42 protein-coding genes (1 of these 42 cut by a window edge) are annotated in these 50,279 nt (G+C 72.0%); 20 read left to right on the forward strand and 22 right to left on the reverse strand.

Going from position 1 to position 50,279, the window contains the following annotated elements; all coding sequences use genetic code 11:
* Window positions 1–621, forward strand: the 3' portion of a protein-coding gene (locus E6R60_RS24505; protein WP_136328791.1) for a C40 family peptidase. The gene continues 555 nt to the left of window position 1, outside the view; only the last 621 of its 1,176 coding nucleotides appear in the window; the start codon falls outside the window, past its left edge; it ends in the stop codon at window positions 619–621.
* Window positions 622–712: 91 nt separating this feature from the next.
* On the opposite strand, the gene E6R60_RS24510 is transcribed toward E6R60_RS24505, so the two are convergent.
* The 5 genes from E6R60_RS24510 to E6R60_RS24530 form a co-directional block, all read right to left on the reverse strand.
* Window positions 713–1,954 carry a styrene monooxygenase/indole monooxygenase family protein gene (locus E6R60_RS24510; protein WP_136328792.1) on the reverse strand — a complete coding sequence of 414 codons (1,242 nt, stop codon included), beginning with the start codon at window positions 1,952–1,954 and terminating at the stop codon, window positions 713–715.
* 77 nt (window positions 1,955–2,031) lie between these two features.
* Window positions 2,032–2,682 (reverse strand): ATP/GTP-binding protein, encoded by a 651-nt coding sequence (locus tag E6R60_RS24515; protein WP_136328793.1) that lies wholly within the window; start codon window positions 2,680–2,682, stop codon window positions 2,032–2,034.
* Window positions 2,663–3,079, reverse strand: a complete 417-nt coding sequence (locus E6R60_RS24520; protein WP_136328794.1) for a DUF742 domain-containing protein — start codon at window positions 3,077–3,079, stop codon at window positions 2,663–2,665. The genes E6R60_RS24515 and E6R60_RS24520 overlap by 20 nt, the downstream gene beginning before the upstream one ends.
* Window positions 3,076–3,555 (reverse strand): roadblock/LC7 domain-containing protein, encoded by a 480-nt coding sequence (locus E6R60_RS24525; RefSeq protein ID WP_136328795.1) that lies wholly within the window; start codon window positions 3,553–3,555, stop codon window positions 3,076–3,078. Before E6R60_RS24525 ends, E6R60_RS24520 begins: the two co-directional genes overlap by 4 nt.
* Window positions 3,552–6,599: a nitrate- and nitrite sensing domain-containing protein gene (locus E6R60_RS24530; protein ID WP_136328833.1), complete on the reverse strand. Its 3,048-nt coding sequence runs from the start codon at window positions 6,597–6,599 to the stop codon at window positions 3,552–3,554. The genes E6R60_RS24525 and E6R60_RS24530 overlap by 4 nt, the downstream gene beginning before the upstream one ends.
* Before the next feature lie 362 nt (window positions 6,600–6,961).
* On the opposite strand from E6R60_RS24530, the gene E6R60_RS24535 reads away from it, so the two are divergent.
* A complete protein-coding gene (locus E6R60_RS24535; RefSeq protein ID WP_136328796.1) occupies window positions 6,962–7,744 on the forward strand; it encodes a protein phosphatase 2C domain-containing protein in 783 nt (260 codons plus the stop codon).
* Window positions 7,745–7,800: 56 nt separating this feature from the next.
* Here the strand turns inward: E6R60_RS24535 and E6R60_RS24540 are convergent, their stop codons facing one another.
* Window positions 7,801–8,283 carry a MarR family transcriptional regulator gene (locus E6R60_RS24540; protein ID WP_136328797.1) on the reverse strand — a complete coding sequence of 161 codons (483 nt, stop codon included), beginning with the start codon at window positions 8,281–8,283 and terminating at the stop codon, window positions 7,801–7,803.
* A gap of 240 nt (window positions 8,284–8,523) precedes the next feature.
* On the opposite strand from E6R60_RS24540, the gene E6R60_RS24545 reads away from it, so the two are divergent.
* Together E6R60_RS24545 and E6R60_RS24550 are read left to right on the forward strand one after the other, a co-directional pair.
* Complete coding sequence (locus tag E6R60_RS24545) at window positions 8,524–9,369, forward strand: lysozyme (RefSeq protein WP_136328798.1); 846 nt, start codon at window positions 8,524–8,526, stop codon at window positions 9,367–9,369.
* A 279-nt stretch (window positions 9,370–9,648) separates the two neighbouring features.
* On the forward strand, window positions 9,649–10,329 hold the full coding sequence (locus tag E6R60_RS24550) for a polysaccharide deacetylase family protein (protein ID WP_206309505.1): 681 nt from the start codon (window positions 9,649–9,651) through the stop codon (window positions 10,327–10,329).
* Between the two features lie 155 nt (window positions 10,330–10,484).
* On the opposite strand, the gene lon is transcribed toward E6R60_RS24550, so the two are convergent.
* The 3 genes from lon to E6R60_RS24565 all read right to left on the reverse strand — a co-directional run bounded on the left by lon (window position 10,485) and on the right by E6R60_RS24565 (window position 14,117).
* A complete protein-coding gene (gene lon, locus E6R60_RS24555; RefSeq protein WP_136328799.1) occupies window positions 10,485–12,905 on the reverse strand; it encodes an endopeptidase La in 2,421 nt (806 codons plus the stop codon).
* Between the two features lie 89 nt (window positions 12,906–12,994).
* Complete coding sequence (locus E6R60_RS24560; protein WP_136328800.1) at window positions 12,995–13,438, reverse strand: ATP-binding protein; 444 nt, start codon at window positions 13,436–13,438, stop codon at window positions 12,995–12,997.
* A 190-nt stretch (window positions 13,439–13,628) separates the two neighbouring features.
* On the reverse strand, window positions 13,629–14,117 hold the full coding sequence (locus E6R60_RS24565) for a MarR family transcriptional regulator (protein WP_136328801.1): 489 nt from the start codon (window positions 14,115–14,117) through the stop codon (window positions 13,629–13,631).
* Between the two features lie 96 nt (window positions 14,118–14,213).
* Here E6R60_RS24565 and E6R60_RS24570 point away from each other — a divergent pair, with 96 nt between their 5' ends.
* The 10 genes from E6R60_RS24570 (at window position 14,214) to E6R60_RS24620 (ending at window position 26,599) form a co-directional block, all read left to right on the forward strand.
* Window positions 14,214–15,401, forward strand: a complete 1,188-nt coding sequence (locus tag E6R60_RS24570; protein WP_136328802.1) for a PP2C family protein-serine/threonine phosphatase — start codon at window positions 14,214–14,216, stop codon at window positions 15,399–15,401.
* Between the two features lie 266 nt (window positions 15,402–15,667).
* Complete coding sequence (locus E6R60_RS24575) at window positions 15,668–16,546, forward strand: STAS domain-containing protein (protein ID WP_136328835.1); 879 nt, start codon at window positions 15,668–15,670, stop codon at window positions 16,544–16,546.
* A gap of 20 nt (window positions 16,547–16,566) precedes the next feature.
* Window positions 16,567–16,953, forward strand: coding sequence for an STAS domain-containing protein (locus tag E6R60_RS24580; RefSeq protein ID WP_240802662.1), 387 nt, complete (start codon window positions 16,567–16,569; stop codon window positions 16,951–16,953).
* Window positions 16,937–17,401 (forward strand): ATP-binding protein, encoded by a 465-nt coding sequence (locus E6R60_RS24585; RefSeq protein WP_206309503.1) that lies wholly within the window; start codon window positions 16,937–16,939, stop codon window positions 17,399–17,401. The genes E6R60_RS24580 and E6R60_RS24585 overlap by 17 nt, the downstream gene beginning before the upstream one ends.
* Complete coding sequence (locus E6R60_RS24590; protein WP_240802663.1) at window positions 17,386–18,414, forward strand: SpoIIE family protein phosphatase; 1,029 nt, start codon at window positions 17,386–17,388, stop codon at window positions 18,412–18,414. The genes E6R60_RS24585 and E6R60_RS24590 overlap by 16 nt, the downstream gene beginning before the upstream one ends.
* Window positions 18,407–19,708 carry a PP2C family protein-serine/threonine phosphatase gene (locus E6R60_RS24595; RefSeq protein WP_136328804.1) on the forward strand — a complete coding sequence of 434 codons (1,302 nt, stop codon included), beginning with the start codon at window positions 18,407–18,409 and terminating at the stop codon, window positions 19,706–19,708. Before E6R60_RS24590 ends, E6R60_RS24595 begins: the two co-directional genes overlap by 8 nt.
* Window positions 19,709–19,810: 102 nt before the next feature.
* A complete protein-coding gene (locus E6R60_RS24600; RefSeq protein WP_136328805.1) occupies window positions 19,811–20,503 on the forward strand; it encodes a spermidine synthase in 693 nt (230 codons plus the stop codon).
* Window positions 20,504–20,738: 235 nt separating this feature from the next.
* A complete protein-coding gene (locus E6R60_RS24605) occupies window positions 20,739–21,476 on the forward strand; it encodes a response regulator transcription factor (RefSeq protein ID WP_024491908.1) in 738 nt (245 codons plus the stop codon).
* Window positions 21,473–22,549, forward strand: coding sequence for a HAMP domain-containing sensor histidine kinase (locus E6R60_RS24610; protein ID WP_136328806.1), 1,077 nt, complete (start codon window positions 21,473–21,475; stop codon window positions 22,547–22,549). The genes E6R60_RS24605 and E6R60_RS24610 overlap by 4 nt, the downstream gene beginning before the upstream one ends.
* 258 nt (window positions 22,550–22,807) lie before the next feature.
* Window positions 22,808–26,599: a multifunctional oxoglutarate decarboxylase/oxoglutarate dehydrogenase thiamine pyrophosphate-binding subunit/dihydrolipoyllysine-residue succinyltransferase subunit gene (locus tag E6R60_RS24620; protein WP_136328808.1), complete on the forward strand. Its 3,792-nt coding sequence runs from the start codon at window positions 22,808–22,810 to the stop codon at window positions 26,597–26,599.
* A 121-nt stretch (window positions 26,600–26,720) separates the two neighbouring features.
* Here the strand turns inward: E6R60_RS24620 and fxsT are convergent, their stop codons facing one another.
* From fxsT to E6R60_RS24660, 8 genes are all read right to left on the reverse strand, one after another.
* Complete coding sequence (gene fxsT, locus E6R60_RS24625) at window positions 26,721–29,714, reverse strand: FxSxx-COOH system tetratricopeptide repeat protein (RefSeq protein WP_136328809.1); 2,994 nt, start codon at window positions 29,712–29,714, stop codon at window positions 26,721–26,723.
* A gap of 81 nt (window positions 29,715–29,795) precedes the next feature.
* Window positions 29,796–31,187 carry an HEXXH motif-containing putative peptide modification protein gene (locus tag E6R60_RS24630; RefSeq protein ID WP_136328810.1) on the reverse strand — a complete coding sequence of 464 codons (1,392 nt, stop codon included), beginning with the start codon at window positions 31,185–31,187 and terminating at the stop codon, window positions 29,796–29,798.
* Complete coding sequence (locus tag E6R60_RS24635) at window positions 31,184–32,371, reverse strand: FxsB family cyclophane-forming radical SAM/SPASM peptide maturase (RefSeq protein ID WP_240802664.1); 1,188 nt, start codon at window positions 32,369–32,371, stop codon at window positions 31,184–31,186. The genes E6R60_RS24630 and E6R60_RS24635 overlap by 4 nt, the downstream gene beginning before the upstream one ends.
* A 260-nt stretch (window positions 32,372–32,631) precedes the next feature.
* Complete coding sequence (fxsA, locus tag E6R60_RS24640; RefSeq protein WP_136328811.1) at window positions 32,632–32,847, reverse strand: FxSxx-COOH cyclophane-containing RiPP peptide; 216 nt, start codon at window positions 32,845–32,847, stop codon at window positions 32,632–32,634.
* A gap of 223 nt (window positions 32,848–33,070) precedes the next feature.
* Entirely contained in the window at window positions 33,071–36,538 is a 3,468-nt protein-coding gene (locus E6R60_RS24645) for an SAV_2336 N-terminal domain-related protein (RefSeq protein ID WP_240802665.1), read from the reverse strand.
* A gap of 7 nt (window positions 36,539–36,545) precedes the next feature.
* Window positions 36,546–37,568, reverse strand: coding sequence for a MoxR family ATPase (locus E6R60_RS24650; RefSeq protein ID WP_136328812.1), 1,023 nt, complete (start codon window positions 37,566–37,568; stop codon window positions 36,546–36,548).
* Between the two features lie 126 nt (window positions 37,569–37,694).
* Window positions 37,695–39,716 (reverse strand): trypsin-like peptidase domain-containing protein, encoded by a 2,022-nt coding sequence (locus E6R60_RS24655; RefSeq protein WP_136328813.1) that lies wholly within the window; start codon window positions 39,714–39,716, stop codon window positions 37,695–37,697.
* A 56-nt stretch (window positions 39,717–39,772) separates the two neighbouring features.
* Window positions 39,773–40,333, reverse strand: a complete 561-nt coding sequence (locus tag E6R60_RS24660; RefSeq protein ID WP_136328814.1) for a CU044_2847 family protein — start codon at window positions 40,331–40,333, stop codon at window positions 39,773–39,775.
* A 172-nt stretch (window positions 40,334–40,505) separates the two neighbouring features.
* Between E6R60_RS24660 and E6R60_RS24665 the strand changes: the two genes are divergently transcribed.
* Window positions 40,506–40,691 carry a DUF6104 family protein gene (locus E6R60_RS24665; protein ID WP_136328815.1) on the forward strand — a complete coding sequence of 62 codons (186 nt, stop codon included), beginning with the start codon at window positions 40,506–40,508 and terminating at the stop codon, window positions 40,689–40,691.
* Between the two features lie 145 nt (window positions 40,692–40,836).
* Here the strand turns inward: E6R60_RS24665 and E6R60_RS24670 are convergent, their stop codons facing one another.
* On the reverse strand, window positions 40,837–41,685 hold the full coding sequence (locus tag E6R60_RS24670; protein ID WP_136328816.1) for a hypothetical protein: 849 nt from the start codon (window positions 41,683–41,685) through the stop codon (window positions 40,837–40,839).
* A 163-nt stretch (window positions 41,686–41,848) separates the two neighbouring features.
* On the opposite strand from E6R60_RS24670, the gene E6R60_RS24675 reads away from it, so the two are divergent.
* Together E6R60_RS24675 and E6R60_RS24680 are read left to right on the forward strand one after the other, a co-directional pair.
* Window positions 41,849–42,706: a DUF4097 family beta strand repeat-containing protein gene (locus E6R60_RS24675; protein ID WP_136328817.1), complete on the forward strand. Its 858-nt coding sequence runs from the start codon at window positions 41,849–41,851 to the stop codon at window positions 42,704–42,706.
* A gap of 1 nt (window position 42,707) precedes the next feature.
* On the forward strand, window positions 42,708–43,727 hold the full coding sequence (locus E6R60_RS24680) for a PadR family transcriptional regulator (protein WP_136328818.1): 1,020 nt from the start codon (window positions 42,708–42,710) through the stop codon (window positions 43,725–43,727).
* Window positions 43,728–43,859: 132 nt separating this feature from the next.
* On the opposite strand, the gene E6R60_RS24685 is transcribed toward E6R60_RS24680, so the two are convergent.
* The 4 genes from E6R60_RS24685 to E6R60_RS24700 form a co-directional block, all read right to left on the reverse strand.
* Window positions 43,860–44,435 carry a Clp protease N-terminal domain-containing protein gene (locus E6R60_RS24685; protein WP_136328819.1) on the reverse strand — a complete coding sequence of 192 codons (576 nt, stop codon included), beginning with the start codon at window positions 44,433–44,435 and terminating at the stop codon, window positions 43,860–43,862.
* A complete protein-coding gene (locus E6R60_RS24690) occupies window positions 44,435–44,644 on the reverse strand; it encodes a helix-turn-helix domain-containing protein (protein ID WP_018549966.1) in 210 nt (69 codons plus the stop codon). The genes E6R60_RS24685 and E6R60_RS24690 overlap by 1 nt, the downstream gene beginning before the upstream one ends.
* Before the next feature lie 38 nt (window positions 44,645–44,682).
* On the reverse strand, window positions 44,683–45,648 hold the full coding sequence (locus E6R60_RS24695) for a zinc-binding dehydrogenase (RefSeq protein WP_136328820.1): 966 nt from the start codon (window positions 45,646–45,648) through the stop codon (window positions 44,683–44,685).
* A gap of 146 nt (window positions 45,649–45,794) precedes the next feature.
* Complete coding sequence (locus E6R60_RS24700) at window positions 45,795–47,018, reverse strand: NADP-dependent malic enzyme (protein WP_136328821.1); 1,224 nt, start codon at window positions 47,016–47,018, stop codon at window positions 45,795–45,797.
* Window positions 47,019–47,540: 522 nt separating this feature from the next.
* Between E6R60_RS24700 and E6R60_RS24705 the strand changes: the two genes are divergently transcribed.
* Genes E6R60_RS24705 through E6R60_RS24715 form a run of 3 tightly spaced genes read left to right on the forward strand, consistent with a single transcriptional unit; the run spans window position 47,541 to window position 50,259 of the window.
* Entirely contained in the window at window positions 47,541–48,497 is a 957-nt protein-coding gene (locus E6R60_RS24705) for an ABC transporter substrate-binding protein (RefSeq protein WP_136328822.1), read from the forward strand.
* A gap of 45 nt (window positions 48,498–48,542) precedes the next feature.
* Window positions 48,543–49,496 (forward strand): amino acid ABC transporter permease, encoded by a 954-nt coding sequence (locus tag E6R60_RS24710; RefSeq protein ID WP_136328823.1) that lies wholly within the window; start codon window positions 48,543–48,545, stop codon window positions 49,494–49,496.
* 10 nt (window positions 49,497–49,506) lie between these two features.
* A complete protein-coding gene (locus E6R60_RS24715) occupies window positions 49,507–50,259 on the forward strand; it encodes an amino acid ABC transporter ATP-binding protein (RefSeq protein ID WP_136328840.1) in 753 nt (250 codons plus the stop codon).
* Window positions 50,260–50,279 lie beyond the last annotated feature (20 nt).

The following is a 50,279-nucleotide window of genomic DNA, read 5'->3' on the forward strand; positions in this document are numbered from 1 at the left end:
AAGGAACGCGACACCGTCCGGTCGCGGCTGAAACGGGTCGAGGGGCTGCTCGCCACGCTCTCCACGGACCAGTTGGCAGAGCTCTCCGCTCTCGAAGAGGCGGGCACGGACAAGGCGCAGGACGCACTGGTCGCCTCGGGCGCCCTCTCCTCGTTCCGGCCGGCGACCGCGGAGGGCGCCGACGCGGTCCGGTACGCGATCGAGCAGATCGGCAAGCCGTACGTCTGGGGCGCGGAGGGGCCGGACTCGTTCGACTGCTCCGGACTCACCTCGCAGGCGTGGGCGAGCGCCGGCCGCATCATTCCGCGGACCTCGCAGGAGCAGTGGCGGCAACTGCGGAAGGTCCCTGTCAAGGCGCTGCGTCCGGGCGATCTGGTGATCTACTTCCCCAAGGCGACGCACGTGGCGCTGTACATCGGCAACGGCCTGGTCGTGCAGGCGCCCCGGCCCGGCTCGCGGGTCAAGGTCTCCCCCGTGGCGTCGAACCCGCTGCTGGGCGCCGTCCGTCCCGACCCGGAGAGCGCGCCGCTGTCCACGTACAAGCCGCCGAGACTTCCCGAGGGCGCCGCGGAGGGCTCCGACGAGGGGTACGGCGAGACGTCGGCCCCCGACGACGAGTAGCACCCACCGGCTCGTCCGGCACCGAACGCACCGGCCGGGCCGGGCCCGGCGGGCCCGGCCCGGCCGGTGCGTTTCGAGAAGGTGCGGGCGCTCAGGCCGCCGGACCCGCGACCGAGGCGAGGTACGCGTTCGTCTTCTCCGGGTCGAAGAAGAAGTTCTCGAAGTCCGCCGGGTCGTTGAACCCGTTGGCGAAGCGGTCGGCGACCGGCTGGAGCTGACCGGCGGCGCCGATCAGGTTCAGCACGTGCTCCGGCGGGACGCCGAGCATCGCGTTCGTCCACTTCGTGACGTGCTGGGCGGTCTCCCAGTAGCGGTCGAACGTGGACTGCATCCAGGCCGCGTCGAACTCCCCGTCGCCGTGCTCGATGATCGAGTCCAGGTAGGCGTTGGCGCACTTGGAAGCCGAGTTGGAGCCCTGTCCGGTGATCGGGTCGTTGGCGACGACGACGTCCGCCACGCCGAGCACCAGACCGCCGCCCGGGAGCCGGCCGATCGGCTTGCGCACGGTCGGGGCGTAACGGCCCGACAGGGTGCCGTTGGCGTCCGTCAGTTCGACCTTGGTGGCGCGCGCGTACTCCCACGGGGTGAACCGCTCCATGAGCTCCAGCGTCTTGGCGAGGTGCTCCGAGGGGTCCTTGATGCCCTGGAAGACGTCGAGCGGTCCGCCCGGGATGCCCTCCCAGAACAGGATGTCGGCGCGGCCGGAGGTGGTCAGGGTCGGCATCACGAAGAGCTCGCCGACGCCCGGGACCAGGTTGCAGCGGACGGCGTCGAACTCGGGGTGCTCCGGCCGCGGGCCCATCCCGTGCACGTACGCGACGGCCAGGGCGCGCTGCGGGGCGTCGAACGGCGAACGGGAGGCGTCCCTGCCGAACATGGAGACCAGCTCGCCCTTGCCGGCCGAGACCATCACCAGGTCGTAGGTGCGGGAGAAGTAGTCCAGGTCGGACACGGCCGCGCCGTGGATGACGAGCTGACCACCGCGCTGGGCGAAGGTGTCCATCCAGCCGGCCATCTTCACGCGCTGGTCCACGGACTGGGCGAAGCCGTCCAGCTTGCCGACCCAGTCGATCGCGCGCGAGGAGTCGGGCGCGGCGACCGAGACGCCGAGGCCCTCGATGCGCGGGGCCTGGGACTCCCAGAAGTTGAGCTGGTAGTCCCGCTCGTGCTGGAGCGCGGTGTGGAACATGCACTGCGTCGACATGACCCGGCCGGAGCGGATCTCGTCGGCCGTGCGGTTGGACATGAGGGTGACTTCGTAGCCTCTGGACTGGAGTCCGAGGGCCAGCTGGAGCCCGGACTGGCCGGCTCCGACTATGAGTATCTTCCGCATCGCGGTCTCCGTTGTGTGTAGCTGGTGCCGTGACCGGCAGTGTTCGGCGACGGGGCAGAGCCTGCCGGGAGGGGCGTTCAGGCCGGGGTGGCGTCGAGAGCGTGGCCCACCAGGGCCAGGAGCGACTCGACCACGGTGATCCTGTTGCGCGCGTCCATGATCACCACGGGCACGTGCGGGGGGACGGTCAGGGCCTCCCGGACGTCCTCGGCCTCGAACCCGGGGGTTCCCTCGAAGTGGTTGACGGCCACGATGTACGGCAGCCCGCAGCTCTCGAAGTAGTCGAGGGCGGGGAAGCAGTCGGCGAGCCTTCGGGTGTCGGCCATCACGACCGCGCCGATCGCGCCGCGCACGAGGTCGTCCCACATGAACCAGAAGCGCTGCTGACCCGGTGTACCGAAGACGTACAGCACGAGGTCGTCGTCGAGCGTGAGGCGGCCGAAGTCCATGGCGACGGTCGTGGTGACCTTGTCGGGCGTCGCGCTGAGGTCGTCGGTCTCCTCGCTGGCCTGCGTCATCATCGCTTCGGTCTGCAGCGGGGTGATCTCGGAGACGGAGCCCACGAAGGTGGTCTTGCCCACGCCGAAGCCGCCCGCCACCACTATCTTCGTGGCGATCGGAGCCCTGGTGCGGTCGAGTTGCCAGGCCTGCGGCGATTCCTCGGCCTGGTCGTCCGGCCCTGGCCGGTGCGGAGCGAGCAGCGGCGGCTCAGAGACGACGGAGTCCATTGAGCACCCTTTCCAGCAGTGCGCGATCGGGCTGGCCGGTGCCGTGACCGGTTCCGTACACGCGGATCTTTCCCTGGTCGGCCAAGTCGCTGAGCAGCACCCTGACCACACCCAGCGGCATCCTCAGCAGCGCGGAGATCTCCGCCACGGTACGCATCCGGCGGCAGATCTCGACGATGGCCTGGAGCTCCGGCATGACGCGCGAGGCCAGGTTGCCGTTGGTCAGTTCGCGGCGCTCGTCGGGGGCGTCGAGCGCGGCGACGAACGTCTCGACGAGCAGGACGTGGCCGAAGCGGGTCCGGCCGCCGGTGAGCGAATACGGGCGCACCCGCGCGGGCCGTTTGTCGGCCCCGCGCACGGGGAGCCTGCGGGCGGGTTCGGCAGCAGCGTGGGTCACTGGGCGCTCTCCATCGATTTGCGCAGCTCACTGCGGAGTTCGGGGGTGAGTACGTGTCCGGCGCGGCCGACGAAGAGCGCCATGTGGTAGGCGATGACGCTCATGTCGCAGTCGGGTGTGGCGTGCACACCGAGCAGCGATCCGTCGCTGATCGACATGACGAAGACGCTGCCCTCCTCCATGGCGACCATGGTCTGCTTCACGCCGCCGCCGTCCATCAGCTTCGCGGCGCCGACGGTGAGACTGCCGATGCCGGAGACGATCGTCGCCAGGTCGGCGCTGGAGCCGCGGGGGCCGTCCTGCCGGCCTTCGGCCCGGGCGTTCTGGTGGCCGGGGTCGGAGGAGAGCAGCATGAGTCCGTCGGACGAGACGACGGTGACCGAGTGGACCCCTGGCACCTCCTCCACCAGATTGCTCAGCAACCAGTGAAGGTTCCGGGCCTCGGTGCTCAGCCCGAATGTGCTGGGCGCAGTCAACTGCGTGCCTCCTCGACTGTGTCCCCCGTCTCCCCGGTTCGGCCATCGGTTCGGCCGGCCGGCTCAGTGTGCTCGGTACGTGTGGTGCCTCCGGCCGGGGCGGTGGCCTCGGCGATCTCCGCCTCGACGTCCCGGCGGCCGTCCTTCGCGCCCTGGTGGAAGCCGCCGAGCCGGCGGCGCAGGGCGTCCTTGTCGACGCTGCCCGTGCGCTCGGGCGCGGGCGCCGACGAGGGCCGGACGACCTTGGGGGTGCGCTTGGGCAGGCCCTTGTCGGTGATCCGGCCGGCCTGGGGCCGGGGATCCGGCTCCGGGTGGCGCGGCCCGGGCAGCGCGTCGGCCACGGGATTCGCGACGGGAGCGGGGTTCGCGGCGGGAGCGACGGGCGCCGCGGCGGGCTCGGGCCGCGCGCCCTCGTCAGCGGTGCGCTCGTGGCGGTCGGGGCCGATGGCGTAGGGGCCGGCGGCGGTCGCGGACTCCGGGCCGTCCCCGAAGGCGGGGGCGTGCGTGAACTCGGGTACGTCCTCGAATTCCGGCACGCGCGGAAGCCGGACCTGCATCGTGGTCTCGGCCTCGGTCTCCGCGGGCCGCGCGGGCTCGGGGTCCACAGCGGCCGCTGAGGGCTGCGCCGCCCGCACGGGCTCCGGCTCGGGCGCGGCCGGGGGCTCGTGGTCGGGGCCGGCGGCCGGAGGAACGGCCGAGGGGCCGGCCGGGCCGTGGTCCTCCGCCGGGGCTCCCGCGTCGGGGCCGGGCGCGGGAGCGGCCGTCGTGCCGGCCCCGGCGATCGCCTGCTCGGCGGCCGCGATCAGCGGATCGCCGGCCGGCGGCTCGCCGACGAGGGCACGGCGGGGCAGCGCGTTGGAGTTGGCCTCGGCGACCGACCCGGGGAGGTTCAGCGTGGGCGCGTCCCCGGGGGCCGCGACGGGCGGCGGGGTCGCGGCCGGCGGTGCCTTCGGGAGCAGGGCCTGGGGCAGCACGACGACCGCGGTCACCCCGCTGCCCTTCTGCTCGCGCAGCTGGACGCGTACGCCGTGGCGCGCGGCCAGGAGCGAGGTCACCTGAAGGCCGAGGCCGGCCCCGTCCGCGCTCTGCTCGCCCGCCTCGAAGAGCGCCGGATCGCCGAGGCGGGTGTTGAGCTCACCCATCCGTACGGACGACATGCCGATGCCCTCGTCCTGCACGGAGAGCATCACCTCGCCGGTCTCCAGCAGCCAGCCCGAGAGCTGCACGTGCGAGTCCGGCGGGGAGAACGAGGTGGCGTTCTCCAGGAGTTCGGCGACGAGGTGGCTGAGGTCGTCGGCGGCGAAACCGGCGATCTGGGCGTGCGGCGGCAGGGACTGGATGGTGACCCGCTCATACCGCTCGATCTCGCTGACCGCGGCACGGAGCACGTCGACCAGCGGAATCGGTCCCGGGTGCGCGTGGCCGTGCTCGGCGCCCGCGAGGACCAGCATGTTCTCGCTGTGACGGCGCATGACGGTGGCCATGTGGTCGAGCTTGAAGAGCGTGGCGAGCCGCTCCGGGTCCTGCTCGCGCTCCTCCAGGGACTCGATGACGCCGAGCTGGCGTTCGACGAGACCGAGGGTGCGCAGCGAGAGGTTGACGAAGGTGTGGTGGACGGTGTTCTTCAGCTTCTCCAGCTGCACCGTCAGGTCCGCTGCCTGTACCTGGAGTTCGGCGCGCTGGAGGGTGAGGGCCTCGCGCCCGGCGATCAGTTCGCCGCGCTCGCTCTCCAGTTGCTCGAACCGTCCGTTGAACTCGTGGAGCAGTCCGTGCAGCCGGCCGTGCAGGGCGTTGAGGGACCGGACGACCTGGGCGAACTCGTCGTTGCGGCCGGTGTAGCGGACCGGTTCGGCCGACTCGGGGTCCGCGGCGAGCCGGCCGGCGCCGATCCGCAGGACGGCGAGCGGCTGGGTGAGGGTGCGGGCCACCGCGGTGGAGACGCCGACGGCGATGAGCAGGCAGCCGCCGAGGAGCGCGATCCGCAGTTCGAGGGCCGTGACGTCGTCGTCGCGCAACTCGCTCAGCCGCCGCACCTGGGCGGTCCCGAGGGCCGACTCGACGCCCCGCATCCGGTCGATCCGGGCGGAGAGCGCCGCCTGGAGCTTCTTCGGGGAGACCTTCTGGTCGGACGCGGAGAGCTCGGGCCGGTCGGTGAGTCCGGCGAGGTACTTCTCCGCGCTGTTGACCTCGGGGCCGGTGACGGTGGTGGCCAGCTTGTCGCGGGCGGTGGCGCCGGCGGCCTGGTCGAAGTCGGAGAGGGCGGAGAGTTCGCCGACCCGGGACTGCTGGGCGGCGGCGCTCAGCTGGTCGCGGGTGCGGTCCTCCTTCGTCTCGCCCTCGTCCTCGGTCTGGACGGGCAGGCCGGTGAAGGGATCGATCCGCGGGGCGGCCGGCTCCTTGCGGGGGACGGCGAGCGCGGCGAGCAGCAGTCCGCGGGTGGCGGAGGCCTGTTCGGTGGCCCGGCCGAGCGCGAGCGGGGCGCGGACGGCCTCGGCGGCACGGGGCGGGGTCCTGTCCGCGAGCTCGTCGGAGAGGTCCTGGAGCTTGGAGATGACCTCGGTGTACGCCTGGTGGGCCTCCAGCGCCGTGGCCTTGCCGGCGATGGCGTCGCGGCGCAGGGAGGGGATGGCGGAGAGGTCGCGGCGCAGGACGGCGGAGGCCGCGTCCCGGATCTCGTCCACCTGCTGGTCGACCCGCGCGCTGCGGCTTCCCGCCGAACCGCCCGCCGCGCCGGGCTTGCCCTCGCGGCCGGCGGCGATGAAGGCGGTGACCTCGTCGCGCTCGTCGGCGAGGGAGTGCGCGAGCGCGATGGCCTGCTGGTTCAGCTCCGCGAGGGTGACCAGCCGCTGAGACTCGGTCAGGTCGGAGGAGGCGCTCAGGGCCGCCGGCGCTCCCGCGGCGATGACGGTGATCCCGACGACGGCGACGCCCGCGACGAGCCGGCTGCGGACACGGACGGTGCGCCCGCTCTCAGCCGGCGCCGAAGGCACCACCTCGGAACCGCTGTTCTTGCTGCCCTTGCTCCGAGGCCGCTTCTTCTGCACCGGTGCTCGCAATCTCGACTCGTCCGCCCTTGAAGCAGAGGTGACGCCCGGTCACGTGACGAGCGCCCCGACCCCTGGTACGGCTTCCGACCATTCCAGTGCTTTTGAGAGGGGGGCGCGCATCAACCGCTCCGCCACTCGAACGAGTGAACAACACTCCCGAGTTGACGAACAAGTCGCTCCCCGGCCCTCCGGCGGCACGCCCGGACGCCCGGCTGGATCTTCGGGTCAGGCTTTGGCAAGATGCCCGCCCGCACACTTCCCGGAGTGATTCCTTCCGTTCCAACCGTCCTCCTGACCTGCTGGTACGGTCCAGCCCCCGACCATGCAGGCCCCGTGAAGACCTCGTGCAGACTGGCCGCATGCGCATCGAACTCGCCACCGCCGCCGGCCTCCCCGGGCGCCCGAACGAGGACTGGGCGGCCTCGGTCCTGCCCGCCTCCGGCCAGGGTGGAGGACTCGTCCTGCTCGACGGGGTGACGCCGCCGCCCGGTGACGACGGTTGTGCGCACTCGGTGCCCTGGTTCACGGCACGACTGGGCGGGGCCCTGGTCGAACTGTCGGGTTCGCGACGGGATATGACCTTGCGGGAGATCCTGGCGGAGTCCATCCGGCGCACCGCCGACGCGCATCGCTCCCGGTGTGACCTTTCTCACGTGCGCACGCCGCAGGCGACCGTCGTCCTCGTGCGTTGGGACGAGTCGGAGATCGAACACCTGGTGCTCTCCGACTCGGTGCTGCTGCTCGAGTCGACGGAGGGCGCCGTCCGCGCCCTGCTGGACGACCGGCTCGACCGGCTGCCGCCGGGCGCACTGGCCTCCGAGGGGACCGCCGACGCGTACCGGAACGCGGAGGGCGGCTTCTTCACCGCCGCGGCCGATCCGGCCGTGGCGGACCGCGCGGTCGCGGGGCGCACCCCACGGGCCGGAGTGCGGGCGGTCGCCGCCCTGACGGACGGGGCGAGCCGCTGGACGGACATGTTCGGCGAGGGCGACTGGGCGGCCTGTCTCGGAGTCCTCCAGAAGGAGGGCCCCCAGGGGCTGATCGACCGGGTGCGGACCCTGGAGGACGCGGACACGGACCGTACGCACCTGCGGCGGAGCAAGCGGCACGACGACGCGACGGCGGTCTACGCACAGCTCTGAACGGACGGCCCGCTCGCCACGGAGGCCGCCGGACCGGGCGCCCCGCCCGGGCCGCCTCAGCCTTCGGCGCGGGCGTTCAGCTGGTGCAGCAGCCGGGCCAGCTCCGCCACCTCGGCCCGGTCCCAGTCGGCGAGCTTGCGCACATAGCGGTCCCGGCGCGCGTCCCGGACGCTGCGGAAGCGGGCGAGACCCTCGTCGGTGAGGTGGACCAGGGAGGCCCGGCCGTCCGCCGGGTCCGGCTCGCGCGCCACCAGGCCGAGGACCTCCAGGGCACGCAACTGGCGGCTCATGGTGGCCTTGCCGACACCGAAGTACGAGGCGAGGTCGGTGGCCCGCTGACGACCGGCCGACTCCAGGCGGACGAAGAGCCCATAGGCCGCCGCCTCCAGCTCGGGGTGCACCTCGCGTGCCATCTCGCCGGAGTTGGCACGGGCGCGGCGCAGGAAGACCGCCAACTCGCGCTCCAGGGCGAGGAACTCGTGGTCCACACCACTTCCCCCGGCTGCGCCGGGTTCATTCCCGCTTTCGCTCCCGTGCACGTCAACACCCCTCATGAGCTTTCCCGCCACTGAAAGTTTCTTCCGCCGCCGGTCATCACCGCAGCTCCACCAGTATTTCGCAGGAGTAGACCAACGGCACCGCCCAGGCCCCCTTCCCCGACGCGGGTCTACGTGCGTAGCTTCATGCATGGCATGTTCACACCATGGCATGCCACCAGGGGCGCGTCCGTCGCGCCCCGGGTCAGCAGGTCCCCCCACCGAGGCCTCGGAGGCACGCTCATGCCCGTGCACAGATCCGGCTCCACGACAGTCCGCCGCTCGCGCTTCGCCGCAGCGGGAACCCTGCTCGCAGCTCTCTCCCTCCTCGTCGCCCTGCCCGGCGCCGCCGGCGCGGCCACCGCCGCCGGCGACCCCACCGCTCCCGCCCGGGGCACGGCCACGATGGGCATGGGCGTCATCGCCCACGACGGCCAGGGCGGCCTGCCCACCACCCGCGCCGTCCAGACCGAAGGCGTGGACGTGAGCAGCCACCAGGGCAACGTCGCCTGGTCGACGCTCTGGAACAGCGGCGTGAAGTGGGCCTACACCAAGGCCACGGAGGGCACGTACTACACGAACCCGTACTTCGCCCAGCAGTACAACGGCTCGTACAACGTCGGAATGATCCGCGGCGCCTACCACTTCGCCACCCCGGACACGACGAGCGGCGCCACCCAGGCCAACTACTTCGTGGACCACGGCGGCGGCTGGTCCAGGGACGGCAGGACACTGCCGGGCGTGCTCGACATCGAGTGGAATCCGTACGGCGCACAGTGCTACGGCAAGACCGCGGCCGGGATGGTGTCCTGGATCCGCGACTTCGTGAACACCTACAAGGCCCGCACCGGGCGCGACGCCGTCATCTACACCGCGACCAGCTGGTGGCAGTCCTGCACGGGCGACAGCGCCGCCTTCGGTACCACCAACCCGCTCTGGGTGGCCCGCTACAACACCACGGTCGGGACGCTCCCGGCCGGCTGGGGCTACTACACGATCTGGCAGTACACCTCGTCCGGTCCGACCGTGGGCGACCACAACCACTTCAACGGCGCCCTCGACCGCGTACAGGCACTGGCCAACGGCTGAGACCGCCGGCCGTTTCCCGCGGAGCCCGGAGACGTACCCCGTCTCCGGGCTCCGCCCCGTCCAGGGCCTCTCACCAGGCACGCAATCCCTCCACGGGCCACAGCGGGCCCCGTATACACGAGGTGTATACCCCCTGTGTATAGTCCTTCCAGTCCGCGGCTGAGCGCGGCGCACGCACTGAGGGAGTGACCTGCCTTGCCCAGTAGGACGAAGTCGATCGGCACGGGGTTGGCCGTCGCTCTAGTGACGGCCCTCACGCTGACACTGAGCGGCTGCTCGATGGAGACCACGGCCCCGGGATCCGCCCGCGGCGACGCCGGCTCGGACGCCAAGGGCTCGTTCGGCCCGGTGGACTGCCGTGAGGCCAAGTGCATAGCCCTCACCTTCGACGCGGGCCCGGGCGAGGACACCCCCCACCTGCTGGACATCCTCAAGAAGGAGAAGGTCCACGCGACCTTCTTCCTGCTGGGCAAGAACCACGTGAAGAAGCACCCCGACACCGTCCGCCGCATCGCGGCGGAGGGCCACGAGGTCGCCAACCACACCTGGTCGCACGAGATCCTGACGGACAAGAAGCCCGCGGAGATACGCGCCGAGCTGGAGAAGACGCAGGACGCGATCGAGGCGGTCACCGGGAAGAAGCCGAGGCTGATGCGCCCGCCGCAGGGCCGCACCGACGACACGGTCTCCGGGATCAGCGAGGACCTCGGACTCTCCCAGATCCTGTGGAACGCGACTGCCAAGGACTACTCGACGACGGACTCCGCGCTGATCGAGAAGCGGATAGTCGACCAGGCGACCAAGGACGGCATCATCCTGCTGCACGACATCTACAAGGGCACGGTGCCCGCGGTGCCCGGCATCATCCACGAGCTGAAGAAGCGCGGCTACACCTTCGTCACCGTGCCGCAGCTGTTGGCGCCCGCCGAGCCGGTCCCGGGAACCATCTACCGCCCCTGATCCGGCCGTGGCGGCTGCCGCCCCTGTCCCCCGGCGGTACGCCCGCCTCCCCTCGGCCGGTCGCAGACGCGCGAAACGGCCCGCCCCCCGCGAGGGGAGGACGGGCCGTCCCTACCGGCCGTGCACGTGGTGCCACGCCCGTCACGCCGTGACGCCTACGCCGCGGCCGGGATCCTCCGCTCCGCCGGGGCCGTGGCCGGGGCGAGAGCGATCTCCAGCACCTGGCGGACGTCCGTGACCGGGTGGACCTCCAGCGTGTCCAGGACCTCGGCCGGCACGTCGTCCAGGTCCGCCTCGTTCCGCTTCGGGATCACCACGGTGGTGATGCCGGCCCGGTGCGCGGCGAGCAGCTTCTGCTTCAGGCCGCCGATCGGCAGGACCCGTCCGGTCAGCGAGACCTCACCGGTCATCGCCACGTCCGTGCGGACCAGCCGCCCGGAGAGCAGCGAGGCCAGCGCCGTGGTCATCGTGATGCCGGCGCTCGGGCCGTCCTTCGGCACGGCGCCCGCCGGGAAGTGGATGTGCGCGCCCCGGTCCTTGAGGTCCGCGACCGGCAGTTCCAGTTCCGCGCCGTGCGAGCGCAGGAAGCTCAGCGCGATCTGCGCGGACTCCTTCATGACGTCGCCGAGCTGGCCGGTGAGGGTCAGTCCGGACGCCCCGGTCTCGGGGTCGGCGAGCGACGCCTCCACGAAGAGCACGTCGCCGCCCGCCCCCGTCACCGCGAGTCCGGTGGCCACGCCCGGCACCGCGGTGCGGCGCTCGGCCGGGTCCTGGGCGGACTCGGGGACGTGGTGCGGGCGGCCGATGAGACCGCGCAGGTCGTCCTCGGTCACCGTGAACGGCAGCTCGCGCTCGCCCAGTTCGTGCTGGGCCGCGACCTTGCGGAGCAGCCGGGCGACGGACCGTTCCAGATTCCGGACCCCGGCCTCCCGCGTGTACTCGCCGGCCAGCTTGCGCAGCGCGGACTCGTCGAGGGTGACCTCGGCCGGCTCCAGGCCGGCCCGCTCCAGCTGGCGCGGGAGCAGGTGGTCTCGGGCGATGACGACCTTCTCGTCCTCGGTGTAGCCGTCGAGCCTGACCAGTTCCATACGGTCGAGCAGCGCCTCCGGGATGGATTCCAGGACGTTGGCGGTGGCCAGGAAGACGACGTCGCTGAGGTCGAGCTCGACCTCCAGGTAGTGGTCGCGGAAGGTGTGGTTCTGGGCCGGGTCGAGCACTTCGAGGAGGGCCGCGGCGGGGTCGCCCCGGAAGTCGGAGCCCACCTTGTCGATCTCGTCGAGCAGGACGACCGGGTTCATCGAACCGGCCTCCTTGATGGCGCGGACGATCCGTCCGGGGAGCGCGCCGACGTACGTACGCCGGTGCCCGCGGATCTCCGCCTCGTCCCGGACACCGCCGAGCGCGACGCGGACGAACTTGCGGCCCATGGCGTGCGCCACGGACTCGCCGAGCGAGGTCTTGCCGACGCCGGGCGGCCCGACCAGGGCCAGCACCGCACCGCCGCGCCGGCCTCCGACCACGCCGAGCCCGCGGTCGGCACGCCGCTTGCGCACCGCGAGGTACTCGGTGATGCGCTCCTTCACGTCCTGCAGGCCCGCGTGTTCGGCGTCGAGGATCTCCTGGGCGCCCTTGATGTCGTACGCGTCCTCGGTGCGCTCGGTCCACGGCAGTTCTAGGACGGTGTCGAGCCAGGTCCTGATCCAGGAGCCCTCGGGGCTCTGGTCGGAGGAGCGCTCCAGCTTGTCGACCTCCTTGAGCGCGGCCTCGCGGACGTGCTCGGGGAGGTCGGCGGCCTCGACGCGTGCCCGGTAGTCGTCGGACTCGTCCTCCGGGTCGCCGTTGAGTTCGGAGAGCTCCTTGCGTACGGCGTCGAGCTGGCGCCGCAGCAGGAACTCGCGCTGCTGCTTGTCGACGCCCTCTTGGACGTCCTTGGCGATGGACTCGGCGACGTCCTGCTCGGCGAGGTGTTCGCCCAGCCACTGGATGGCGAGCTTCAGCCGGGCGACCGCGTCGGCTGTCTCCAGCAGCCGCACCTTCTGGGCGGTGGTGAGGAAGGGGGAGTACCCGGAGTTGTCGGCGAGCGCGGAGACGTCGTCGATCTGCTGGACCCGGTCCACGACCTGCCAGGCCCCGCGCTTCTTCAGCCAGCTGGTGGCGAGCGCCTTGTACTCCTTGACCAGTTCGGCGACGGCTCCGGGGACGGGGTCGGGGACGGAGACGTCGACCCGGCTCCCCTCCACCCAGAGCGCGGCACCCGGCCCGCTGGTCCCGGCCCCGATGCGCACGCGTCCGCGTCCGCGGATGAGGGCGCCCGGGTCACCGTCCGAGAGCCGTCCGACCTGCTCGACGGTCCCGATGACACCGATCCCGGTGTAGGTCCCGTCGATCCGCGGAACGAGCAGCACCTCGGGCTTGCCGCCACCCTCGCGGGCCGCGGCCTGCGCGGCCTCCACCGCAGCGCGTACCTCGCTGTCGGACAGGTCCAGAGGCACCACCATTCCGGGCAGCACGACCTCGTCGTCGAGCGGCAGCACGGGCAGGGTGAGCGGAGTGACCGCATTGGACTCAGTAGCCATGATCTCCCCTTCGGCAGTCAAGTTGAGCTATGCAGACTCAATGCTCCTCGGCTGCCGAATGTTCCCCGGCTCGTGTTCGCTGTGAGCGATCACCCGGTCCCGGGCGCGCTTCGGGGGGCTCGGGGGACCTGGGCACGGATGGTCTTCCCCGTGTCCGGCCCACGGATGACGGTCAGGCCGGTGGTGAGGTGGCGGACCATGTGCCAGCCGAAGCCCCCGCTCCCCCCGTTCAGATCGGGCGCGCGCTCGCGGGGCGGTACCGGGCTCGGGTCGCTGACCTCGACGGTGACGACGTCGTCGGTGGCGGAGAGCGCCATGGCGTAACGACCGCCGCCGTGACGCAGCGCGTTGGTGACGAGCTCGGAGACCACCAGCACGAGGCTGTCCCCCGCGGTGCGATCCACGGCCGGGACGAGGCTGACGACGAAGGCGCGGGCGGCCTCCCGTGCCCGGCGGATGCTGCTCGGATCCGCACCGCGCACCACGGTCGACACAGAGTGTGTGGAGGCGACAGCGGTCTGCGTGCTGTTCATGCGTATTCACCCACCTGTCTATCGATTATGCCGCTTTGCAGTGCTGAGGCTTGTGCCCCGACCCCCTCCCTCCACACCTGCCCCGCCACGCCCCCGGGCCTCCGTCCACCCCGCCGGGAGACAGAAAACCGCCACCAGGACAGGGAGGGAATCTGTCGTGGCAGCGGCGGAAACGCGAGGCCGGAGGGGATCAGGCGGTTGCTTGGCGGCCCTCGGTCCAGGAGTGGTCGTCGACCGCGTCGCACAGGGCGCCGAGTCCCGTGGCGAGGGCGCGCTGGGCTTCGGGGGTCATACGGCTCATCGCCTGACGCAGGGCCTCCTGCCTGCGGTGGCGGAGGCCGTGCAGATGCGCGATGCCGGCCTCGGTGAGCTCCAGCTGTATCTCGCGGCGGTCCTGCGGACGCGGGGTCCGGCGGAGGAATCCGGCCGCCTGGAGGCGGTCGCAGAGCCGGGTGACGGAGGGGGCGGCCGCGGAGAGGTGGCGGCCCAGCGCGCCCAGATTGATGCCGGGTTCGCGTTCGACGATGTACAGCACACGGGTCTGAGCGGCGGAGAGGGGGGCGGTGCCGAACTCGGCGCGGCCGCGCTCCCAGGCCAGTTCGAGGAGTTCCAGGACCTGGCTGACCTCGGGCACGACAGGGGATGCATGCTGTGTGAGATCGGTGAGGGTCTTGTGCATGTGAAACTCCCGAGTGGGCGTTCGCGCCCGTTCCGGCTGGTCGTTCTGGGCAGTCGCATAGATGAAGATATGTGAAGGAAAGAAGGACCGGTACCCGTGGACAGACCCAGCGCGGTCGAACGCTCCCTGCGCGAGGCCGCGCCTCACGAGATTTTCGACGTGATCAGCTCCCTGGTGAAGCGCCGCCACCGCGCTCGGACGGTGGAGCTGTTGATGGCCGACTACGCCATGACGAGGCTGCAGCCCGTGGGCGTACTGCCGCACACCCGCACACCGGTGTCGGTGCACGACAGTGGTCCCGGCCGTGCGTTCGGCGCCCAGGCACCGCACTGCGTGTACGACGGCCCCGGTTCCATGGTGACGGCTTATCTGCCGGTCAGCGTCCGGGGGGACCGGCTGGGGGTCCTGAGCGTCGCTCTGCCCGTGGGGGAAGGCGGCCTGCCGCCAGAGGTGCTGGAGGAGCTCAGGGACTGTGCCGACGCGCTCGCGCACGAGCTGGTGGTCGCCGAGCGGGACACCGATCTGTTCCTTCAGGCACGCCGGACGGAGCGGCTGACCCTGGCCGCCGAAATGCAGTGGCAGCTGCTGCCCGGGCGTTCCTGCGCCCGGCCCGAGTACAGCCTCGGCGCCCAGCTGGAGCCCGCGTACGCCATCTTCGGCGACTGCTTCGACTGGTCGGCCTCGGCCGACGACCTGTACGTGACCGTCAGCAACGGCATGGGGGAAGGCATCGAAGCCGCGCTGCTGACCAACCTCGCGATCAACGCCCTGCGCAATGCCCGCCGGGCCGGTCTCGACCTCGGCGATCAGGCCTATCTGGCCGATCAGGCCATCTTCGGGCAGCACCGGGGGAGCCGGTATCTGTCGACGCTGCTGCTCAGGTTCCATCTCCCGACCGGCGGCGTGGAGATCATCGATGCCGGTTCCCCGCGCATCTGGCGGCTGCGCAAGGGCGTGGTCGAGCCGATCGATCTGGAGGGGCAGATGCCCTTGGGGATGTTCGAGGACACCGCGTACGTCCCCCAGCGCTTCGAGGTCGAGCCCGGGGACCGTCTGCTGTTCATCAGTGACGGGGTGTACGACGCGCTGTCGCCGGGCGGGGAGAGGTACAGCCTGCGCGCGCTCGCGGGATCGATCAGCAGCACCCGCATGCTGCCCGCCTCGCAGGTGCCCAGGGCGATGCTCCAGGAGCTGCTGGGGCACCGCGGCTCCGGACCGGCCGCCGACGACTCGCTGGTGCTGTGTCTGGACTGGCACGGCCGCCCCGCCGCGAAGCGCGGCTGACGGCGCCCTCCGGTCGCGGCCGGGCGGGCCGCCGCGGGGCTGCGCCGGTCCGCCACTCCCCCCGCGGGTGAGCGACCGGCGGGACGGGTCGCCCCCTGCGCCGCGGCCGGGGGGCGGCGGCGGCCGGCACTTGCGCATACAGCGCCGCTCGCTATATTTGCCGGACGGCAAATATTAGCCGTGTGGGTGGCACGCGTCTTCCCGCACAGATCGCGACCCCGGACCGGCCCCCGCGGCGGACCGGCGTCGCGAGTGAGGGGTATCTGGTGAACGTCAGCGAGACCACCATACGTAAGCGAGTGCGCACGGCTCTGGACGAGCACGCCGACACGATCGCCGACCGGTGGGTCCAGCTCCAGCTGGAGAGCAGCGAGACGGGGACCGGGATCGGCGAGACCGAATTGCGTGAGGAGTCGGACGCCCTGGTGGCCGCCCTCTCGGCGAGTCTGGCCGGCGCCCTTCCGGTGGAGCGGGCGGTGTCGGCCCATCCCGAGCTCAACCGTGCGGTCACCGAACTCTCCATGCGCCGGGCCCGGGGAGGCGCCTCTCCCACCGTCACGTCGCTCGCCGTGCTGACGCTCAAGCAGGCCCTGCTGGAGTCCGTGCAGGGCACCGTGAGCGACACCGGCGAGCTCCTGGCCGTAGCCCTGATGATCAACAGGCTGCTGGACGCGGCCGGCGTGCTGTCCTTCAGCACGTACGTCGAGGGCCGTGAGGAGATCATCGGGCGGCAGAGCCGGCAACTGCTGGAGCTGTCGACGCCCGTCGTACGCCTGTGGCGTCATGTGCTCGCGGTGCCGCTGATCGGCACCCTGGACACCGCGCGCACCCAGGTCGTCATGGAGAACCTGCTCCAGGAGATCCAGGCCCACGAGGCGCTGGTGGCCATCATCGACATCACCGCGGTCCCCACCGTCGACACCGTGGTGGCGCAGCACCTGATGCAGACGGTCAGCGCGGTGCGGCTGATGGGAGCGGACTGCGTCATCAGCGGGATCCGGCCTCCGATCGCGATGACCATCGCCCAGCTGGGGATCGACCTGTCCTCGATCCTCACCCGGGCCACCCTCGCCGACGCCCTGTCGGCCGCGATCCAGCTGACCGAGGAAACGCCGTCGCACGCCGGACCGGCGGTGATCCGGTGACCGGGCGGCCCCTTGCGGGCGTGCCCATTCTGCGGCTCGGCGACGTACTGGTCACCGGACTCCTCGACGAACTCGACGACAAGTCGGCCCTGGCCTTCACCGATGAACTCACCCGGCGGATCACCGCGGACGAAGCGCGGGGGGTGCTCATCGACGTCTCCCGCCTGGAGATCATCGACTCCTTCGTAGCCCGCACGCTCATGGAGCTGACGACCATGGCCAGGCTCCTCGGCGCCCGGGTCATCGTGGCCGGGATGCTCCCCCCGGTGACGATGACCCTGGTGGAACTGGGGATCGAGCTGAGCGGGGTGGAGACCGCGCTCAACGCGGAACGGGGCATGGCCCTGCTCGGCTGGCAACGCAGCCCGCGGCTCCCCGAGGGGGCGCCCCGTGCTGCGCTCCGTTGAGCCCACCCCGTCCCCCGCGAAGGCCCGTGACCCCGGAGCCCGGCGCGAGGAGACCGAGTCGTACCCGGTGCGGACGGAGGAGGACCTGCTGGCGGCGCGCCACGCCGTACGGGCCGCCACCCTCGCCCTCGGATTCGGCATCGTCGACCAGACGCGCGTCGTCACGGCCGCCAGCGAACTCGTACGCAACGCCTACATCCACGGCGGCGGCGGCACCCTCACCCTCAGCTTCCCGGAGCGGCCGGGCGGACGGGGGCTGCGGCTCGTCATCAGCGACGAGGGCCCCGGCATCGAGGACGTCGAGGAAGCCATGAAGGACGGGTACACCACGGGGGCCGGCCTCGGTCACGGGCTCGGCGGGGCGCGACGCCTGATGGACGACTTCTCCGTCGTCTCGGCGCCGGGCCGGGGCACCACCATCACCACCACCCGATGGACGAATCCATGACACCGGCGGTCACCGGGGCGACCGTCCAGATCCGCATCGACCACCACAGCGCCGTGCAGGTCGCCGCGGAAGCGGCCCGCACCCTCGCGGAACAGTGCGGTCTGACCGGGTCCCTGCCCGACCGCGCGGCGGTGCTGGCCTCGGAGCTCGCCGGAAACGTCGACAAGCACGCCACCGGCGGTGCGGTCTACCTCCAGCCGCTCCTGATGGGCGGAGGGATGGAGATCGTCGCCGTCGACCGCGGACCCGGCATCGACGACCTCGCGCGCGCGCTCACCGACGGGTACAGCACCACCGCCACCCTGGGGGCCGGACTGGGAGCCATCCGCCGCATCGCCACGGAGGTCACCATCCGCACGGAGCCGGGCATCGGCACCCTCGTCTGCGCGCGGCTCACCGGGCCGGACCACCGGCACCGGGCCCAGCTGGACGCCGGCTCCGCCTGTCTTCCGATCGAGGGCCAGCAGCTCTGCGGCGACGCGTGCGCGTCGGCGGACACGGCCGGCAGCCGTACCGCGCTCGTCGTGGACGGTCTCGGGCACGGCCCCGAGGCATCGGAGGCGGCACAGGCCGCCCTGCGCGTCTTCCGCCGGGCGCCGGACCGCGCGCTGCCCGACATGCTCACCTCCGTCCACCGCTCCCTGCGCCACACACGCGGCGCCGCCGTCGGCATCATGCGCCTCCACCAGGGCCGGGCCGAATACTGCGGGGCCGGCAACATCCGCGCCTCCGTCGTCACCCACCAGGGCATCCGCCCCTGGGTGACCGGCCGCCCCGGCGTCGTCGGATGGAACATGCCCACCCCCCAGACCCACACTCTCCCCACGGATCAAGGAGCCATCGCCGTGCTCCACTCGGACGGCATCAACCCGCGCTGGGCGCTCACGCCCTCGCCCTTCCTGCTGAGACTGCCCCCCAGCCTGCTCCCGGCAGCGGTCGCGCACACCCATCGCTCCACGCGCGACGACGCGACCGTCCTCGCCGCCCGGGCGCCGGGCGGCCCCTTTGCCTGACACCTTCCGCGCCCTGCCGGCCCTGCGCAGCGCCCTGCGCCGACTGGCCGACGCCCACGGCCTGCCGGCGGAGACCCGCGCGCGGCTGGTGCTCTCGGTCGGCACCGTCGCCGAGCACGAACTACGGGCCCGGCGCCGCGTCGGCCTGACGTCCGCCCATCTCCCGGGCGGCCACGGCCAGACGCCGCGGCTCTCCGTCACGCTCACCTCCCCCCATTCCACGGCCCCCCTGCTGCTGGCCGGACTCCCCCTCCCCGCGCAGTCCGTCCGTGACACCACGGCCACCTGGTACGTGCCCGCCCCGCCCGCGCGGGACGTCCCGAAGCCGGCCGACAGCCCGGAACAGGGCGCCGCCCGGCCGACGGAAGCCGAGGCGCTGGAACAGGAACTGCGGGCCGCACTGGCCCGGGCGGACTCCTTCGCCGCCGAGCACCGACGCCTCAAGCACGAACTGGCCGAGACCAACAGCGGCGTCCTCGCCCTGTACGTCCAGCTCGAGGAACGCGACGAGGCGGTGCGCCGGGCCCACGGGAAGATGCTGCAGGAGCTGGAGGACGCCCTGCGCCCCCACCCGATCGACGTGGACGGCGTCGAACTCGCCGTCCACTACGAACCGGCCGGTACCCACGCCCCCACCGGCGGGGACTTCTACGACTGGTTCCTTCTGCCCGACGGCACGGTTCACATCACGGTCGTGGACGCCCTCGGGCACGGGGTCACGAGCACGCGCAGCGCGCTGAACGTGACGCACGCGGTGCGTACCCTCGCGCTGGAGGGGCACCCGCTGTCCTCGATCATCGCGCGGACCGACGAACTCCTCATGCCCTTCGACCGCAGACTGATGGCCACCGTGCTCCTGGCGCGGATCGACCCGGCGACGGGCGAACTCCTGCTCGCCAACGGCAGCCACCCCCCGGCGCTCCTCGTCCGCGCGGACGGCCGCGCCGACTACCTCAGCGTGCAGGGGCGCGGCATCGGCTTCCCGATGGCCGGCAGCGACAGGGTGCTGCGCGCCACGATGGACCCGGACGACCTCCTCGTCCTCTACACCGACGGCCTCACCGAAAGCCGGCGCGACCCGATCGAGGGCGAAGAACGCCTGATCGCCTCGGCCCGCCGGCGCGCCCGGGCGCCCACGGCGGCCATTCCGGGAGCCGTCGCCCAGGACATGCACACGGTCGTGCTCCACGCCGACGACACGCTGGCCCTCGTCGTGCGCATGGGCCGCCGCCGGGAGGGCTGCGAAGCCACCGCCCGGAGAGGGCTGATCGACCGCTGCCCCGACGCCACCTGAGCGTCCCCGATCGGCCGGCGATCACGCAAACCGCTGGCCCGGTCGCGGCCGGACCGGCCAGGATGGCGGGACCACCGACCGCCACCACCGGAGATCAGCGCCATGCCCCTCGCCTTCGGCCCCGATGCCCTCGCCCCCGTCACCCTGGACCGCCGCGAGGGACCGTACGGAGAGGTCGTCCTGCGCAGGCGGGGCGACGACTTCGAGATCATCGCCAACGGGTGCTTCCTGATGGACACCTCGGACGGGCGCTCCGAGCGGCTGCTGATCGACGCCGCGCTGGACGCGCTGCCCGCCGGCCGGCCCGCGCCCGCCGTGCTCATCGGCGGACTCGGCGTCGGGTTCTCGCTCGCCCGGGCCGCCGCCGAGCCCAGGTGGGGGCGGATCGCGGTCGCCGAGCGGGAGCCGGCCATCGTCGACTGGCACCGGAAGGGGCCGCTGGCGGGAATCTCGGGGGCGGCTCTCGCCGATCCGCGGACCGTGGTCCTGACCACGGACCTGGTCGACTACCTCCGCACGACTACGGACCGTTACGACGCCCTGTGCCTGGACATCGACAACGGGCCGGACTGGACCGTGACCGAGGACAACGGCACTCTCTACTCTCCCGCCGGCCTCGCCGACTGCCGGGCGCGGCTCACCCCGGGCGGCGTTCTCGCGGTCTGGTCCGCACAACCGTCCGCGGAATTCGAGCAAGCCCTGCGGAATGCCGGATTCCATGGGGTACGGACCGAAGAAGTAGGCGTTGCCCGAGGTGTGCCCGACGTGGTCCATCTCGCAATTCGAGCAAGCTGATATTCCCCCACCGGGTATCCGAGCCCCCGGGACGCCCGGGGGCCAAGCGCCACAAGCCCGACACTCCGCCTCCGTTGTTCCCCCGACGCGCCGCCGCCGCCTTGCACCCTGCGTAGCCGGGAGCCGTCCCGTGCCTTTACGCTGCTGACCGTTAGCGGGATCACCCATGAAATTCACGAGCGAAAACCGTACGTCCGGGGGAATGGCCTCCGTGAGAACGGGCAGGGGCGGGGCGATGGAACAAACACACACCACCCACACAGGTGTCGCGGCCACCCCGGGCGCGCAGCGCCGCGTGCTGGTGGTCGAGGACGACGCCACGATCGTCGATGCCATTTCCGCCCGGCTGCGGGCCGAGGGCTTCCTCGTGCAGACCGCGCTCGACGGCCCCGCGGCCGTGGACGCGGCCGAGGCCTGGCAGCCGGACCTGATGGTGCTCGACATCATGCTTCCCGGTTTCGACGGCCTGGAGGTCTGCCGGCGCGTGCAGGCCCAGCGGCCGGTGCCGGTCCTGATGCTGACCGCCCGCGACGACGAGACGGACATGCTCGTGGGCCTCGGCGTCGGCGCCGACGACTACATGACCAAGCCGTTCTCCATGCGCGAGCTGGCGGCCCGGGTCCACGTCCTGCTGCGCCGGGTGGAGCGGGCCGCGCTGGCCGCCGTGACGCCCCGGAGCGGGATACTGCGCCTCGGCGAGCTCGAGATCGACCACGCGCAGCGCCGGGTACGGGTCCGCGCGGATGATGTACACCTGACGCCGACCGAGTTCGACCTGCTGGTCTGCCTGGCCAACACCCCGCGCGCGGTGCTCTCCCGGGAGCAGCTGCTGGCCGAGGTGTGGGACTGGGCGGACGCCTCGGGAACCCGCACCGTCGACAGCCACATCAAGGCGCTGCGCCGGAAGATCGGCGCGGAGCGGATCCGTACCGTGCACGGCGTCGGCTACGCGCTGGAGACACCCGCGCCATGACAGCGCCCGGACCGGGGCTGCGGCCGTTCTCCATCAAGGCCAAGCTGGGCACGCTGGTCGTCGTCTCGGTGTTCATCACCACCGGACTGATCATGGTGGCCATGCGCACGCGCACCGAGCTGCGGTTCATCACGGTGTTCTCGGTCATCGCGACCCTGCTGATCACCCAGTTCGTGGCGCACGGCCTGACCGCGCCGCTGGACGAGATGAGGGCCGTGGCCCGGTCGATCTCGCACGGCGACTACACCAGACGGGTGAGCGGCGCGGACCGGCGCGACGAGCTCGGCGACCTGGCGCAGACGATCAATCTGATGGCCGACGACCTGGCGGCCGTGGACCGGCACCGCAAGGAGCTGGTGGCGAATGTCTCACATGAGCTGCGGACGCCCATCGCGGCGCTGAGAGCCGTGCTGGAGAACGTCGTGGACGGGGTGTCCTCGGCCGATCCCGAGACGATGCGCACGGCGCTGAAACAGACGGAGCGCCTCGGCAGGCTGGTGGAGACGCTGCTGGACCTGTCACGGCTGGACAACGGCGTGGTGACGCTGAAGGCCCGCCGTTTCGAGGTGTGGCCCTATCTGTCGGGGGTGCTGAAGGAGGCGAACCTCGCGGCGGCGCACCGCCGGCTCTCCTCGGGCTCCGGCAACCACTCCCGCAAGGACGTCCATCTGCACCTGGACGTGTCCCCGCCGGAGCTGACCGCGCACGCGGACGCCGAGCGGCTGCACCAGGTGGTGGCCAACCTGATCGACAACGCGGTGAAGCACAGCCCGCCCCACGGCCGCGTCACGGTGCACGCCCGGCGCGGCGCTCAGCCCGAGTCGCTGCATCTGGAGGTCGTGGACGAGGGCCCCGGCATCCCGGAGTCCGAGCGGCACCGGGTCTTCGAGCGCTTCAACCGGGGCGACGTGTCCTCTCCGCACGGTCCGGGCAGCGACGGCGGTACGGGCCTGGGCCTGGCGATCGCCCGCTGGGCGGTGGATCTGCACGGCGGCCGGATCGGTGTGGCCGAATCAGCGCGCGGATGCCGCATACGCGTCACTCTTCCGGGGATCCCTCAGCCGCGAGGTTGACATAGGGTTCGAACCGGAAGGGCGCGTTCTACGTGTTCTGTTCAAGGGGTACGGTCCAAGGGGCCCGTAACTGCGGTCTCGCGTACCCGGAGTGAAGCGGAACCAAGCTTGTTTCCCGCCATTTCCTGCCCCGAAACCCGACTTTCGATGTGACTTGCACGACGAAGACCGGCCCGGCCTGCATGGAACGGCCGAGGAGGCGTAGCCTTGATTTCCGCTGTCCATCACCTTGTGAAGCGGAAGAGGGCGGTTGCCGCCGTGTCGTCTCAGTCCCCCAGTAACTCGAGCATCTCGACCGACCAAGCCAGCCCGGGTACGAACCCGGCTGCGGCTTTTGGCCCCAATGAGTGGCTCGTCGACGAGATCTACCAGCAGTACCTCCAGGATCCCAGTTCGGTCGATCGCGCCTGGTGGGACTTCTTCGCCGACTACAAGCCGGGTACGTCCGGCACGGCGGACAAGCCCGTTCCCGGCGCCGCAGCCGCGGGGGCTGCGGCGCCCGCGGCTCCGGCCGCCGCCGCACCGGCCCCCACCGCCGCGCCTGCCGCACCCGCGGCTCAGGCTCCGGCCGCACCCGCGGCCCCCGCTCCGGCCGCGCCCGCACCTGCCGCCGCCCCGGCGGCTCCGGTGAAGGCCGCACCGGCTCCGGCCGCGAAGGCCGCCCCGGCCACCGAGGCCCCGTCCGGCCCGGAGTACGTGACGCTGCGCGGCCCGTCGGCCGCTGTCGCGAAGAACATGAACGCCTCGCTGGAGCTGCCGACGGCCACGTCCGTCCGCGCGGTCCCGGTGAAGCTGCTCTTCGACAACCGCATCGTCATCAACAACCACCTCAAGCGCGCCCGCGGCGGGAAGATCTCCTTCACGCACCTCATCGGGTACGCGATGGTGCAGGCCCTCAAGGCCATGCCGGCGATGAACTACTCCTTCGCGGAGAAGGACGGCAAGCCGACCCTGGTCAAGCCGGAGCACGTCAACCTCGGCCTCGCCATCGACCTGGTGAAGCCGAACGGCGACCGCCAGCTGGTCGTCGCGGCCATCAAGAAGGCCGAGACGCTCAACTTCTTCGAGTTCTGGCAGGCCTACGAGGACATCGTCCGCCGGGCCCGCAACGGCAAGCTCGGCATGGACGACTTCACCGGCGTCACCGCCTCGCTGACCAACCCCGGCGGCATCGGCACCGTCCACTCGGTTCCCCGCCTGATGCCCGGACAGGGCCTCATCATGGGCGTCGGCGCGATGGACTACCCGGCGGAGTTCCAGGGCACGTCGCAGGACACCCTGAACAAGCTGGGCATCTCCAAGGTCATGACGCTGACCTCGACGTACGACCACCGGGTCATCCAGGGCGCCGCCTCCGGCGAGTTCCTGCGGGTCCTCTCCCAGCTGCTGCTCGGCGAGAACGAGTTCTACGACGAGATCTTCAAGGCGCTGCGCATCCCCTACGAGCCGGTCCGCTGGCTCAAGGACATCGACGCCTCGCACGACGACGACGTCACCAAGGCCGCGCGGGTCTTCGAGCTGATCCACTCCTACCGGGTCCGCGGCCACGTCATGGCCGACACCGACCCGCTGGAGTACCACCAGCGCAAGCACCCCGACCTCGACATCACCGAGCACGGCCTCACCCTGTGGGACCTGGAGCGGGAGTTCGCGGTCGGCGGTTTCGCCGGCAAGACGATGATGAAGCTCCGCGACATCCTCGGCGTGCTGCGTGAGTCGTACTGCCGCACCACCGGCATCGAGTTCATGCACATCCAGGACCCGAAGCAGCGCAAGTGGCTCCAGGACCGGGTGGAGCGTCCGCGCCCCAAGCCCGAGCGCGAGGAGCAGCTGCGCATCCTGCGCCGGCTGAACGCCGCCGAGGCGTTCGAGACCTTCCTGCAGACGAAGTACGTCGGCCAGAAGCGGTTCTCGCTGGAGGGCGGCGAGTCCGTCATCCCGCTGCTCGACGCGGTCATCGACTCCGCCGCCGAGGCCCGCCTCGACGAGGTCGTCATCGGCATGGCCCACCGCGGCCGGCTGAACGTGCTGGCGAACATCGTCGGCAAGTCGTACGCGCAGATCTTCCGGGAGTTCGAGGGCAACCTCGACCCGAAGTCGATGCACGGTTCCGGCGACGTCAAGTACCACCTGGGCGCCGAGGGCACCTTCACCGGTCTGGACGGCGAGCAGATCAAGGTCTCGCTGGCCGCCAACCCCTCGCACCTGGAGGCGGTCGACCCGGTCCTGGAGGGCATCGCCCGCGCCAAGCAGGACATCATCAACAAGGGCGGCACGGACTTCACCGTCCTGCCCGTCGCGCTCCACGGCGACGCGGCCTTCGCGGGCCAGGGCGTCGTCGCCGAGACGCTCAACATGTCGCAGCTGCGCGGCTACCGCACCGGCGGCACCGTGCACGTGGTGATCAACAACCAGGTCGGCTTCACCGCCGCCCCGGAGTCCTCGCGCTCCTCGATGTACGCCACGGACGTGGCGCGCATGATCGAGGCGCCGATCATCCACGTCAACGGCGACGACCCCGAGGCCGTCGTCCGCGTCGCGCGGCTGGCGTTCGAGTTCCGCCAGGCGTTCAACAAGGACGTCGTGATCGACCTCATCTGCTACCGCCGCCGCGGTCACAACGAGGGCGACAACCCGCAGTTCACCAACCCGCAGATGTACACCCTGATCGACAAGAAGCGCTCGGTGCGCAAGCTGTACACCGAGTCCCTCATCGGTCGCGGCGACATCACGCTGGAAGAGGCGGAGCAGGCGCTCCAGGACTTCCAGGGCCAGCTGGAGAAGGTGTTCGCGGAGGTCCGCGAGGCCACGTCGCACCCGGCTCAGCCGCACATCTCGGACCCCCAGGCCGCGTTCCCGGTCGCCGTGACCACCGCGGTCTCGCAGGAGGTCGTGAAGCGGATCGCCGAGTCGCAGGTCAACATCCCGGACCACATCACCGTCCACCCGCGCCTGATGCCGCAGATGCAGCGCCGTGCGGCCTCCGTGGACGACGGCACGATCGACTGGGGCATGGGCGAGACCCTGGCCATCGGTTCGCTGCTGATGGAGGGCACCCCGGTCCGGCTCGCCGGCCAGGACACCCGCCGCGGCACGTTCGGCCAGCGCCACGCGGTGCTGGTCGACCAGGTGACCGGCGAGGACTACACCCCGCTGCTCTACCTGGCCGAGGACCAGGCCCGGTACAACGTCTACGACTCGCTGCTCAGCGAGTACGCGGCGATGGGCTTCGAGTACGGCTACTCGCTGGCCCGTCCGGAGTCGCTGGTCATCTGGGAGGCCCAGTTCGGTGACTTCGTCAACGGCGCGCAGACCGTCGTGGACGAGTTCATCTCCTCGGCCGAGCAGAAGTGGGGCCAGACGTCCGGCGTCACGCTGCTGCTGCCGCACGGCTACGAGGGCCAGGGCCCGGACCACTCGTCCGCCCGCCCGGAGCGCTTCCTCCAGATGTGCGCGCAGGACAACATGACGGTCGCGATGCCGACCCTCCCGTCGAACTACTTCCACCTTCTGCGGTGGCAGGTGCACAACCCGCACCACAAGCCGCTGATCGTCTTCACGCCGAAGTCGATGCTCCGCCTCAAGGCGGCGGCGTCGAAGGCGGAGGAGTTCACCACCGGCGGCTTCCGCCCGGTGATCGGGGACGACTCGGTCGACCCGAACGCCGTCCGCAAGGTCGTCTTCTGCGCCGGCAAGGTCTACTACGACCTGGAGGCCGAGCGTCAGAAGCGCGGCGACACGGAGACCGCGATCATCCGCGTGGAGCGCCTGTACCCGCTGCCGGGTGCGGAGCTCCAGGCCGAGATCGCCAAGTACCCGAACGCCGAGAAGTACCTGTGGGCCCAGGAGGAGCCGGCCAACCAGGGCGCCTGGCCGTTCATCGCCCTGAACCTGATCGACCACCTGGACCTGGCCGTCGGCGCCGACGTCCCGCACGGGGAGCGCCTGCGCCGCATCTCGCGGCCGCGCGGCTCCTCCCCGGCGGTCGGCTCGGCCAAGCGCCACCAGGCCGAGCAGGCACAGCTGGTCGCGGAGGTCTTCGAGGCCTGACCGGTCGCTGTACGCACGGAAGGGGCCCGGCCCGCGATTCGCTCGCGGGCCGGGCCCCCTTCCGTTCCCGTGCGGTGTGCCGGGCTCGTGGCGGCCGGGCTCGTGGTGGCCGGGCTGGCCGTCAGATGACCAGGGGCTCGAAGTCCCAGTACGGACGGTTGCGGGAGCGGGCCGAGACCGTGTGGACGTGCTGCGGGCCGAGCGTCGCCACGAGGTCTTCGAGCGCCTCGCCCTCGGTTTTCTCGGCCTTCCGCCGTTCCCGCAGGCCGCGCAGATCGGCGGCGTGGGCGATCCGGGCGGAGAGCGTCAGCGGATGGGTGCGGCCGAGGATCTCGATGGCCCGGGTGACGACCGAGTCCGTCAGCGCGGCGGCGGCCTCCGTGTCCCCCACCAGGTTGCGCAGCGCCGAAGCGTTGATCGCGCAGCCCAGCGTCCAGGGGTGGTTCTCGCCCACGGCCCGTGTCATGGAGGCCAGTGCCTCCTCCACGAGCGCGTGGGCGTGCTCCCGCTCGCCCACGTTGCGCAGGATCAGGGCGTGGTTGCCCCGGGTCCCCGCCGCGAAGGGGTGCTCCTCGCCGAGCATGTCGGCGTAGGCGGCGACGGCCTTCTCGCTTATGGCCCTGGCCTGGTCGATGCTGGCGTGCTCCCGGGCGAAGCAGCTCTGGCCCGCCGCGAACATCATGGTCAGCGGTGCGGCCTCGCCGAGGACGCGTTCGGCCCGTTCCAGTACGCGGGTGAACAGGGCGGCGGCCTGGGTCCGTTCGCCCGAACGGTAGTGGCACAGCGCGAGGTTGAACTCGGCCCGCAGGGTCTGCGGGTTGTCCGGCCCCATGACGGTCCGGTGCACCTGGACGCTCTGGTTCTGGAGCGACATCGCCCTGTCGTAGTGGCCGAGCAGGCGCATGTCCGTGGAGTAGTGGGTCTCGGAGTCCAGGGTCCAGGAGTGGCGCCGCGGCAGGAGCGTGCGCCGGGAATCCAGCGTGCGCCCGTCTAGGTCCAGGGCCTCCTGGTACCGGCCCAGCAGCCGCAAGGTGACGGCCAGGTTGTTCTGCGCGGCGAGGGTGCGCGCGTCCTGGTCTCCCAGCAGCTCACGGTAGCCGGAGAGCACCCAGCCGGACATCTCCCAGGCCTCGTCGTAACGGCCGAGTCCCCGCAGGTCGGCGGCGAGACCCGCGGCGGCGCGCAGGTGCTCCAGGTCCTGGGCGCCGCGCTCCTCGCGCAGGTGGTCCACGGCCGCGCGCTCGATGGCCTCCGTACCGGCGTAGTCGCCGACGGCCCTCAACAGGTTGGCGTAGTGGTAGCTGACGTCCCAGATCCTGGGGTGGTTCTCGCCCAGGATCTCCCGCCACGCCTTCACGGCACGTTCGCCCAGCTTGATGCCGGCCCGGTACTCCCCGGAGACGTACATGTAGCGCAGGCAGTTGAGCACCAGGTTCTGCACCGCCGGGTCGGTGCTCTTGAGCACGTCCGCCCATTTCAGGTGCGGCGTGATCTCGGCGTACGTGGGCCAGTGACTGGGTTCGGTGGGGCGGCCCGGGTCCGCGGCCGCGAGCGCCCGGCGGACGACGCCGATGAACTCCTGGCGGTCCCGTTCCGTCATGTCGTGGCCGACGATCTGGTGGACCATGCGGTGCATGTACAGCGATTCGCCGGACGACGCCACGTCGTCGACCGCCTCGTGGGACTCCAGCCGGACGACGGAGTACTGGCGGAGCTGGCCGATCGCCTTGTTCCAGAGGAGCGGATCGTTCATCAGACCGGACACCTGCTCCGGCAGCTCCCCGGGCGGCATGTCCTTCAACAGCCTGACGGGGATGGACCCGGGGGCGAAGAAGCTGCACAGCCGCAGCAGGTCGACGGACTCGGGGACCGTGTCCTTGAGTTTGTTGAGCAGTATCGACCAGGCCGTCTGAAACGCGAGCGGGAAGTCCGCGGAGACCTTGACGACGTCCTGGTCGATCCCGCCCTCGAGGAGTTCGATGTATTCCTCGACCGACATGTCGGAGTCGTTCAGCCAGCCGGCCGTCTGGTCGAGCAGCAGAGGAAGGTCTTCGAGCGCGTCGGCCAACTGGTCGGCCTCGGGCAGGGTCAGGCGGGAGGCCCGGCGGCGGATGAAGGCCACCGACTCCTCGCGGGTGTAGACGGGCACCTCGACGAGGTGGCTGTTGTGCTCGCTCCACTCGGGGTTGCGGGAGGTGATGAGGACGTGTCCCGGGCCGGTCGGCACCAGGTCCCAGATCTGGTCCGGCTCGTCCGCCCCGTCCAGGATCAGCAGCCAGTGGGCGTGCGGGTCGCCCCGGCGCAGCGAGTCGCGCACCGCACGCAGCCGTTCGCCGTACTCGGCGCCGGTGGACAGCCCCAGTTCCGGGGCGAGTTCCGCGAGTTTCTGGCGGTAGAGCGCACGCCGGTCGGCGGGCACCCACCAGACCACGTCGTACTCGGAACCGAAGCGGTAGACGTACTCGGCGGCCAACTGCGTCTTGCCGACGCCGGACATGCCGTGCAGGGTCACGACACCCGCGCCCCGGCCGGAGTCCTGGAGGGCGCTGTACGCCTGGCTGAGCAGCGCCTCACGCCCCGTGAACCGGATGTTGCGCCGCGGCACTCCTCCCCACACCTGCGGGGTGTCGGCCGGGTAGCGCGGGCCGGGCCGGGTCTCGGCCGCCTCGGGCAGGGGGTCCGCGGCCAGCCCCAGCCGGGCGAGGAGCCGCCGCTCCGCCTCCTCGGCGCCGACGTTGGTCAGGTCCGCCGCGCCGAAGACCGAGGTGGCTCCGGGCAACGCCGACGTGGTGACGCAGACCGCGGCGAACCGGTCGGGATCCGGGGCCACCTCCGCGCGCAGCGCCCTGTTCCATTCGTCATGGCTGCGGGGGCCGAGCTGGAAGTACCAGTCGCTGAGGATCACCAGGACGGTGCCGCGCGAAAGCGTCAGATCCCGCAGGGACTCCTCCAGCGGGATCTCCACCGGCGGGTCCCACCGCTGCTGGTAGACCGTCACACCGCGGCGCTCCAGACGGTCGGCGATCCACGCCGCCCAGGCGCGGTTGTAACCGGCGAAACTGATGGTGACGGCACTCGCCCCGGTTACTCCAACTTGCCTAGCCGTTCCGGGCATTCAACCGTCTCCCTGCCTCGATACGAGCCTTTTCAACATACACCGGGGCATGGTCGCTCCGGCCGGTATCACGGTGGCCGCTCACTGCCTTCGCGAGCCGTTCCTCTGCTGCCATATCACCTTCACGGTGCTCACATACGCCTGCGCGCGGGCCAGATGACCCGGGGGAGGCGGACAATCGTCCATACGGTGGTAGAGCGTGATCATCTCGTTGACCAGCACCCGCCCTTCGCGGGTGAGCCGCGCCGAACCGGCCAGCGCGGGCAGCACCGCTCCGACCTGTTCCCGGCAGCGGGCGTGCTCGGCCCAGGCCGTGTCGCGCGGGGTGACGCGCTGCGCGCCGAGGGCGTAGCGCTGCCAGTAGTCGGCCAGGGCGAGGTGCGAGTAGGCGCCCTGCAGGAGGCCGTCGAAGGGCCGGGGGTCGGAGCGCCAGGGGGCGAAGTGCCGTGGCGCGGCGTCCTCGTGGTGCAGCGGCACGAGGGCGGCGAGCGCCGCCAGTTTGGTGTGCTGGAGTTCGTGGACGAGGGTCGAGGCGAAGTACACCGGGGTGGCCGGCCTGCTGCTGAGGACCGCGCCGAACGCTTCCCGCCGGGTGCCGCTGCAGTGCGCCACGCCACCGTCGGCCCCGGAGCCGGGCGGGTGTCCGAGCGGCACCACGCAGCGAAGGAGCACGGCCGCTTCGGTGAGGCGGTGCTCGCCGCCGGCGCGGAGCAGGGGCTCCACCCCGGACCAGCACTCGGCCCACGCCTTGCGTTCGTGGTCGTCCATGCGCACGACCGCGCTCAGCCCGTGGCGCGGGTGTCCGCCCCCTTCGGTGCCGTAGGGATCGAGGTCGTCCAGCGGGACGTTGGCGGTTCCCGGCAGGAGGGCGGGGAGCGCGAGCACGGGCAGCCAGCGGGGGTCGGCCGAGGTCACGGTGGAGTCCGGCTGGGTCCGGGCCACCAGGGGCGGCCCGTTGGCCGGCCGGATCACCACCTCCCCTTCGGCGTGGTCGAGTTCGACGGGTCCGGAGTCCGTCCGGACCGCGCCCAGCGTGGGCAGGGAGACGAGGCCCCCGCGGGGGGCCAGCCGCGCGGTGCAGGGCACCCCCGACCGGATCGCGGCCGCCGTGGCGAGCGCGGTCAGGTGGGCGAGGTCCGCGGTGAGCCCGGGGCCTGTGGTGGTCACCGGAGTGAGGCCGCTCAGCAGCCGTTGCACCCAGGGCCCCGTCAGGGGGTGGAACAGCACGGTGCGCACGGCGGCCCGGTCGGCGCGTTCGGCCGCTTCGAGCAGCGCCCAGTCCGCGTGCAGCCGGTCGAGCAGCCGGGGCGGGCAGCCGGCCGTGCCCGCCGCGGCGGCCGCCGCGTCGAGCACGGCCCTGAGGAGGACGAGGCGACGGGTGTCCTGATCGCGTACGAGCAGGCCGAGGGTGTCGGCCCCGCCCTCGGTACGGCCGAGTTCGCGCAGGGCGCGGTCGGGGATGACGGAACTCATGGGGGGTCTCCTGCGGTTGCTTCGGCGAGCCGGGCCGCCACATGACGGACCAGCCGTTCGAGGTCGGCGCAGTAGACGGAGGGGTTGATGAAGCCGTTCTCTGCGCGGTAGCGGTGGGCGTAGTGCCCGCCGCCGCAGACGTGCAGCAGCGGACAGCCACGGCAGGCGGCGGCCAGCGCGCCGGCTCCCGCCTGGCGGGCGGCGACGCCGGGGTGGCGCAGTGCGTCGTCGAAGGTGTGGTGGAAGACGTCGAGTCCGGTGGCGGCCGCGGTGTCGTAGGCGGACTTGAGGGAGTCGACCTGCTCGATCGATCCGTCGGTCTCGACCACGACCGCGTTGAGCGGGTCGAGTCCGAGCGACTCCGTGGCGCCGGGCAGGCCGAGGAGCAGGGCGATGCACTCCTCGAAGAGCCGGATCCGGGTTTCCCGGCGGGAGGCCGGCCACCACCGGTCGAAGACGGTGCACAGCCAGTCGCCGTACGGTGTGGGGCGGCCCGACCCGGGGCCCGGTCGCGTCCCCGTCAGGTCCGGGAGACCGGGCGGGGGGCGGGTCCAGTTGCCGTGCGGCAGCAGCAGGTCCAGGGCGGGCGGGCGCAGGGCGAGCAGCGACTCGTACATCTCCAGGGGGTCGGTGCGCGGGTCCACGACCGTGAGGATGCCCGCGTACGCCTCGGGGTGGTGGTCGGCGAGGAGCCGGGCGCCGCGTGCGGCGGCGGGCCAGGAGGCGCGGCCCGCGTGGTCGACGCGCTGGGTGTTGTGGGCGGCGAGGCCGCCGTCCAGGCTGATCCCGACGCGTATGCCGTGACGGGCCAGCGTGCCCACGGCGGCATGGGTGAGCAGCGTCGCGTTGGTCTGCACGGTGGTGTGGACGGTGCAGCCGTCGGGGACCTTCTCCCGGACCCGGTCGGCGAGTGCGCCCAGCCGGTCCGGGCCGGCGAGCAGGGGTTCGCCGCCGTGGAGGACGAGAGCGACGTGCCGGAGCCGGTGGCCGGCCGCGTGCTCGGCCATGCGGTCCGCGGCGCGCTCCAGGACGGCGGGCGCCGCGGCCGCCGGTCTGCCGCGCCAGGTCCGGTCGGGCCCCTGGTACAGGTAGCAGTAGCGGCAGGCCAGGTTGCAGCGGCCGTGCACCTTCACGATGAACTGCCCGAACGGCACGGGCGACGGCGTGCCTGCGTCACGGTCCACGGCCCGGTGCGCTCCTGGCCGCGGCCCGCCTTCCGCGTCGTCCCGCTTCGTCGTCCGACGCACCACTCCGGCACCCCCGTGCTGTCCGTATGCCGGAGCGCCTCCCGGCGCCGCCCGGGGGGCGAGAGGCCCGGGCGCGCGGCGAGGGAGGGTCCGCCCCGGTCGATGATGTCCTGACCGATCGCACCCCCGGCCGGAGCCGGGCGGGCGGTGCCGGATCCGATGCGCCGTTGCCTCGGTGCGGCGTCGAGGGCACGGGCTCAGAAGGCGCTCTGGAACCCCCAGAGCATTTCCCGCGGCTGCTCGGCCCGGGCGCGCAGATCCGTGACCACCTCGGCCAGGACCGGGTGGTCCAGGGTCCGCAGCGTCTCCAGATCGAGTGCCAGCAGGTCCGGCAGTGCGCCGGCGACGTCCTGCGGGCCGCCGACGGCCTCTCCCCGCCCACCGGCCCGGTCGTTCCGTGTCGACTCGTTCATCACGCCTCCCCGTAGTGCGGCCCCGGGCCGCCGTGCCCGCGCTCGCCGTTGAGCGCACGCCGCCGGTCCCACGTTCGTGACCTGCTCTTCCTGCCTGTCTGGTTCCGCTGTCCCGGCGGTCCGCCCGGTCCTGCCGTCCCACACCGGTGGAGGCCGGCCCTCCGGGCCGTCTCCGGTCCGGCCCGCCGTCCCGCCGGGGTGCCGAACACTCCTGGCCGAGCGCTCAGCGCTCCAGCCCGGCCAGCCGCGCCGCGGTCGACTCGCCCGCCGCGCCACCGCCGTCGGGCAGTTTGCGCCACTCCTGAAGGGCGGCCCGGTAGGCCGCGCGCGCGGCCCGGGGACGCCCCGCCTCCTCATACGTCATACCCCGCCAGTGGTTGGCTGTAGCACCCAACTCCACAGCAGCCTGGCGCTGTTGTGGAGTATTCAGCTCCGCTTCGGCCTCTCCGGCGGACTCTGCGGCCGAGCGGAAGTCCTCCGCGGCCTCGTCGCGCCGGGCCGGTCTGCCCAGGGCCTCGGCAGCCTCCAGGTGCGCCCTGCCCAGCTCCAGCCAGCAGCGCGCCGCGGTCAGCGGGTCCGCCGCCTCCTGCGCCGCCAGCCCGAAGAGGTATTCGGCTTCCCGGAGGTCGACCCGGTCGGTGGTGGCACGGTGCCGGAGCATCAGAGCCCGGCCCAGCATCAGCAGCCGTTCGGACTGGTGCGCGGCCGCGTCCGGCGTCTCGGTACGGCAGTCCCGCAGCACCCGCACGGCCGCACCGATGTGCGCGGCGCCGTCGGGCAGTCCGGCACGGCGCAGCAGCGTGGCGCCCCACTCCGCGAGCACGTCGGTGTGGGCCCGGGAGTCGCGGGGGGTGCCCCGTGCCGCCCGGGCGAACCACTCGGCCGCGGCGACGAGCTCGTCCGGGTCGCCGGTGTGCTCGTAGCGGGCCACCCGCACCCGTCCGGCCCGGGTCTGCAGCTGCGCGCGCTGCCGCTGCTCCCGGACGGTCTCCAGCGCCTGGCCGGTCAGGGCCGCGGCCTCGTCCGGTTCCGCGCCGGAGGCCAGCAGGGCGTCCACAAGGTCCAGCACGACGCGGATCCCGGTGCTCGTGGTGTCCCGGCCGCCCTGGGTGAAGGCCGTGCGCAGCGAGCGCGCCGCCTGCGCCGCGTACGCCCTGGACTGTTCGTCGTCCTCGGTGGCACCGGCCAGCTTCAGCAGGGTGCGGCCGTGCTGGAGCGGCAGGGTGGCCGGCCGGTTCTCCTGATCCGGCCAGGCGTCCGCGAAGGCCTCCAGCATGCCGCAGGCACTCTGCAGCAGGGCGGTGTCCCCGTCGAGCCGCCACTGGGCCTCCAGCGCCCGCACGCGCTCCAGGGTCAGCTGCAACGCCTCCGCGGGTTCCAGGCCGGGGGCCGCGCAGGCCGCGGTGTACTCGCGGTCGGCGCGCCGCAGCAACTCCAGGGCGCCACGCCGGTCGCCGTGCCGCCGGCGGTCGTCGGCGGCCGCGTGCAGCACCTCGGCGAGTACGGCCCGTTCGCGGGCCCCGCCCGGATGGGCGGCGGCCTGCTCGGCGGCGTGCTCGGCCTCGCGAAGCAGTTCGGCGCCGCCCTGCACCTCCCACAGCCGCAGGACGCAGCGCGCGTACTGCGCCCAGAGTTCGGGGTCGGCTCCCGGGTACGGGCTGTTCTCGGCGGCTCCCCGCAGCAGCTGGACGGCGTCGATCAGGCGCTGCACCATCTGGTCCCCCTCGAAGTACCGCACGAGCGCCCGGGCCCGCTCCACCGTCGGACGGGAGTCGGGCGCCGAGGCGCCGGCGGACGCCTCTTCGGAGACGGGGGGCAAGGGCATGAACCGCTCCAGGACGCGGGCTGCGACTTCGGCGAAGGCGTGGGGGGCGCGCCCGGCGGTCCCTCCGTTCTCCTCGCCGTCCTCGGATTCCTCGGCGGCCGCGCTCCCGGCCCCGAGGTGCGCCGTGCCGTACGCGGCCGGGTACGGGCCCGCGTGTGACGCTCCGTCGCCGAGCTGGGCGAAGGCGAGGGCCGGGAAGTTGGGGCCGCCCTTGCCGAACCGCTGCTCGATGTACTCCGAACAGTGCTTGAGTACGAGCAGGGCCTCGTCCCGGCTCAGGGGGCCGAGCAACGCCTCCTGGACGCCGGGCTCGAACGCGTACCACTGTCCGCGTCCTGCGCCGCCCTCGACGCGTGAGAGCAGCCCGCTCAGGAGCACCTCGGCGAGTTCGGACGGGCCCGAGTGCGGCAGCATCGTGCGCTGCACGAGCTGCATCACCGGCAGGTGGAGCGGGGCCGCCGCGAGGTAGACGGCCAGTTGCCCGGCGGCCGGGGAGGCCACCGAGCGGAAGCGGCTGACCAGTTGCAGGGAGGAGAGCGTGCTCCCGGAGCGCTGGGCGGCGGCCGCGGCGTGGTCGCCCCGCACCCAGCCGACCGCTCCGGAGATCTGTGCCGCACCGGTGCCGGAAAGCAGCCTGGCCCAGGCCGACAGCGCGTCCGGCACCGGCGGAAGCACGGGGACGGCGAGGGCTCCGGGATGCACCGCGGGACCCGCTCCGCCCTCCTCGACGACCTTCAGCAGGGTGGCTCCGGCGGGACCGTCACCCCGTGACAGCGAACCGAAGGTGACAGGCAGCCTGGTGCGGTTCCACATGCGCTGCGGCAGGGGCTGAAGCACGGCGACCGGGGCCTGGCGGGCCAGTTGGTACAGCAGGCGGTGGGCGCGCCCGCTGTGCCAGAGCGGGCCGGCGCAGTCGCTGATCAGCACGGTGACCCGGCGTCCGGTCGGGTCGCTGAGCCGGTCCGCGGAGTGCAGGGGGGCCGCGGCCGGGTCGGAGCTGCGACTGACCGCGCAACCGCCGTCCGGACCCTGGTGCAGATAGCGCACCTGGACGTCCCGGAAGGCACCCAGCTGGCCGAAGATCTGCTGGAGTTCCCCGAACATCCGGTCCCACACCAGCATCGAGGAGGAGGCGTCCATGACGCACTGCAGGATGGCGTCGGCCCGTCGGACCCCTCGGAAGACCGGCATGATCATGCCGCCCGCCCGGGCGCTGCGTTCCGCCGTGGCCGTCTCGTCCAGGACACGGCGCAGCGGGGTGGAGACCGGATGGTAGCGCTGTAACGGGCGCAGGGCGCGGGCGAGTTCGAGCGGGGCGGGGAGAACGGGCGCGGCCGGCACCCCGAGGGCGACCGGCCTGGCACGGGCGTTCCCGCCGCCTCCCCGGCCGGCCGGGGAGGCGCTCTCGTCCTCTTCCCCACCGCCGCCGTTCCGCCCGGAACGCGGGACGGGGTACAGGGAGATCTGCCGGTCGTCCGCCGGCTGCGGCGCCTCGGGCGTCCGTTCTCCCCCGCCGGACTCCCGGGCGCGACCGCCACGGGCCGTGGCCGGACCCGCGGGGCCCTCGGCGGCGGTCCCCCGGGGGGCCGGCGCGGGCGAGGACTCCGGCCCGGCCTCGGCGGGGGCGTCCTCGGACGCGTCGTCGGTGCGGGTCCACCGGGCCAGCCAGAGCGCGTCGCGGAGCTGCTCGACGTCGGGATCCAGCCCGGCCTCGCGCAGCCTGGCTACCAGCGTCGGCAGCAGCCCGTCGTCCCGCGCCTTCGTGGCATCGGCCGCCCCCGGGGCGTCACGTGGCCCGGCTCCCGCGGGCGCCTCGGGCGGCCCGCCCGCTCCGGGCGCGCCCGGCGACCCGTCCACCCCCGGCATCAGACCTTCACCTCGGCCGGTCGAGTCGCTGGATGAGCAGTTCGGCCAGTCGGTCGCGTCCGGCCGGGGCGGCGGCGTGGGTGAGATAGATGGCGTTCAACAGCTGGTCCGTGGCGAGGAGTTCACTGCGGGAGCGGTCCAGGAAGTAGGCGATGAGGTCCTCGCTGGAACGGGCCGCCTCCTCACCCAGGTGCGCCTTCACGAACGCGGCCAGCCGCTTGTGGTCGGGGCGTTCGAGTTCCAGATGGATGCAGCGGCGCATCAGGGGGGCGGGGAAGTCCCGCTCCCCGTTGCTGGTGAGCACCACGAACGGGAACGCCCGGCACTGCACCCGGCCGCCCTTGATCCGCACCTTGTTGCCGTCGTGGTCGAGCACGTCCGCCTCGCCGTCGGGCAGCCGGTCGGCGATCCGTTCCAGTTCGGGGATCGCGAACTCGCCCTCCTCCAGCACGTTGAGGAGGTCGTTGGGCAGATCGATGTCGCTCTTGTCGAGCTCGTCGATGAGCAGCACCCGCGGCCGGTCCGAGGGCAGCAGCGCGGTGCCCAGCGGGCCGAGCCGGATGTAGCTCCCCACATTCTGCGCGGACTCGGCGCCGGCGTCCGAGGACGCGGAGGCGTGCGAGGCGATCTGCACATCCTGCAGCCGGGCGATCGCGTCGTAGTGGTAGAGCCCGTCCAGCAGGGTGGAGCGGCTGACGATGGGCCAGCGCAGCACCTTGCCCAACTCCAGTTCACGGGCGACGGAGTGGGCCAGGGTGCTCTTTCCCGCGCCGGGGTCCCCGGTGACCAGCAGCGGACGCCGCAGGTACAGCGCGGCGTTGATCATTTCGAGCTCCTCGGCGCCCGGCCGGTGCTCCTCGGCTATGCGTCCGGGGATGCCGAGCCGACGGTCGGCCGAATCGTCTCCGCCCACCGGCGCGGACCGGCCGCCGGCGAAGTCCCGCCAGGGCGGAGGAGGCGGCAACTGCGGTACTCCGTCGTGAGGTTCGCCGATCCCTCGGTAGATGAGCCACTCGCTGGGTTCACTCATAGCGTTCCTCGTCGTCCTTCATTCGCCAGGGAGCGGCCGTCGGGCGTGCCTCACCGTATCGACCCTGCGCACCCCTCGAAAGAGGCCGGCGGGCGCGGCCCTGCGGGGTCGGCCCGAGGCGTCCCGTCACGGCGCCTCCAGGAACTCGGAGCGAGGCAGGGGCCGGTGCGGGTTGTCGTAGTACAGGGCCATTCCGTCGGACCAGTACGTCTCCAGGGAAGACGTGCTGACCCCGCGCCGCAGCTCATGGACCCATCGCGGCAGCCGGTCACGCACCCGGGCATCCGAGACGCCCTCGGTCACGCGCCGGTGGAAGTCCCTGCAGACGGTGTCGTCCTCCGTGGGCATCCGCTGGAACAGCGCAACCCCGAAGCCGGCGTCGAGCACCCGCCCCACGCCCGCCCTGATCCCGGGGTCCGGGCGGTTGCCGTAACGGCAGAGCACCGGAACCGTTTCGCGGGCGAGCCTGCTCAGCTTCGCGGTCTCCGGCACCCGTACCCGTAACTCGTTCTCGCAGTCGACGACTTCGGCCCGCAGAGCGGCGTCCGGCGTGGCGTCCCAGCGCGTCAGCCGCTCGTCCGTGGGGCCGTGTTCCGAACTGCGCAGCACCACGGGGCGTACGGCTCCGAGCGGACGGCCGTCGCAGGGGAGCTCCCAGCGGTCGACCTCCAGGCCGAACAGACCGAGGGCGACCACGACCTGGAGCACGGCGGGGCTGCCCGGCTCGTCGCACTCCCGGAAGGCCTCGGTCAGCGCGGCGGACAGCTGGCCCGGCAGCGACTCGAGCGGGCCCCCCTGGCCGTCCTGGATGCGCGACATCTCTCCGGTGTGCCGGGCGACGGCGATCCGCCAGTCGAACTGCCCAGGGGCCCAGAGCTGCCGTTCCACTTCCAGGACGACGCAGTCCCTCTCCCGTTCCATGGAGGCGAGGGGCCCGGTCGGCGGACGACCCGGCTGACGGCTCTCCTCCAGGTACATGTGGACATCCGCCCACTCCATGTCGAACTGGCGGCGCACGTCCCGGGGCAGTTCGGCCTTCGCCACCTGCCGCACCCACTCCCACAGCGACTCGGCGGTCGCGGCGGAGAGCCCGCCGCCGGTCCGGTCGGCCGCGAGCACACCCATGCAGTAGCGCAGGACCAGCTCGAACTGGGCCGCCCGCTCACGGGCGCGCGTGTCGTAGAGCGCCGCCAGCCCGTCGCGCCAGCCGCGCGGTGCGGGACGGTGCTCCCGGGAGTGAACGCCGGGCAGGGCGTCCAGCAGGACGAGCAGGCTGCGGGTGCTGACCGGGGGCGGGAGTTCGGCGAGCCGCCCCAGCAGCTCCACCCGCTGCTTGGGGCCGAGGATGCCGCCGGGCGGCGCCGGCAGTTCGCTCTGCACATCGGCCCAGGTCCGCTCCGTCCCGGCCGAGCTGTTGTGCCGGTCCGCGTGGTAGCGGTCGTGGGCGTGGAAGACGGACTGGTACAGGTCGTCGGCCTCGGTCACGACCGGTCCGGACGGCACCTGCAGGGTGCGCAGCCGCTCGGTCCCCACGGCCGTTCCGCCCTGGTGGTGGTCGAGCCGCGACTTGATCACCCCGACCACCTCGCCCCGGACGAGATCCACGACGGGTCCGCCGGACATGCCCGGCTCCAGCCAGTCCCCATCGAGCCGGACGACCTGCTCGGCATCGTCCGACGCACCGTAGGCGCCCTTCACCACGCAGACGCCGCTGCGCTTCAGCAGTCCGCCGCCCTGCGAGGGGGCCCAGCCCACGCAGTGGATCTCACGGCTGCGCAGCATGGCCTCCGAGCGCTCGGAGACGTACACACAGCTGTGCTTGACGGGGCGCTGGAGCTTGATGAGAGCCAGGTCGGGGGCGGGCCAGCCGGGGGCCCCGGGCGGCCGCGAGCCGGGCATCGCGACGACGACTTCGCCCGGTACCTCGCTCAGTTCCGAGCTGTAGCGGTCCCCCTTGAACCACACGTTCACCATGCCCCCCTCCCCCCGCATCGCCACGTGCGCGCACGTGAGGATCCAGCTGGGTGCGACGAAGAAGCCGCTCCCCAGGAAGTCTCCGCCCCGTCCGCCGTGTCCTCCCTGTCCGTCATGGGCATACCCGGGCCCCGGGTGATGGATGCGCACCGTGGCGTCCCGCACGAGGTCCATGAGAGCGGCCTGCGGTCCGCCCAGACCCCCTTCTGCGCCCCCGCCGCCCTCCGAGGTCACGCTCCGCCGCCGTGGGTGTCATCCGCCCCGTCGCCGCGCGCCGGTGCGCCGGGGCCTGCCCCGGCGGGCGGTGACGAGGGCGCGGGCGCCGGTGCGGCCGGGGGGACCCGGGGAGGCGCGAACGGAACCGGGGGCACCGAAGGCGCGGGCGCCTGTGCCGGTACGGGTGCCGGTTCCGGGGCGGGCGGGTCGACCGGCGGTCCGCCGCCGCTCCAGGTGAGCGTGACCTTGATGGCGCCCTTGGCCTCGCCGTCCGCGAGGAGTCCGACGACCTTGCCGGACTTGGCGGTGAGCTCGATCCCGAACTCGACGCTGACCTCGTCCGGCCGCACCGCGCGCAGCGGCACGGCGAGCGAGCGGGCGACGCTGGTCACCACGGAGTGCAGGCTCTCGACCCGCGCCTGCACCCGGTCGGCGACGTCCCCGAACCCGGTGTCCGTGAACGTCAGGCCGCCGGGCTCGGGGCGCTCCAGCTCCTCCGCCCCGGAGATCCGTGCCCAGACCGGCGTACCGTCCGGCATCTCGATCCGCGTGATCCGGGCCCCACCGTCACCCATGACACCCCCCGTTCCCCAACTCCCCGCAGGTTAACGGCCGTAGCCCCTCGACGCGAGGGAGGTGGACCATGGCGCAGGGGGCCGGCGGCCCGGTCCCCGGCCGGCCGGCAGGGCCGCGGCCGGGCCCTCTCCCGGCCGTCGCAGGGCGCTCACCAGGCAGTAAACTCGGGCTATGTACTTCACCGACCGCGGTATCGAGGAGCTGGAGAAGCGGCGAGGCGAGGAAGAGGTCACCTTCGAGTGGCTCGCCGAGCAGCTGCGCACCTTCGTCGATCTGAATCCCGACTTCGAGGTGCCGGTCGAGCGCCTCGCCACGTGGCTGGCCCGGCTGGACGACGACGAGGACGACGAGGACTGACCGGGGCGGGACGGTCACCGACCGTCCGGACCCTCATCCCCGATCCGGGCCGGTCGGTCACCCACCCGCCCCCTCGCCCGTGATCCGAGTCGGCCGGCCGGTCGGCCGCTCACAGGCCCCCTCATCCCTGATCCGGGCCGACCGGTCACCCATCCGCCCCCTCATCCCTGATCCGGTCGTACGCGAGGCCGAGCGCGCCGTGCACCATCAGCAGCGCCCCGGCGAAGACCCAGCCGCCGCTGCGCCGGCCCGCTCCCCACAGGGCGAGCGGAAGACCCGCGGCCAGCTGGGCGCCGGCCAGGACGCGTGCTCGGGGGCCGCGCATCCAGGGCCCCAGGCTGCCGCTCTCCACCGCCGCGAGTTCGGCCTTGACGGCGTCGCGCCAGCCGGTGCCCGCGATCCGTTCGGCCTCCGGCCTCATCTCGGCCCCCGCTGTCAGCCCGCGGGACGGCTCCCCGGGGTCCAGGCCCGGCGGGAGTTGGAGCCCGATGCGGGTGAGGACGGCCAAGAGTCCGCGCAGCCGGGCCCTGGCGTCCGCTTCCGGGTCGGGGCGGGTCAGGGCTTCGAGGGCCTGGACGTCCGGCACGGGGTCGAGGCCGAGCCGCTCGGCGAACGTACGCATCGCCTCGTCCTCCCCGGCGGGGGTCCCGTCGGCGAGCCAGACGTAGCCGACCGGGCGACGGAATCCCGCGGCGAGCGTGTACCCGGCCCGGTCGCCGTCCCACCACAGCGCGAGGACCGGCCACGCCGAGCCGACCGCGAGGGCGGTGGCCCAGCCCCCGAGCACCCGGTCGACGGGGTCGGCGGCCTCTCCGCCCGGCGACTGCCCGGCAGGGCCGCCCTGCCAGGGCTTCCCCTCCGGCACGAGGACGCTCCAGCCCTCCCCGGCCGGTGCGAGCAGCATCCGCTCACGCAGCAGAGGGGCGACCGTCCGGACCGTCTCCGGTTGGGCCCGGCACAGCAGCAGTGCTCCCACGCGTGATGTCGCATCCATGCCCCACACCGTAGGACAGAACGCCCGGCTTTGATGCGCTTTGTACGCCTGACGGCACCATCCCCTCCCCCGCCATCGCCTTGACTTCCCCCGACCGCGATATATCGTGTTCAGCAAGAGACGCGATATGTTGCGTCGCCGCGCTCCCCGGGAGGTCAGATCCATGCCTGTGTCGTCGTGGGCCATCGCCGAGCCTCGCAAACTCACCTTCGACGAACCCGTGAGCGCGCTGAGCGTGCGCGTCGTCAACGGAACGGTCAATGTGGTCGGCACCGACGAGCCGACCGCCCGGCTGGAGGTCTCCGACCTCGAGGGGCCGCCCCTGATCGTCACGCTGCAGGACGGTGTCCTGACCGTCGCGTACGAGGACCTGGCCTGGCAGCACATGCTCAAGTGGCTCGACCGCAAGGGCTGGCACCGTCACGCGGTGGTCTCCCTCGCGGTGCCGGCCGGGTCGGCGGTGGAGGTCGGCGTGGTCGGCGCGGGCGCCTTCGTCTCCGGGATCCGCGGCCGTACGGACGTACGCGGCGTCACCGGCGACACCACGCTCGTCGGGCTCGCCGGACCGGTCGGCGCGGAGACCGTGTCCGGCAATGTGGAGGCCCAGGCCGTCACCGGCGATCTGCGCTTCCACTCGGTCTCCGGCGACCTGACCGTCGTCGAGGGCGCCGGGGCTTCCGTGAAGGCGGAGTCCATCAGCGGCAACATGGTGCTCGACCTGGACGCGACCGGCGAGCCCACCGACGTCCGGCTGGCCACGGTCTCCGGCGAACTCGCCATCCGCCTGCCGCACCCGGCCGACGCGAAGGTCGAGGCGAACACCGCGAGCGGCTCCGTGTCCAACGGCTTCGAGGACCTCCGGGTCAGCGGCCAGTGGGGCGCGAAGAAGATCACCGGCACCCTGGGCTCCGGAACCGGGACACTGAGGGCGACGACGGTCTCGGGATCGATCGCCCTACTGCGCCGCCCACCCGCCGAGGACGATCCGCACGCCGCCGAGCCGACCGGAAAGGTGCTCTGACATGCCCCCCGTTTTCGCCCACGGCCGCCTGCGCCTCTACCTGCTGAAGCTGCTCGACGAAGCCCCCCGTCACGGCTACGAGGTGATCAGGATCCTCGAGGAGCGCTTCCAGGGTCTGTACGCCCCGTCCGCGGGCACCGTCTACCCGCGCCTCGCCAAGCTGGAGGCCGAGGGCCTGGTCACGCACGCCACCGAAGGCGGCCGCAAGGTCTACTCGATCACCGACGCGGGCCGCGCCGAACTGGCGGGCCGCACCGGTGAGCTCGCCGATCTGGAGCTGGAGATCAGGGACTCGGTCTCCGAACTGGCCGCCGAGATCCGCGACGACGTGCGGGGCGCCGCGGGCAAGCTGCGCAGCGAGATGCGCGCCGCGGCGGACGAGTCGCGGCACACGGGTTCCTCCCGGCCGGGCGGCAAGGCGGGCAAGGGGGCCCCCTTCGGCGGCTTCGGTGATCTCGGTGATTTCGCCGACTTCGGTGACTTCGGCGACAAGGAAGCCTGGCACACGGCGAAGGAGGAGCTGCGCAAGGCGAAGCAGGAGTGGAAGGAGCAGGCCCGCCGGGCGAAGGACGAGTCCCGCCGCGCCCGCGAGGAGGCCCAGCAGGCCCGCCGCCAGGCCAAGGAGGCCCAGGACCGGGCGCGCGAGCAGATGCAGAACGCCGCCCGCCAGGTCCAGGACCACTTCGCCCGGGGCGACTGGCCGGCCGGTGTACGGGAGGGGCTCGCCGAAATCACCGGCCAGCTGGGCGCCTTCGCCCGTACGGGCAACTGGCCGCCCTACGTGAAGGCGGACGCGGCGGACGCCGACCCCGACTGGGGCAGGGACGCGGGCGGCACCGGCGACCCGGCCCGTGATCTGGACCGCCTGCTCGACCGGTTCCGCGACGACATCCGTGACGCGGCCAGGGACCGGGGGGTGACGGAGGGCCAGCTCGCGGAGGCCCGACGGCACCTCTCGACGGCGGCCGCCCACATCGGGGCGCTGCTGCGGAAGGACAACGACGGCGAGGCGAAGCAGTAAGAGGACGGCGGGGACGGAAGGGACAGCGGGGCGGCCCGGGGGGAACAACCATGAAACCCCCCGGGCCGCCCCGCGCTCACCCCGCCCGGCGGCCCCGACCCGCGTCGCCGTCCCCGTACCGCCGCCCCGCGCTCACCCCGCCCGGCGGTCCCGACCCGCGTCGCCGTCCCCGTACAGCGCACGGTCGACCGTCCCGTACGTCGCACCGTGCTCGGCGAGCACGTCGGCGACGACTCCGGGGGATGCGGTGAGCGCCAGCAGGAGGTGTTCCTCGCCGATGAAGCGGTCACCGCGGCCGAGCGCGATCCGCAGCGACTTCTCCAGGATCTTCCTGGCCTCCTTGGTGAACGCCCGGTTGCCCGACCACCAGCGCCGCTCCGCGCGGCCGCGCAGCAGCGCCCCCTCGCCGTGCGCCTCCTCGATGCGGGAGACGATCGCGGTGAGATCGATGCCGATGTCCGCGAGGGCTTCGGCGTCGGCCTTCGTCATGCCGCCGCGCCTGCGCGCGTCGGCCAGTGCGGCCTCCACCGAGGCCCTGCGGGCCTTGAGGCCCAGCGCGGCGACGGCGAACGAGGCGCGGCTGCCTTCCTGATCCAGCAGGGCGAGCAGCAGATGCTCCTCGGTGACGGAACCGGCGTCGGCCCGTTCGGCGTGCGTCACCGCGCCGGTCACCGCGGCGCGCGCCCCTTTGGTGAATCGCTCGAACATCAATGCCTCCCGTACTTCTTGTGCACGGCCTGCCGGCTGACGCCCAGTTCGGCGGCGATCTCCTGCCACGACCAGCCCTGGGCACGGGCGCTTCCGACTTGTACGGCTTCGAGCTGCTCCAGCAGCCGCCGCAGCGCGGCGACCGACCGCAGCCCCACCCGGGGGTCGCGGTCGCCGGCACGCTCGGCGAGATCCGTTGCTTCGGTCATGGTGTCAACTATGGTTGACACCATGACGCATGTCAACCCTAGTTGACAGTCAGCACGATTTTCCCGAACTGGTCGCCCGAGGCGAGCCGCTGGAACCCTTCGCGGGCGCGGTCCAGCGGCAGCACCTCGTCGATGACGGGGCGCACCCCCGTGGTGGCGCAGAAGGCGAGGAGGTCCTCCAGCTCGTCCTTGGACCCCATCGTCGAGCCCACGACCTTCAGTTCCAGGAAGAAGATGCGGGTCAGTTCGGCGTGCGAGGGGCGGTCGCCGCTGGTGGCGCCGGAGATGACCAGCGTGCCGCCGGGGCGCAGGGACTTGACGGAGTGCGACCAGGTCGCGGCGCCGACCGTCTCCATGACGGCGTCGACCCGGTGGGGCAGCCGTGCGCCCGGCTCGTACGCCTCGATCGCCCCGAGTTCGACGGCCCGCGCGCGCTTGGCCTCGTCGCGGCTCGTGGCGTAGATCCGCAGCCCGGCCGCCCGGCCGAGGACGATCGCGGCCGTCGCGACACCGCCGCCGGCGCCCTGGACCAGGACGGAGTCACCGGGCCGCACCCCGGCGTTGGTGAAGAGCATGCGGTACGCGGTCAGCCAGGCGGTGGGCAGACAGGCGGCCTGCTCGAAGGTGAGCTCCTCCGGCTTGCGCAGCACGTTCCAGCTGGGGACGGTCACCTGCTCGGCGAAGGTGCCCTGGTAGCGCTCGGTGAGGATGGAGCGGGGCTCGTCGGGGCCGACCCCGTGCCCGGTCTGGCCGATGACGGAGTGCAGGACGACCTCGTTGCCGTCCTGGTCGGTGCCGGCGGCGTCGCAGCCGAGGATCATCGGCAGCTTGTCCTCGGCGAGGCCGACGCCGCGCAGGGACCAGAGGTCGTGGTGGTTGAGGGAGGCGGCCCGGACGTTGACGGTGGTCCACCCGGGACGCGCCTCGGGAGCCGGGCGTTCGCCCAGCTCAAGGCCGTTGAGGGGGTGGTCGCGGTCGAGGCGGGATGCGTAGGCGGCGAACATGGGCCCGACGATAGGCGGGGCCCTGGCGGGGCGTAACCGGCTGCGAGTGTGACACGCGCCAAACCGCGCCTTTGCACTTCGCGGAGCGGGGGCCCGGGAGAAGCGCCCGCAAGAAGCGCCGTCCCGGACCCCCGCCCTCGCTCTCGTCAGCGCCGGGCGACGCCCTCGGCCCGCGCCGCCGCCGCGACGGCCGCCGTCACGGCCGGGGCGACCCGCTCGTCGAACGGCGACGGGATCACGTAGTCGGCGGCCAGCTCGTCGCCCACCACATCGGCCAGCGCGTTCGCCGCGGCGATCTTCATGCCCTCGGTGATCCGCGACGCCCGCACCTGGAGCGCGCCCGCGAAGATGCCGGGGAAGGCCAGCACGTTGTTGATCTGGTTCGGGTAGTCCGAACGCCCGGTCGCCACGACGGCCGCGTACTTGTGCGCGATGTCGGGGTGCACCTCCGGGTTCGGGTTCGCCATGGCGAAGACGAAGGCGCCGGGCGCCATCGAGGCGACGGCCGCCTCCGGAACCGTTCCGCCGGACACGCCGATGAAGAGGTCCGCGCCGGCGAGCGCGTCCGCCAGGGATCCCGAGAGCCCCGCCTTGTTGGTGAGCTCGGCCAGCTCCCGCTTGACGTCCGTCAGGTCCTCGCGGTCCCGGCTGACGACGCCCTTGCGGTCGGCGACGGCGACATCGCCGAGTCCCGCCTCCAGCAGGAACTTGGCGATGGCCACGCCGGCCGCACCCGCGCCCGAGATGACGCCGCGCAACTCGCCGAGGCTCCGTCCGGACAGCTTCGCGGCGTTGCGCAGGGCCGCCAGGGTGACCACGGCGGTGCCGTGCTGGTCGTCGTGGAAGACGGGAATGTCGAGCCGCTCCTGGAGCTTGCGCTCGATCTCGAAGCAGCGCGGCGCCGAGATGTCCTCCAGGTTCACGCCGCCGAAGGACGGGGCGAGCCGGACGACCGTCTCGACGATCTCGTCCGCGTCGGTGGTCGCGAGCGCGATCGGGACCGCGTCGACGCCGCCGAACTGCTTGAACAGGATCGCCTTGCCCTCCATCACGGGGAGGGAGGCCTCGGGACCGATGTCGCCGAGGCCGAGCACCGCGGTGCCGTCCGTCACGACGGCGACCACCTGTGACTTCCAGGTGTAGTCGTGGACGAGTTCGGGATTCTCCGCGATCGCGCTGCACACCTTCGCCACACCGGGGGTGTAGGCGAGGGACAGGTCGTCCTTGTCCCGGATCGGGACGGTGGCCTGCACGGCCATCTTCCCGCCCCGGTGGAGCGCGAAGGCCGGATCGAACGGCTCGTCGGTCGCGCTGTCGCTCGTGCTGTCGGTGTTGCTGTCGCTGCGAGGATTGACGATCTCCGCTGCCATGGTGTTGACCCCTTAAGTCTTCATCGTTTGAGGGTGGCCACTCCTGGTTGAGGAGGGGTGGGTGGGCACCGCGTACGTCCCCCGCGCCGGGCGACTGGTCCGTCCCGGCAGGGGCAAATTTCCTACGCGCGGGCGCGCCGCACACGCGCCCTGAGCCCCGGATGAGGGGTGTAAACGTCCTTCTTACCGGACACGCGGTGCCGCAGACGAGTCGGTATCCCCACGGTGACGCGTCTCATAGGGGGGCATACAGACAAGTCGGCCAGGCAACACGAAAACCGCCCAGAGCAGGTCCAAGGCGGGGGATCTTCCGGCAGGAAGACGCGATTCCAGGGAAAGGTCCGGCCTTGATGTGCCGGCCCACTGGGTTCGGGGGTGTCCCGTTACCCGATTTTGACATGCGGTGCCCCCTGTTTGGGCTAGTCCGAATGGCAAGATGCCGAAAACACACAAGGTCGCGAAACTCGAAGAAGAGTTCCGACCCAGCTGGCAACGCCCCTCACCTGCCGGAGGACCCCGATCATGACCGCACGCACCACCCGCCGTACGACCACCGCCAAGTCCCGGATCGCCGCGGTGGGCGCCCTCGCGGTCGCCGGCACGCTGCTGCTCACCGCCTGCGGTGACCAGACGAACTCGGGCTCGGGCACCAAGGAGAGCGACACCGCCACCTCGTCCGCCGCCCCGCTCTTCGCGAAGCTGCCGAAGAAGTACCAGGACTCGCGCGTCATCAAGGTCGGCACGGACGCCTCCTACGCTCCGATGGAGTACGAGGAGGGCGGAAAGATCGTGGGTATCGACCCCGACATCGCCGCCGCGCTGGGCAAGGAGCTCGGCGTGAGGTTCGAGTTCACCAGCGGCACCTTCGACGGCCTCATCTCCTCGCTCAACACCGGGCGCCAGGACGTCGTCATGTCCGCCATGAGCGACACCAAGGCCCGCCAGGAGGGTCTGGACGACAAGGGCAAGAAGGTCGGCAAGGGCGTCGACTTCGTCGACTACTTCACCTCCGGCGTCTCGCTCCTCGTGAAGAAGGGCAACCCGGAGAAGATCACCTCGCTGGACGACCTCTGCGGCAAGACGGTCGCCGTCCAGCGCGGGACGATCTACGAGGACACCTTCAAGACGCAGGCCACGAAGTGCGGCGACAAGAAGCTGTCCATCGAGCCGTTCGACACCGACGCCGAGGCCCAGAACCGCGTGAAGATCGGTGGCGCTGTCGCCGACCTCAACGACTACCCCGTCGCCGCGCACATCGCCAAGACGGCCGGCGGCGGCAACACCTTCGAGGTGGCCGGCGACCAGACCGACGCCGGTCCCTTCGGCATCGCCGTCAACAAGGACAACGCGCAGCTGCGTGACGCGCTGAAGGAAGCCCTCGCCACGATCATCAAGAACGGCGAGTACGCGAAGGTCCTGGAGAAGTGGGACGTCAAGAACAGCGCCGTCACCGAGGCAGCCGTCAACGCCGGCAAGTAGGCCACGGCGTTCTCACCTCGAGCGCTTCACTGAAGGGCAGTCACCGTGACTGACAAGTTCGACAAGTCACCCGCCGACGAACCACCCATGCACGCGTCGGTCTCCAAGAGCGCTTCCGTGCCCCCGCCCCAGATCAGGGCCATTCCGGTACGCCACTGGGGCCGGTGGCTCTCCGGTGTGGTCGTGGTGGCCGTGCTCGCCATGCTGGTCTACGCGTTCGCGCAGGGCGACATCAACTGGGACACCGTCGGGGACTTCGTCTTCGACGACCGGATCGTCAAGGGCGCCGTCAACACGGTGATCATCAGCGTGCTGTCGATGATCATCGGGCTGGTGCTCGGTGTCGTCTTCGCGGTCATGCGGCTCTCGAAGAACCCCGTGACCGGGGCGGTCGCCTGGCTCTACATCTGGCTCTTCCGCGGCACCCCGGTCTACGTACAGCTGCTGCTGTGGTTCAACCTCGCCCTGATCTTCCCGATCCTGAACCTCGGGTTCTACAAGGACGAGATGGTCGACGTCATGACGCCGTTCGCCGTCGCCCTCCTGGGCCTCGGTCTGAACGAGGGCGCCTACATGGCGGAGATCGTCCGGTCCGGGATCCAGTCGGTCGACGAGGGCCAGACCGAGGCCTCGCACGCGCTCGGCATGTCCACCGGCAAGACCATGCGGCGGATCGTTCTCCCGCAGGCTATGCGGGTGATCGTGCCGCCGACCGGGAACGAGTTCATCAACCTGCTGAAGACCTCGTCCCTGGTTTCCGCGGTGCAGTACACCGACCTGCTGCGGGCCGCCACGAACATCGGCGCCACCTCGTTCGCGGTCATGGAGATGCTGCTGGTCGCCTCCGTCTGGTACCTGGCGCTGACCAGCGTCTTCAGCATCGGCCAGTACTACGTCGAGCGGTACTACGCCCGCGGCTCACTGCGGCAGCTGCCGCTGACTCCGTGGCAGAAGGTCAAGATGAACATGCGCTCCCTCACCAGCCCCAGGGGGGTGTGACATGACCGCCATGGTGAAGGCCGAAGGCGTCCACAAGTCCTTCGGCGCCGCACACATCCTCAAGGGCATCGACCTGGAGGTCGCCCCCCGTGAGGTGTTCTGCCTGGTCGGCCCGTCCGGCTCCGGCAAGTCCACGTTCCTCCGGTGCATCAACCACCTGGAACAGATCAACAGCGGCCGTCTCTCCGTCGACGGCAAGCTGGTGGGTTACCGCCAGAAGGGCGACAAGCTGTACGAGCTGAAGGACAGCGAGGTCGCGGCGCAGCGCCGGGACATCGGCATGGTCTTCCAGCGCTTCAACCTGTTCCCGCACATGACGGCGCTGGCGAACGTCATGGAAGCCCCGATGCAGGTCAAGGGCGAGTCGAAGGCCGTCGCCCGCGCGAAGGCGGAACGGCTCCTGGACCGGGTCGGCCTGTCCGACAAGGCGAAGAACTACCCCTCGCAGCTCTCCGGCGGACAGCAGCAGCGGGTGGCCATCGCCCGGGCGCTGGCCATGGAGCCGAAGCTGATGCTGTTCGACGAGCCCACCTCGGCGCTCGACCCGGAGCTGGTGGGCGACGTGCTCGACGTCATGCGCGGGCTCGCCGAGGACGGCATGACGATGATCGTCGTCACCCACGAGATGGGCTTCGCCCGTGAGGTCGGCGACGCGCTGGTCTTCATGGACGACGGCGTGGTCGTCGAGTCGGGCCACCCGCGCGATGTCCTGACCAACCCGCAGCACGACCGGACGAAGTCGTTCCTGTCGAAGGTGCTGTAGCTGCCCCACCCAGACGCGCG

This window comes from Streptomyces sp. A0642 (assembly GCF_004795105.1).
GTDB lineage: Bacteria > Actinomycetota > Actinomycetes > Streptomycetales > Streptomycetaceae > Streptomyces.

What these genes read in the sequence shown, in the direction of transcription:
- E6R60_RS24560 (WP_136328800.1), bottom strand. Translation starts at nt 13,438, where the DNA reads ATGAACAGCACGCAGACCGCTGTCGCCTCCACACACTCTGTGTCGACC.
- E6R60_RS24650 (WP_136328812.1), bottom strand. Translation starts at nt 37,568, where the DNA reads ATGAGTGAACCCAGCGAGTGGCTCATCTACCGAGGGATCGGCGAACCT.
- E6R60_RS24545 (WP_136328798.1), top strand. Translation starts at nt 8,524, where the DNA reads ATGCCCGTGCACAGATCCGGCTCCACGACAGTCCGCCGCTCGCGCTTC.
- E6R60_RS24605 (WP_024491908.1), top strand. Translation starts at nt 20,739, where the DNA reads ATGGAACAAACACACACCACCCACACAGGTGTCGCGGCCACCCCGGGC.
- E6R60_RS24600 (WP_136328805.1), top strand. Translation starts at nt 19,811, where the DNA reads ATGCCCCTCGCCTTCGGCCCCGATGCCCTCGCCCCCGTCACCCTGGAC.
- E6R60_RS24690 (WP_018549966.1), bottom strand. Translation starts at nt 44,644, where the DNA reads ATGACCGAAGCAACGGATCTCGCCGAGCGTGCCGGCGACCGCGACCCC.
- E6R60_RS24630 (WP_136328810.1), bottom strand. Translation starts at nt 31,187, where the DNA reads ATGAGTTCCGTCATCCCCGACCGCGCCCTGCGCGAACTCGGCCGTACC.
- E6R60_RS24680 (WP_136328818.1), top strand. Translation starts at nt 42,708, where the DNA reads ATGCCCCCCGTTTTCGCCCACGGCCGCCTGCGCCTCTACCTGCTGAAG.
- E6R60_RS24565 (WP_136328801.1), bottom strand. Translation starts at nt 14,117, where the DNA reads ATGCACAAGACCCTCACCGATCTCACACAGCATGCATCCCCTGTCGTG.
- fxsA (WP_136328811.1), bottom strand. Translation starts at nt 32,847, where the DNA reads ATGAACGAGTCGACACGGAACGACCGGGCCGGTGGGCGGGGAGAGGCC.
- E6R60_RS24550 (WP_206309505.1), top strand. Translation starts at nt 9,649, where the DNA reads ATGGAGACCACGGCCCCGGGATCCGCCCGCGGCGACGCCGGCTCGGAC.
- E6R60_RS24645 (WP_240802665.1), bottom strand. Translation starts at nt 36,538, where the DNA reads ATGCCGGGGGTGGACGGGTCGCCGGGCGCGCCCGGAGCGGGCGGGCCG.
- E6R60_RS24685 (WP_136328819.1), bottom strand. Translation starts at nt 44,435, where the DNA reads ATGTTCGAGCGATTCACCAAAGGGGCGCGCGCCGCGGTGACCGGCGCG.
- E6R60_RS24670 (WP_136328816.1), bottom strand. Translation starts at nt 41,685, where the DNA reads ATGGATGCGACATCACGCGTGGGAGCACTGCTGCTGTGCCGGGCCCAA.
- E6R60_RS24590 (WP_240802663.1), top strand. Translation starts at nt 17,386, where the DNA reads ATGGACGAATCCATGACACCGGCGGTCACCGGGGCGACCGTCCAGATC.
- E6R60_RS24665 (WP_136328815.1), top strand. Translation starts at nt 40,506, where the DNA reads ATGTACTTCACCGACCGCGGTATCGAGGAGCTGGAGAAGCGGCGAGGC.
- E6R60_RS24695 (WP_136328820.1), bottom strand. Translation starts at nt 45,648, where the DNA reads ATGTTCGCCGCCTACGCATCCCGCCTCGACCGCGACCACCCCCTCAAC.
- E6R60_RS24510 (WP_136328792.1), bottom strand. Translation starts at nt 1,954, where the DNA reads ATGCGGAAGATACTCATAGTCGGAGCCGGCCAGTCCGGGCTCCAGCTG.
- E6R60_RS24515 (WP_136328793.1), bottom strand. Translation starts at nt 2,682, where the DNA reads ATGGACTCCGTCGTCTCTGAGCCGCCGCTGCTCGCTCCGCACCGGCCA.
- E6R60_RS24535 (WP_136328796.1), top strand. Translation starts at nt 6,962, where the DNA reads ATGCGCATCGAACTCGCCACCGCCGCCGGCCTCCCCGGGCGCCCGAAC.
- E6R60_RS24700 (WP_136328821.1), bottom strand. Translation starts at nt 47,018, where the DNA reads ATGGCAGCGGAGATCGTCAATCCTCGCAGCGACAGCAACACCGACAGC.
- E6R60_RS24660 (WP_136328814.1), bottom strand. Translation starts at nt 40,333, where the DNA reads ATGGGTGACGGTGGGGCCCGGATCACGCGGATCGAGATGCCGGACGGT.
- E6R60_RS24705 (WP_136328822.1), top strand. Translation starts at nt 47,541, where the DNA reads ATGACCGCACGCACCACCCGCCGTACGACCACCGCCAAGTCCCGGATC.
- fxsT (WP_136328809.1), bottom strand. Translation starts at nt 29,714, where the DNA reads ATGCCCGGAACGGCTAGGCAAGTTGGAGTAACCGGGGCGAGTGCCGTC.
- E6R60_RS24610 (WP_136328806.1), top strand. Translation starts at nt 21,473, where the DNA reads ATGACAGCGCCCGGACCGGGGCTGCGGCCGTTCTCCATCAAGGCCAAG.
- lon (WP_136328799.1), bottom strand. Translation starts at nt 12,905, where the DNA reads ATGGCTACTGAGTCCAATGCGGTCACTCCGCTCACCCTGCCCGTGCTG.
- E6R60_RS24675 (WP_136328817.1), top strand. Translation starts at nt 41,849, where the DNA reads ATGCCTGTGTCGTCGTGGGCCATCGCCGAGCCTCGCAAACTCACCTTC.
- E6R60_RS24715 (WP_136328840.1), top strand. Translation starts at nt 49,507, where the DNA reads ATGGTGAAGGCCGAAGGCGTCCACAAGTCCTTCGGCGCCGCACACATC.
- E6R60_RS24655 (WP_136328813.1), bottom strand. Translation starts at nt 39,716, where the DNA reads ATGGACCTCGTGCGGGACGCCACGGTGCGCATCCATCACCCGGGGCCC.